A 55,270-nucleotide genomic window follows, 5' to 3' on the forward strand; every position below is an offset into this window, starting at 1 on the left:
CCACCTGGCCGACCGCCATCACCACATCCATCTGGTCTGCCGTGACTGCACCAATGTGATCGAGGCCGATGTCGGGATCGCCGCGGACTTCACCGCGAAGCTCCGCGACACCTTCGGCTTCGACACCGATATGAAGCACTTCGCGATCTTCGGCCGATGCGGCAGCTGTGCGAAGGAGAAGGCGAAGGAGGCCGGGGAATAAGCCCGGCGGCCACCGAGTCATAGTCTGAGTGGATATGAAGAGCCCCCTGCTGTCCCTGCCCGGCGCCGTTCCCGCCGAAGGCGCCGACGAAGGTGTCGCCGCGCACTACGGCGAGCTGTTCCGAGAGCAGCGTGCCCTCGCCGACGGCACCGGCCTCGTCGATCTCTCGCACCGTGGTGTCATCGCCGTCACCGGCGACGACCGCCTCAGCTGGCTGCATCTGCTGCTCACCCAGCACGTCAGCGAGCTGCCCGCCGGCCAGGCCACGGAAGCCCTGATCCTCTCCGCCAACGGCCATATCGAGCACGCCCTCTACCTCGTCGACGACGGCGAGACGGTCTGGGTGCATGTCGAGCCGGGCACCCAGGGCGCGCTGATCGCGTACCTGGAGTCGATGAAGTTCTTCTACCGCGTCGAAGTCACCGACCGCACCGCCGAGTTCGCGGTGGTGCATCTGCCGGCCGGCTCGATCGCCCCGGTCCCGGACGGCGTCGCCGTACGCGAGACGGCATACGGCCGCGATCTGTTCCTGCCGCGCGCCGACCTGGAGTCGTACGCCGCCGAGCACGGCCCCGCGGCCGGCATCCTCGCCCACGAGGCGCTGCGGATCGAGGCGCACCGCCCCCGGCTCGGCTTCGAGACCGACCACCGCACCATCCCGCACGAACTGGGCTGGATCGGCTCCGCGGTCCACCTCCAGAAGGGCTGCTACCGCGGCCAGGAGACCGTCGCCCGCGTCCACAACCTGGGCAAGCCCCCGCGCCGTCTGGTCTTTCTGCACCTGGACGGCAGCGAGGTCCATCTGCCGGGCCACGGCACCGAGATCAGGCTCGCCTCCGAGGGGCCCGAGGGCCGCAAGCTGGGCTTCGTCACCACCTCGGCCCGCCATCACGAGCTGGGCCCGATCGCCCTCGCCGTGGTCAAGCGGAACGTCCCCGTGGACGCGGAGCTGATCGCCGGTACGACGGCCGCCGCGCAAGAAGTGATCGTCGAGCCCTGAGCGGCCGCAGGCCACGGGCCACACTCCACGGGCCGCAGACCGCAGTCCCCAAGCCGTCGGCCGCCTCCGGCTCACATCTCGACGAGGACCGTGAACGGGCCGTCGTTCGTCAGGGACACCCGCATCTGCGCCCCGAACCGGCCCGTCGCCACGGTCGCCCCGAGCGCCCGCAGCCGCGCCACGACCTCGTCGACCAGCGGCTCGGCGATATCGCCGGGGGCGGCCGCGTTCCAGGTGGGGCGGCGGCCCTTGCGGGCGTCGCCGTACAGCGTGAACTGGCTGATCACGAGCAGCGGCGCGTCGATGTCGCTGCATGACTTCTCGCCGTCGAGCATCCGCAACGACCAGAGTTTGCGGGCGAGTTGGGCCGCCTTCTCCTTGGTGTCCTCATGGGTCACGCCCACCAGGACGCACAGGCCCTCGCCCGTGATCTCACCGACGGTCTCTCCTTCGACGACGACACTCGCGCCGTCGACCCTCTGCACCACTGCACGCATGCCCCCATGATGCCGGGTGCCCGCCGACATGCCGGAGTCGCATCCGTCCGTGACCGGGGCCCCGCGTACTTGCCGGAGTCGCATCCGTCCGTGACCGGGGCCCCGCGTACTTGCCGGAGTCGCATGCGCCTGTGACCCGGACCGGACATGCGGGAACCGCCTCCGGAACGCCATCCGCCATGTAATGCCGTACCCCTATCCGGAGCCAATCGAGTGCACTCCACCCCATCTCGGGCACGAAGGGTGGCATTCTGCTCCCCAGCGGAGCGCCCGTGGCGCACCGCACCGGTCGAGGGGACGGCACAGGATGAGCAGCACATCGAGCACCGGGCAGCCTCCGGGGCCCGTACCGATGGCCCGCAGCGGCGCCCGTACCGGCGCGCCACGTCCGCCCACGCAGCGGACGGGCGACCGGCTGCCCGAGGTACCCGAGCACGATCTGTCGGTGCTCCGGCTGCCCGAGCTGCGCGCTCTGCGGCGCACTTCGCAGCAGGACGAGGCAGATCTGAGCTATGTACGGCGGCTTCTGCAGGGACGGATCGACATCCTGCGGGCGGAGCTGGCACGGCGCCGTGACCCGGCCGCGCCCGCACCGGACGCGGACGTGGTGGCCCGGCTCTCGGAGATCCTCACCGACGCACCGTCGCGGCACCGCTCGTCGGCCCGCCATGTCACGCTCGGCACCCCGCACGGCGAGGAGTACCGGAGCCTGGCCTCCGAGATGCTCGCCGAGGTCGAGCTCTCCGACCTGGACGCCCGGACGGACGAAGAGCTGCACACGGCCATGGGCCGCCTGGTCCGCTACGAACAGCAGGTCTCCGGGCGCCGTCACCTGCTGCAGCGCACCGCCGACGATTGCAGCGCGGAGATCGCTCGCAGGTACCGTGAGGGAGAAGCACAAGTAGACGACCTGCTCTCCTGACCCACCGGCGATCCCGGTGCGCACCGGTGCCCCCGGTGCTCGGTCCCCCGGAGCGGGTCCGCCCCGCCCGGAAGGCCGACACCGCCGATGACGTCACCCGCCACCGCCCCCGCCGCATCCGCGATACCCCCGGTCCTCGCCGAGGTCGTACGCTCCGGCTTCGTCGAGGGCCATCACAGGGGTTCGCTCGTCGTCCTGGCGGCGGACGGCACGGTCGAGCACTCCATCGGCAGCGTCGATGCCGCCGCCCCCGTCTTCCCGCGCTCCGCGAACAAGCCGATGCAGGCGGCCGCGGTCCTGCGGGCCGGTCTTGAACTCTCCGGGGAGCGGCTCGCGCTGACCGCGGCGAGCCACTCGGGCGAGCCGTTCCACCTCGATCTCGTACGCAAGATGCTGACCGAGTACGGCCTCACCGAGCCGGACCTGCAGTGCCCGCCCGATCTGCCGCTCGACCCGGTGGAGGCGGAGACCTATCTCGCCGGTGGCGCGGTCCGTGAGCGGGTCACCATGAACTGCTCCGGCAAGCACACCGCGATGCTCGCCGTCTGCCAGGAGCGCGGCTGGCCCCTGGAGACCTATCTGGACCCGGCGCATCCGCTGCAGGTCCTGGTCCGTGAGGTCATCGAGGAGGCGGCGGGGGAGCCGGTCGCGGCCACGGGTACGGACGGCTGCGGCGCCCCGCTCATGGCGATCAGCCTCACCGGTCTCGCCCGTGCCTTCCGGCACTTCGTGCTCGCCGCCCCCGGCTCGGCCGAGCGCCGGGTGGCGGACGCGATGCGGGCACACCCCGAGTACGTCGCCGGCACCCGGCGCCCCGACACCTGGCTGATGACGGAGGTGCCCGGGGTGCTGTCGAAGATGGGCGCCGAGGCGGTCCAGGCGGTGGCGCTCCCGGACGGCCGCGCCCTCGCCTTCAAGGTGGACGACGGAGCGGGCCGCGCGCTCGGCCCCGTCCTCGCCAGGGCCCTCGAACTGCTCGGCGTCGACTCCCCGGTCGTCGCACGCATCGGCGCGGCACCGCTCCTCGGGGGCGGACGCGAGGTGGGCGAGGTACGGGCGACGTTCTAAGCAGCCTTGAGGAAGTCCGGCGCTTTGGTCGTGCCCCAAAGGGGCGCGGGGCTGTATCGATATGCGGCTCCGCCGCGGGGCCGCGACCAGCCACGACGCACCCGCAGACGATGCACCGGACTTCCCGCGGAGCGCTTAGGCGGCTCGCGCCTCAGCCTCCGGCGGTACCAGGAGGAGCCGCCCGTCCCGGGGGAGCCCGCCCCGGGGGAGCCGATCCCGGGGGCATGGGTCGCCGGGCCCGTGGAAATCCACATGCGGTTCGTCGCACCCCTTGCCTACCGTGATCGCATGGCCCTGGACGTACGCACTCTCACCGACTCCGACGTGCCCGACTGGGTCCGTGCCCTGAACACGGGCTTTCTGCGCACCCCGACGTCGTCCGACGCCGAGGTCGAGGACCGCCGCTCGCAGCTGTTCCTGGAGCGGACGCAGGGCGCCTTCGAGGACGGGCGGTGCGTGGCGACGTATCGCTCCTTCCCGCAGCGGCTCACCGCCGTCGGCGGCGCGGAGGTCCGTGCGAGCGCGGTATCGAGCGTCACCGTCACGCCCACGCACCGCCGCCGCGGTCTGCTCAGCCGTATGATCACCGCCGATCTCGGGGCGGCCAAGGAGCGCGGCGAGGCGGTGTCCACGCTGATCGCCGCGGAGTATCCGATCTACGGCCGGTACGGCTTCGGGCCCGCCGCCTGGAGTGCCGAGTGGGAGATCGACGTGCCCCGCGCGGGGCTCGACCCGCGGTGGCCGGGACCCGGCGACGGCGGCCGGATCGATCTCGTCGACGGCGCCGACGTACGCAAGCTGGGGCCCGAACTCTTCGAGCGGGTACGGGCGTCGACGCCGGGTGCGATCAACCGCGACGAGCGCTGGTGGCAGGTGAACACCGGTGTGCTGCGCCTGGACCGGGTGCCGTGGAGCGAGCCGTTCTACGCGGTGTACCGCTCGGCGGGCGGTGACGTGGACGGCCTCGTCGCCTACAAGTGCGACGACAAGTGGGGCGACGGCAAGCGGCCCCAGAACACGGCGACGGTGGTCGATCTGATCGCCGCCACACCGGGCGCCGAGCGCGCGCTCTGGCAGTACGTCTGCTCGATCGACTGGGTCATGACGGTGCGCACCGGGCCGCGGGCGCCGGACGACCTTGTGCCGTTCTTCCTCACCGACCCGCGCGCCGCCCGGATCAGCACGCTCGCGGACTGGCTGTGGGTGCGGGTCCTGGATGTCGTGGCGGCACTTGAGGCACGGACCTACGCCGGGGCCGGCAGCCTTGTCCTGGAGGTGCGTGACCGGCTGGGGTTCGCGGGCGGCCGCTACCGGCTCGATGTGCCGGCGCCCGGCACCGCCGGGTCCTGTGCGCCCACGCGCGAGAGCGCCCAACTCACCCTGGATATCGGCGAGTTGGGCGCTCTGTGGCTGGGGGACGAGTCCGCCGTACGGCTTGCCGCGCTCGGCCGGGTGACCGAGGAGCGGGCGGGCGCCGCGGCTGCCGCCGACGCCCTGCTCCGCACGTCCAGGCGCCCTTGGTGCCCGGACGGCTTCTGATCGCTTCCCCCGTGGTGCGTGCCTCGCGGTGCGTGCCTCGCGGTGCGTGTCTTGCGGTGCGTGTCTTGCGGTGCGTGCCTCGCGGCGTGTGGCTCGCGGCGTGTGGCTTGTGGTGCGTGGCTGACCGGGCTCCCGGCTCCCCTCCGGAAGGGAGCCCGGTCAGCCGGACTGGGCGAGCAGCAGCACCAGAATGACGGCGCCGATGCTGCTGAACAGGGTGTTCTTGGCTTTGAGGCCGATCGCGAGTGCGGCGAAGGCGATCAGGCCCATGGGGCCGTACCTCCACTCGACGAGTTGCTCGAAGGCGATGGCGAGTCCGGCGAAGACTAGGGCGATGAGCGGCATGACGGTCCCTCCCCTGGTGACCAACCCCGCTGGGGTGTAACCATGTTGCTCAAGTTGGTGACCAACTCACTCCGACTTATCTCCGATTCGGGCCAGCAAAAACCACCTACACAGCAACTCCTCATAGATGGCGGGAAGTTGTAGTGTTTGGTTGTGAGCACTCAACGTGCTGAGAGCGGTTCCGTGAACGGCGACGACGGAGCCAGACGGTCCCATCGCGAAGTCGCCGCCGAACTGCGCACCCGGATCAGGTCCGGGCAGCTCAGGCCGGGCCAGCGCATGCCGACGCAGTCCCAGCTCGCGGACGAGTTCGGGGTCGAGCGGGGCGCTGTGCGGCAGGCCCTGCGGGCCCTGAAGCAGGAGAACCTGCTCGCCAACATGTCCAAGGGCAGCCCCGCGACGGTCGCCGAGAACATCACGCCCGTACTCGGCGGGCCCGAGGCGGTGCCGCAGCCCACCATGGTGGCGCTCGGTCCACGTATCACCGCTGCCTGCCAGGAGCAGCACGTGGAGATCGACGCCATCTGTCTCACCGCCATCTCGCTCACCCTGGCGCTCGGCGAGCCCTTACGGGAGATCCACGCCGAGCGAATGAAACCGGCCAGGATCGATGTCCGGGTGCTGCTGCCGAGCCGGAACATCAACCTCGCCTTCCCGGTCCAGGTGCGGACCCGAGGGAACGGTGCGGCGGCTGGGGACGCGGATGATCCGGTGTATCGCCGCTGGTTGTCGCAGCGCAACGCCCAGGGCCAGGTGCTCCGGCACAATCTGCTCGCGCTGCGGGCGTCGCACGGCATCGATGTGCGCATCGAGTTCCGTGCCCTCCCGTTCACGCCACCGGTAAAGCTGTATCTGCTCAACAGCGCCGAGGCGCTCTTCGCGTACTACACGCTCGCCAAGGTGGGCGAGGAGATCGACCACAGGCAGCTGGAGATGTACGACGCCCAGGGCACGCAGTCCATGCTCTTCGCCTTCGAGCAGGGTGCGAGCCTGCGGGACACGACCTTCGTGGAGCAGTCGCATCTGTGGTTCAACGCGCTGTGGAACACGATCAGCCAGGACCTGCTGTTCGCAGGACCCGGCTGACGGTCGTCCAGGACCCCCCTGGTGATTCCGAAGGAGGGGCCTAGCGGGCAGGGCCGGTCAGAAGTACGGCGAGTACGACGGCCCCGATGGAACTGCAGGTGGGATTCTTGGACTTGATCCCAATGGTGAGTAACAGAAGACCCACGACACCCACGGGCCCGTACTGCCACTCCACTAGTTGCTCAAAGCCGATCACGAATACGGCTCCGACTACGGCGATGGCCGGCATGGTGGTTCCTCCTTCGGGGTGGGAGGAGCGTTTGGCCGCAACTTCTGCCATCCTGGCTTAGTTGGCAGCCAACTACACTGGAGTTGTCCCCGCTTGGTCGGCTTGGCTAAACAACTTCCAAACAACTCCCCTTAGATGGCGAGCAGTTGTAACGTTTGGTCGTGACCCAGGAGAGCGTTGCGGTGAACGGTAGAAAGCCCTCACACAAGGACATCGCGGACGAGTTGCGTAAACGTATACGCGCGGGTGTCGTGCCGGCGGGGAGCCGTATGCCCACGCAGGCCAAGCTCGCCAAGGAGTTCGGAGTCGAGCGCGGCGCCGTGCGCCAGGCCCTGCGGACCCTCGCCGACGAGGGCCTGCTCGTGAATGTGACCAAGGGCAGCCCGCCCAAGGTCGCGGACCGTGCCCCGGTCTCCGACGAGCCCCAGCCCACGATGGTCGGCCTCGCCCCCCGCATGGCCGAGGCCTTCGCCGCCGACCACGTCACCGTGGACGCGATCTGTCTGACCTCCGAGACGCTGATGCTGGGACTGAGCGAACCCCTGCGCCTGATCTACGAGGAGCGGCTCAAGCCGCAGTCCATCGCCCTGCGCGTCCTGATGCCCAGCAGCGAGATCGACCTGGCCTTCCCCGTGCCGGCCGAGGGCCCGGACCACGAGACCGAGCGGGTGCACGAGCGCTGGCTCGCGATGCGCAACGCCCAGGGCCAGGTCCTGCGGCACAACCTCCTCGCCCTGCGCTCGGCCTACGGCATCGACGTCAAGGTGGAGCTGCGCGCCCTGCCCTTCACCCCGCCCGTGAAGCTCTACCTCCTCAACGGCACCGAGGCCCTGCTCGCGTACTACATGGTCACCAAGCGCGAGGAAGAGCTCGGCAGCGGCAAGCTCGACATGTACGACGTGCTCGGCACCCAGTCCCTGCTCTTCTCCTTCGAGAACCGCGCGGGCCACCGGGACGAGGCATTCGTCGAGGAGTCGCAGAAGTGGTTTGACGCACTCTGGAACACCATCGCCCTGAACCTGACACTCTCTTAGGTGACTTCGGATACGACTCAGTCGGATACGACTCAGACCGAACGGGCGGCCCAAGTGATCGATCGCATACGGGGTTTGACCACTCGCGCGGAGAGCATTCTTTTCGACTTCGACGGGCCGATCTGTCAGCTCTACGCGAGCCATGGCGCCGACACGGTCGTGGACAACCTCGTCGACTGGCTCGCGGAGCGCGGCATGGACGGGCTGCTCACACCGGAGGAACGGCACTCGGGCGACCCGCACGCGGTGCTGCGGGCCGTCCACCGCGCCCACCCCGGCAGCAAGCTGGAATGCGAGCTCGAGGCCCTGCTCACCGCGGAGGAACTGCACGCCGCTGACCGCGCGTTCCCCACCCCGTACGTGGACCGGCTGATCCGCACCTGGCACGCCATCGGTGTCCGGCTCGCCGTCGCCACCAACAACGCCCCCGGCGCGGCCCGGCACTATCTCGCGGGCCGTGGCCTGAGCGACTGCTTCGGCCCGCATGTCCACGGCCGGCGCACCGCTCACGTCCACGCCCTGAAGCCGGACCCCGACTGTGTCCAGCGCGCCCTCGACTCCCTGGGCGCGTCCCCGGCCACCGCGCTGATGATCGGTGACGCGCCCGCGGACTTCCTGGCCGCGCGGGAGGCCGGTGTGCCGTTCCTCGGCTACGGCCGTGACGAGCGCCGGGAGAAGCTGCTGCGCACGGCCGGCGCCGAACATGTCGTGAACTCCCTGGGCCCGGTGCTCCGGTTCTTCTGGAAAGACGCCATGTTGTAGCCGCGGAAGACGCCATGTTGCAGCCGCGCCGTGGACCGCGGGGCGGGTGCCCGAGCGGCCGGTCCTGATCGGCCCTGAGCCGGCACCAAGCCGGTGTCCGGCCGGCTCCGAACGATTCTCCAGCGGCGTCTGATGTCGTATGTCCGTCCAGAGTTCGCTCCTACGCGCTCTTACGTGAACAAGTAGGAGTGACTTGGTGATTCTCAGGTACTCCAGAAGTACGGCAGGTAGTACGGTGACTCCGCTTCTGACCACCGGCATCGTCCCAGGCGAGAGACCGCATCATGTCGTCAGCCGAACCCGCGGCCCCTCCGGCCCGGCAGCACACCGCCGTCGCGCTGCACGGCGGTGAGCACGGCCTGGAGGGGCCCCTGCAGGGCTACCACCACGACACGTACGTGCTGCCCTGGCCCGAGCCGGACGGCGAGGACGCCGCCAGGGCCGGCCGCTGGAAGTGCCGGGAGCCGAGGCCGGGGCTGCTCTGGTTCGACCGGCGCTGCTTCCAGTCCGAGGAAGAACTGATCTGCGCGCTCAGCCGGTTCCGTGACGTGGATGTGCCGGTCCCCGAGGTCAGGCCGGTCGGCGAGTGCAAACTGCAGCGCTTCATCGAGGGCCGTACGCTCGCTTCGATGCGCCGCTCCGGACGCCGGGTGCCCGAGCACTACGTAAGCCAACTCATGGAAGTCTTCGGCCAGTTGGCGAAGGTGCGGCCGAAGGATCTGCACATCGAACGACGCTGTGAAGCGGACGACCGGGCCGACGACGGGGACACGAACCACTTCATCGAGCGCCTCGTGCACTTCGTCGAGAAGCGTGTCTACCGCGCGCACCAGGCGGTGTACGGTTCGCTGTTCGCCGCTCTCGGCGTTCCCGACGACGCCCTCGACGGGCTCAAGAAGCGTCTGGTCGGGTTCGCTCCGCGGCCGTTCTGTCTGCTGCACGGGGATCTGCACCGGGAGAACTTCATCGTCGACGGCGACGGCCGGCTCTGGGTGATCGACTGGGAGCTGGCGATGCTGGGCGATCCGCTCTACGACCTGGCCACCCATCTGTATCTGACCCGGTACCCGGCCAGGCAGGAGAAGCGGGTCGTCGCAGAGTGGTGTGCGCGGGTCGAGGGTGTGCTGCCCGGGGCCTCGAAGGGGTACGAGAACGATCTGCCGCGGCTGCGCGCCTTCAAGTGCGCCCAGTCCGTGTACACGGATGTGATCCGTACGGCCATAACGCTGGGCGCCGGCCCCTCGCGGCCCGGCCCTTGGACGCTCGTGCGCTCCGCGGTGAAGCTGCGCCGGGTCCTTGCCGCGGCCAGGGAGCCCCTCGAACTACCTGCGGTTCCAGGGCGGTTGCGGATCGCGAGGGCGTTGCGGGACTGGACCGCGACCGCGCGGGAGGGCGAGCCGCACGAGGAGCGCGAGCCCGCCGTCAGCGCGCCGTCCACCTCTTGAACAGCACTCCCGAAGCGGCCGCCGACGCCCCCAGGATTCCCGCGCACCAGGCGAGCGCGAGCCATCCCGTGGTGCCCACCGGCTGTCCGAGGAGCAGTCCGCGTACCGCCTCGATGACCTGTGTGACGGGCTGGTGGGCGGCGAAGCCCTGGAGCCAGGACGGCATGGTGTCGGTGGGCACGAAGGCGCTGCTCGGGTAGGGCAGGAAGCTCACGAAGAAGGTGAAACCGCCTGCGGCCTCAGGCGACTTGACCAGGATCCCGACCGCCGCCGATAGCCAGGACAGCGCGGCGATGTAGGCGACGAGCAGGCCGATCGCGGCGAGCCAGCCGGCGGCGCTCGCCGCCGGGCGGAAGCCGATCGCGAAGGCGAGGCCGAACACCAGGGCGGTGGCGAGCAGATTGCGGGCCGTTGAGGCCAGGACATGGCCCGCCAGGATCGGGGTGCCGCCGATGTCGAGGGAGCGGAAGCGGTCCACGATGCCGCCCTTGAGGTCCTCGGTGACGGCGACCGCGGTGTTGGCGGAGCCGAAGCCCGCACAGAGCAGCAGTACGCCGGGCACGACATAAGTCACGTACTGGGTACCGGTGTTGATGGCGCCGCCGAAGAAGTACACGAAGATCAGAAGCAGCATCACCGGGAGCGCCAAGGCCGTGATCAGCGCGTCGACGTTGCGACGGCTGAGCCGGATGGACCGGCCGGTCATGATCAGGGCTTCAGACATGAGTGGTCTCCTGGCGGTCGGCCTGCGCGGACGCGGGTGCGGGTGCGGGTGCGGGTTGTGCGGGGGAGTCGGTGAGGGCCAGGAAGACGTCGTCGAGGGTCGCCGTGCGCAGCGCGAAGCGCTCGATGTCCGTGCCGCGCGGGTCCAACTCATCGAGCAATGCGCGGACCTGGGGTGCCCCGCCGTCGGTGGGGAAGCCCAGGGTGCGGGTCTCGGGCTCGTGGTGCACCGCCTGTGACGCCAGGCGCAGATAGGCGGCCGCGTCGGTGAGGACGACATCGAGGCGATGGCCCGCGACATGCCGCTTGAGCTCGTCCGATGTGCCCTCGGCGACCAGGGTGCCGCCGTGCAGCACGGCGATCCGGTCCGCCGACTGGTCGGCCTCTTCGAGGTACTGGGTGGTCAGCAGGACCGTCGTCCCCCGGGCGGCCAGTTCGCGCACCACCTTCCACAACTCCTGGCGGCTGCGCGGGTCGAGGCCCGTCGTCGGCTCGTCGAGGAAGAGCACCTCGGGCTCGCCCACCAGGGAGGCTGCGAGGTCGAGCCGGCGCCGCATGCCGCCGGAGTACGTCTTCACCGGACGGTCCGCGGCGGCGGTGAGGTCGAAGCGGGCGAGGAGTTCGGCCGCACGGGCGCGGGCGGCGGCGCGGGAGGTGCGGGCGGCGCGGGAGGTGCGGGCGTGAGTCTGGGTGGGGGCCTGGGTGCGGGTGCGGGTGAGGCGGGCCATCATCGCCAGGTTCTCGGCGCCGGTCTGCATCTCGTCGACCGCCGCGAACTGCCCGGTGAGGCTGATCGCCCGGCGCACCCGGGTCCGCTCGGTACGGATGTCGTGCCCGGCGACCCTGATGGTGCCCGCGTCGGCGCCGGTGAGGGTGGCCAGGATCCGTACGGCGGTGGTCTTGCCCGCGCCGTTCGGGCCGAGCAGTGCGTGCACGGTGCCGCGCGGGACCGTGAGATCGAGGCCGCGCAGGACCTCGACTCGGCCGTAGCTCTTGCGCAGGCCGATGGCCTCGATGGCGGGACGGTCGGACGGAGAAGTGGCGGGCTGGTCTGGCATCGGGCCTCCGGTGGCGAGTGCACTTGGCACCGTACTGCGTAACCCTTACGCATAACTGTGTAAGGGTTACGCAGAACTAGGATGTGCGTCAAGCCGGGGGTGACGGTGTGAGAGGCCCTGCGGGCCGGAAGCGGGAGGCACGGATGACGGCGGCGGACGACGAGGAGAGCGGCCTGCCCGCGAGCCTCGCGACGGCCTGGGGTCTGCGGGCCCGACCGTCGAAGGGCCCGAAGCCGGGGCTCAGCCTGGAACGCATCGTGGACGCGGCCGTCGGTGTCGCGGCCGCCGAGGGCGTCGGCGCGGTGTCCATGGGGCGGATCGCCAAGGAGCTCGGCGCCTCCCCGATGTCTCTCTACCGGTACGTCGGTGCCAAGGACGAGCTCTACATCCTGATGCAGGAGGCCGTCACGCCCGAACCCCCGGAGCTTTCCGGGTCCGCGCCCTCGGGCGCCGGGTGGCGCGAGGGGCTGACCCGGTGGGCCCGGGCGCAGCGCGCGTTCTTCCACGAGAACCTGTGGCTGCTGCGTGTCCCGATCACCGGGCCGCCCGCGAGCCCCAAGTCCGTGGCGTGGATGGAGTGCGGGCTCGCGGCGCTCGACGGCACGGGCCTCGACGAGGGCGCCAAGCTCGGAGTGATCATGCTGGTGAGTGGCTACGTACGCAACGAAGCCCTGCTCATGTCCGAACTCGACGCCGCGATCACGGCGAGCGGCAGCACCCCCGCCGAGGTTCTGCGGCGCTACCGGCGCACCCTCGACACCCTCACCGACCCCGACCGCCATCCGGCCGTCACCCGCGTCCTCGCCTCCGACGCCCTGGACCCGGACCCGGCGGAAGCCCCGGACACGGACTTCGAGTTCGGCCTCGGGTGCGTGCTCGACGGGGTGGCGGCGATGATCGGGCGGCAGGGGGGCTGAGAGGGCTGCGGGGGCTGAGGGGGCTGAGGGGAGCGCGGCGGGGCGGGTCTCGCGGGGGCCCGGGTGCGCTGGGGGCCCGGGGCATGCGTGCTGGGATCCCGGGTGCGCTGGGCGTCACACCTTCAGGAGCACCTTCCCCACCAGGCCGCGCCCCTCGATGGCGGCGTGGGCCGCGGCTGCCTCGTCCAGCGCGAAGGTCTCGCCGACGACCGGCCTGAGGCGCCCGGCCGCCGCCTCCGCGTAGGCCTCGTCCCGCAGCTTCACCCGCTGCTCGGGCGGGAACTGCAGCTCCCCGATGCCGAAGAGGGTGATCCCGCGGCGCTGCGCCTCCGCCGTGTCGACGGCGGCGAAGTCACCCGTGGGCGCGCCGTGCGCGGAGAACCGGCCGCCGTCCGCCGTCAACGCGAAGGCGCGGGCGCCCAGTTCACCGCCGACGCCGTCCAGGACGACCTCCGCGCCCCGGCCGCCGAGCGCTTCGCGGGCCTGCTGCGGCCAGTCGTCGTAGGTCGCGTCGACCGTCGCGTCGGCTCCCAACTCCCGTACGAGAGCCAGCTTCCGCTCACCGCGCGCCACTGCCACGACCCGGGCGCCGCGGGCCTTCGCCAGCTGGACGAGCAGGGTTCCCATGCCGCCGGACGCGCCCAGGATCAGCACCTGCTCGCCGTCGGCGACACCGGTGCTCCCGATCAGGCCCACTGCTGTGACGCCATCGGTCATCAGGGCCGCGGCGTCCCGCAGCCCGAGCCCGTCCGGCACCGGGGTCAGGGTTTCCACCGCACGCGGCACACGCTCGGCGGACCCGCCGGCGAACCCGTCGGCCGAGGCGACCCGGCGTCCCACCCACCCGGAATCCACGCCCGTGCCCACCTCGTGCACGGTGCCCGAGACCCCGTTGCCGGTCACGTACGGCGGCTCGACCGCGAAGATCTCGCGCCCCCAGCCGCCCCGCACCTGGGTCTCGACGAAGATCGTGTCGACGTAGGCCACATCGATCACCACCTCGCCGGGCCCCGCGACCGGCTCCTGCGCCTCGGCCGTCACGAGGACCTCGGGCCCGCCGAACTTCGTCACCTGGGCAACACGCATCACAATCCACCCCTCAATTCGCTGTGCGATCACTCGCTCTGCGATCGGTATGAGGGGAAGTCTCAGATGTGAACCAAGCTTGAGGTCAAGCGCATACGGGGCGTACGCGCGCGTGCTCACGCGTACGCCCCGAGCCCCGACCGCAGCTGCCCGAAGCCCCGCTCGGCTGCCGCCACCGCGTCCGCGTACACCGCCGACGCCGGCTCGCCGGCCTCGATGCGCTGCCAGTTCCGCTCGGCCAGGATCCGCCGCACGGCCACGATCTGCCCTGCCGCGAGCCGGTCGTCGTCCCCGCCGCCGAGCGCCTCGGCGAGCGCCGCTTCGGACCGCGAGAGGTAGGCGAAGAGGCGGGCCACGAGCGACGGTGTGCCGTAGACGAGGCGGTGGAAGTCGCGTACCCCCGGGTGGTCGTTGAGGCCGGTCACCGGGTCGCGGCGGTCGAGGCCCGCGAGGAAGTGCTGCTCAAGGGCGTCGAGCGGCGACTGCCCCGAGGGGCGGCCGGTGACCACGCGCGCGGCCTCCGTCTCGTGGTCGGAGAGCCGGTGCAGGACCAGGTCCTCCTTGGCCGGGAAGTACCGGAAGAGGGTCGGTTTGGAGATCTCGGCGGCGGCCGCCACCTCGGCGACCGACACCTTCTCGAAGCCCCGCTCCAGGAAGAGCGTGATCGCCGCCTCCGAGATCACCTGGTACATCCGCTGCTTCTTGCGCTCGCGCAGCCCGCCTTCGCTCATGGAGACAGCGTACGCGACGCTCGTTCCTCAGTCATAAACATTACTCGGTTACGTTATTCTCGACCGTATGGCATCCCGAACGGCACGCTCCGAGACCGAGATCGAGATCGAGATCGAGACCGAGACCGAGATCGAGACCGAGATCGAGACCGAGACCGAGATCGAGACCGAGATCGAGACCGAGACCGAGATCGAGACCGAGATCGAGACCGAGATCGAGACCGAGATCGACTCCGAGGCCCCGCCCGCCCGGACCCCCACCCGGACCCTCGATGCGGAGCGCGGCTATCACGACGCCTGCCGTGCCGCCCTGGCCGCGATGATCGAAGGTGCCCAGGAGCAGGTGGTCACGGGCGAGGACGTCTCCGCGTCCGGCGCCGACGCCGAAGTGCTCGGCTATCGCTTCCGCAGTCACGCCAAGGAACTCCGCGAACTCCCGCCAGGCCCCCTCTTCTTCGGCCGCCTCGACTTCGCCCCCGAGGGCCCCGGCGGTGAGGAGGCGGGCGAGCACCGCGGGCAGAGCTACCACATCGGCCGCCTGCGCATCACCGAGCACCCCGCGGCGCCACCCCTGGTCGTCGACTGGCGCGCCCCGGTCTCACGCGCCTTCTACCAGGCGGGCCCGCGCGATCCGCAGGGCGTGACCGTACGCCGTCGCTTCGGCTGGGCCCCCGGCAGCGAAGGCGACTCCGCCGACCTGAGCGGCCTGGAGGACGAACACCTCGGCGCAGGCGAGGGGTTGGGCACCGGGAGCGCCATCCTGGCGGGCGAGATCGAGCGCCCCCGGGTCGGACCGATGCGGGACATCGCCGCCACCATCCAGCCCGAGCAGGACGATCTCGTACGCCGTGAACTCACCGCGTCCATCTGTGTGCAGGGCGCTCCCGGCACCGGCAAGACCGCGGTCGGCCTGCACCGGGCCGCGTATCTCCTCTATACGTACCCGCAGCGCATCCGGCGCGGCGGTCTGCTGATCCTCGGCCCCAACCGCACCTTCCTGTCGTACATCGCGGAGGTCCTGCCCACCCTCGGTGAGAGCGGCGTGCGGCAGTCCACGGTCCTGGACGAGATCGCGCGGCAGCCGGTGCGGGGGCGTGACGAGGAGGCCGCGGCGGTCGTCAAGCACGATGCCCGGATGGCCGAAGTGCTGCGACGCGCGCTCTACGCGCGCGTGGTGCCGCCCGTCGACTCCCTTGCGGTGCCCGACGGTTCGTACCGCTGGCGGCTCTCCCTCGCCGAGCTGGAGCAGATCGTCGAGGGTGTGCGCGAGGAGGCGCCGCCGTACGCCATCGGCCGTGAACGCGTGCGCACCCGGGCCGTCCGCATCATCCGGGAGCAGGCGGAGCGCCGTTCGGGCGTCAGGAACAACGCCTGGCTGCAGAAGATCGGGCGGGCCCGCCCGCTCACCGCGTTCGTGGACGCGGTCTGGCCGCGCACGACACCGGAGGAGGTGGTGGCCGAACTGTTCATGGACGACGAGGTGTTGGCGTCGGCGGCCGAAGGGATCCTGACCGCGGGGGAGCAGCGGGCGCTGCTGTGGGCGAAGCCGCCGCGCTCCCACAAGTCGGCCAAGTGGTCGGCGGCCGATCTCGTACTGCTCGACGAGGTCGCCGGGCTGATCGAACACCCCGCGGGATACGGCCATATCGTGATCGACGAGGCGCAGGACCTCTCCCCGATGGAGGCCCGCGCCATCGCCCGCCGCGCCGGCTTCGGCTCCCTCACGGTCCTGGGCGACCTGGCCCAGGGCACCACCCCATGGGCGGCCCGCACCTGGCCCGGCCTGCTGGCCCACCTGGGCAAACCGGACGCCGTACTGGCGCCGCTGACGACCGGGTTCCGCGTGCCCGCCGCCATCGTGGCGCTGGCGAACCGGCTGCTCGCCGCCCTCGACGTCGACGTACCACCGGCTCAGTCCCTGCGGAGGGATGGGGAGTTGAGGATCTGGGAGGTGGGCGAGGAGCGCGAGGAACGGGAGCGATACGGGGGACGCAAGGGGCGTGAGGGACAAAAGGGGCGCGAGGGGCGTGAGGGGCGTGAGGTGGTCGGCGCCGCGGTGTCGGCGGTACGGGAAGCGCTCGGCCGCGAGGGGTCGATCGGTGTCATCGCGGCCGACGAGGGGCCCTCGGGGGTGGTGGCGGTGCGGGCTGCGCTCGCCGCCGCGAAGATCGTCGCGGCCGGGCCCGATGAACTCGGGGCACGGGTCACGGTCCTGCCCGCTTCGCTGGCCAAGGGCCTGGAGTACGACCATGTCGTGGCCGTCGAACCCGCGGCCGTCGCGGAGGCGGAGTCGCGGGGGCTTGAGCGGCTGTATGTGGTGCTGACCCGTGCGGTGTCACGGCTCGACGTGGTGCACAGCCGCCCGCTGCCGTTCTGAGGCTGCGGCTTGGGCCCTGGTCTGAGGCTGCTACTTGGACCCCTGGCCGCGGCGCAGGGCACCGAAGCCGAGGGCGCCCACGACGGTGGCGGCGCCGCCCGACGCATAGAGGAGCGCATGGCTGTTGGCCTGGCCGGCGCTGCTCTCGGCGCTGCTCTCGGTGCTGCCGTCCTTGGCGGTACGGTCCGTGATGGGCGCCGCGCCTGTCTCGACGGGCCCCTCGGGGATGCTGCCCTTTTCCCCTTCCTTTTCCCCTTCCCCGGTGAATTCCCCGGCGGATTTCGCGGCAGACGGAGGGCGCTTGCCGCTCGGCGTGAAGTAGACCTTCTGCATGAGCTCGCCCCTGAACCGTGCCTCGACGTAAGGCGGGTTGAGGTCGGGCCTGCCCGCGGGCAGGAACAGCCGGTACTTCCAGCCCGAGTACGTGCTCGTGACGGGGCCGGGAGCGGTGGGCGTCAGCTTGCCGTAGCTCCGGTTGGCGCCGATCTCGGCGCGGGTGTGCGCCGGGTCGAGGATCACGGTGTCGCCGCCCGACAGGTGCACGTAGTACTTCGCGCGCTGCGCCGACGCCTTGGCCGGCGTGACCGGACTGTCGGCGACCGCGATGGCAGCCGGTACCAGCAGCGCGGCACCGGCGAGCAGCCCGACGACGACAGCACGAGCCGAACGGTGGCGTGACGCGGGCGGGATCGTGGGCATGGCGGCTTCCTTTGCGCTGGACGGGCCCGCCCGAGCAGATGTGGCGCGGGCCGTGCAAAGGAACGTAAGAGCTGCGGATCACGGGGTTCGGACGGCTTTGTAACGGGCACCCGGCAGGACTCCGGCGGCGTGACGACGTGTCGTGGAACACTATTGCAAGCATCTGCTTGCAATAGTTAGCGCCGATGCCGCACCATCGGGGTATGGCATCGCTCAACGTCGGCAATCTCGGTGAGTATCTGCGTGAGCAGCGGCGCAATGCGCAGCTGTCGCTGCGGCAGCTCGCCGACGCCGCCGGGGTGTCCAATCCATATCTCAGCCAGATCGAGCGCGGCCTGCGCAAGCCGAGCGCCGAGGTGCTGCAGCAGGTCGCCAAGGCCCTGCGGATCTCCGCCGAGACGCTGTACGTCCAGGCCGGGATTCTCGACGAGCGGGACCGCGACGAGGTGGAGACCCGCGCCGCGGTCCTCGCCGATCCGACGATCAACGAGCGCCAGAAGCAGGTGCTCCTGCAGATCTACGAGTCCTTCCGCAAGGAGAACGGATTCGAGAGCGGGCCCACCGACAAGCCCCGCGAGGACACCACCGATGACGGCCCCCGCACGGCCGACGGCAGTGCTGCCACCACTGAACCCTCACCCTGAACGGACCCGGAGGACCACAGCCATGGCCATCGCAGACGACATCCGCAAGACCCTCAGCGACCCCAAGCCCCTCTACTTCGTCGCCGGCACCGCCGACCTCGCCGCGCAGCAGGCCAGGAAGGTCCCGGCGCTGATCGAGAAGATCCAGGCCGAGGCCCCGGCCCGGTTCGAGGCCGTGCGCAACACGGACCCCAAGGAGGTCCAGGAGAAGGCCGCCACCCGCGCGAAGGAGGCGCAGGAGACCCTCCAGGCCAAGGTGTCCGAGGTGCTCGGCACGTTCGACACCGACCTGAAGAAGTTCGGCGAGACCGCCCAGGACCTGGCCCTTCGCGGCGTCGGTGTGGCAGCCGAGTACGCGGTCAAGGCGCGTGAGAAGTACGAGGAGGTCGCCGAGCACGGCGAGCACACCGTGCGCGCCTGGCGCGGCGAGGCGGCCGACGAGATCGAGGAACTCGCCGCCGCGGTCGAGCCGGACACCAAGTCCGAGAGCAAGGCCGCCACCGAGACCAAGGCCGTGCCCGTCGAGGACGAGCCCAAGGCTGCCGCGCCGAAGAAGACCACGGCGAAGAAGACGGCTCCTGCCGCCAAGAAGACCACGTCCACGACCACGACGGCGAAGAAGACCACTCCGCCCGCGAAGTGACGCGGAAGTGACGCACTGCGGAGGCAGGAACGGCCCGGGCACTAACTGAGTGCCCGGGCCGTTCTACGGGTACGGTGGCGGCGTAGGAATGACTCGGATCAGGTGGTGGGCGACGTGCTGATGGAAGCGTTCGGCGGCTTTATGTGGCTGCTCTTCACCGCCATTCTGGTGCTCGCGGTGGTCGCACTGGTGATGGCGGCGATGGCCCGGGCGGATGCTTACGTCGCGGCGGACAAGCAGAACAAGAACTTCTGGCTGATCATCCTCGGCATCACCGTCCTGGTGAACCTGCTGGTGCCGATGCTGTTCCTGCAGATCGCCGGACTGATCGCCACGATCGTCTTCCTCGTCGACGTGCGCCCCGCGCTCAAGCAGGTCTCCGGCGGCGGTGGCCGTCGCGGCGGCAGCAGCAGCGACGGCCCTTACGGCCCGTACAACGGCGGCCGCTGACCCCGTCGTACGACCGCCGGTTGCACGACGGCCGTCGTACGGCGACCCGTCGTACGGCGACCCGTCGCACGACGACGGCGCGACGCTCCGGCCCGGGGGCGCGGCTCAGCGCCCGACTGCCCGCGTCAGCGGCTCAGCGTCCGACTGCCCGTGTTCAGCGGATCAGGACCTGCCCGCGTCAGCCCGCACCTGCCCGCGTCAGTGGATCAGCGTCCGCCCCTGTCCAGGAGCAGCACGGCCACATCGTCCGTGAGGTCCCCGCCGTTGAGGTCGCGGACCTCATTGACGGCGGCCTCCAGAAGGTCCTCGCCCCGCAGCCCGTCGGCGACCTGGCGGCGCACCATGTCCACCATGCCGTCCTGCCCGAGCCGCTGGTTGCCCTCGCCGATCCGGCCCTCGATCAGGCCGTCGGTGTAGAGCATCAGGCTCCAGGCGCCGCCCAGTTCGACCTGCTGGCGCGGCCAGCGGGCGCGCGGCAGCAGACCGAGCGCCGGGCCGCTGTTCTCGTACGGCAGCAGCTCCGCGGGGCGTCCCGGGCGGGCCACCAGCGGTGACGGATGCCCGGCCAGACAGAGCCCGGCGCGGCGGCCGTCGGGGGAGATGTCCACCGTGCAGAGCGTCGCGAAGATCTCGTCGTCCGGGCGCTCGTGCTCCAGGACCTGCTGCAGCGTCGAGAGCAACTCGTCGCCGCAGAGCCCCGCGAGCGTCAACGCCCGCCAGGCGATCCGCAGTTCGACACCCAGCGCCGCCTCGTCGGGGCCGTGCCCGCAGACATCGCCGATCATCGCGTGCACCGTGCCGTCGGGGGTGCGCACGGTGTCGTAGAAGTCGCCGCCGAGCAGTGCCCTCGACCGCCCGGGGCGGTAGCGCGCCGCGAAACGCAGCGGGGAGCCGTCGAGCAGCGGCGTGGGCAGCAGCCCGCGCTCCAGGCGGGCGTTCTCCTGCGCGCGCAGCTTCGACTCGGTGAGCTGCCGCTGCGCGATGTCCGCGCGCTTGCGCTCCACCGCGTACCGGATGGCACGGCTGAGCAGCCTGGCGTCCAGCTCCTCGCGGAACAGATAGTCCTGTGCGCCGACCCGCACCGCGTCCACGGCGCGCTCGGCGTCCCCGGAGGCGGTGAGCGCGAGCACGGCGTGGCCCGGGGCGAGCTTCAGCACATGGCGCAGCGTCGCCAGCTCGTCGCCGTCCTCGTCGGCGCCGGGCGCGGGCAGCGCCAGGTCGAGCAGGATGCAGTGGACGTCATCGGTGAGCAGCCGCTCGGCCTCGGTGAGGTTGCGGGCGGTACGGATACGGATGGGCTTGCCTGCGGTGTCGAGCAGCTCGGGCACCCGCAGGGCCTCGGCCGGGTCGTCCTCGATCACGAGCAGCGTCAGGCCGCCGCCGGTCTCGGTGCCGGTCGGCTGAGCCGGCACAGCCTGAGCCTGACCACCTTCCGCGGCCGGGACTGCTCTCTGCCGCGGTATGGGTACGGGCATCGTCTGGTTTCCTTCCCTCCCCCCGAGGGCGCGGCGGAACGTCGATCGACGTCCCACCGACGGGGACCTTAGCGCTAGCCGACGCCGGTTTGGAATGGTGACCGGCAAACAGCCGGTGTCATATGCCGCATCCCGTACCGCATTTGCTCGGCCACCGGCCTCACCGGGAATGACGAACATCACGCCGCCCGGGTTGCCCGCGTGCGCCAGGTCACGTGACGCGGCCCACGCGGGGAGGGGAGGGGTGCCCTACTTGTCCGTGCAGCCCTACTTGTCCGGCGACGCGGACCATGGCTCGGTCGCCGGTCGCCGGTCGCCGGTCGCCGGTCACACGCCGCCGCGGCGCAGGGCTCCGCTACTTGTCCGGCCGCACCACGCCGAGTATCGGCATGGAGCCCGCGCCCGCGATCGTGATGTCCCGGCCGGGGCGCGGGGCGTGCACGATGGCGCCGTCGCCTATGTACATCCCGACGTGGCTGGCGTCCTTGTTGTAAATGATCAAGTCGCCCGGGCGCATGTCCTCGACGCCGATCCGGGGCAGCTGCCGCCACTGCTCCTGCGAGGTCCGCGGAATGGTCCTGCCCGCGTCGATCCAGGCCTCGGAGGTCAGGCCCGAGCAGTCGTACGAGCGGGGGCCCTCGGCGCCCCACTGGTAGGGCTTGCCGATCTGCGCCGTGGCGTATTCGACGGCCTTCTTGCCCTGGGCGGTCGCCCTGCCGTTGATCTCCTTCAGGGCGCCGGAGTCCAGCCAGGCGGTCTGCGCCTTGTACTCCGCCTCGCGCTCCAGCTCCAGGAGGCGCTCGCGCTCCTCCTTCTCCAGCTCGGACTCGAGCTTCTCGGCGGCCTTGATCTTGCCCTCGATCTTCTTCTTGGCGTCCGCCTTCGCCTTGCGGTTGGCCTCCAGGCGGCGCCACTGCTCCGAGGCGTCGTCGGCGTAGGCCCGCAGGTCCTGCTGGGTTCTGGACAGCTCGCCGAGCAGGCCCTTGGTCGCCTGCTGCCCCTGCCGCACGCGCCCGGCGTTGTCGAGGAACTGCCGCGGGTCGTCGCTCAGCATCAGCTGGGCCTGGGGCGGGATGCCGCCGCTGCGGTAATGGGCGCGGGCCGCGGCGCCGGCGCGCTCCTTGAGGCGGTCCAGCTTCTTCTCGCCCTTCACGATGGCCTTGGCGAGGCGGACGATCTCCTCGGACTGGTCCTTGGCCTTCTCCTCCGCGGCGTTGTACGCATCCGTGGCCACCGAGGCCTGGTGGTACAGCTTGTCCATTTCCTTGCGGACTTCCTCAAGGGACTTGGGTTCCCTGGGGGTTGGCCGGGCGTGGGCGGTCCCGGGCACCGTGAGCACGGTCGCCGCGCACACCAGAGCCATGGCCGCGATGGTCGAGCTTCGCTTCCGGGTCACGCTCAAGCCCCCTGAATCTGATTGCCCGTCAGTAACCTACGAACACCCCGGGGATGGTGCCATGCCCGCGCTGAATACGACAGAGGCAGTCGATGCCTGTGCGCCGCCCCGGGCCCTTCTCTGAAACCCCGCACCGGTTCCCGCGCCGAATCCCGCGCCGAATCGCGCACCAAGTCCCACAGCGAATCGCGTGCCAGATCCCGCACTGACCCCCGCATCGCGCCCCCCATCGAATCCCCCTTCGACATCCCTCTCGTCACGTCCGACGATCGGCGACCCAGCGTTGTTCCCGGCCCACGGAGAGTCACTCGTGTGGGTTTCGGGGCCTGCTGGTACGGGAGTTACGCATTCCGCTCGCGCGACGGCCCGCGTCACGGCATCGCTCCCGGCTGCCTGGCTGTCTGGCTGCCCGGCCCGCCCGGCTACCCGGCAGCCGCGCCGCCCGGCGCCAACGCCCCCCACGCCACCGTCACTTCGCCCTGCCGCCAGCGCCCGGCGCGGTCCGTCACCGGCCAGTCCGTGGCCAGATCCCGCACCGTCCGGATCCAGCGCTGCCGTGCCCCGTACGACGCGTACGGTGCCGCGGCGGCCCAGGCGCGGTCGAAATCGCGCAGGAAGGCGTGCACGGGCTCTCCCGGGACATTCCGGTGGATCAGCGCCTTCGGCAGGCGCTCCGCGAGATCGGAGGGGCGGTCCAGGGAGCCGAGCCGGGTCGCGAACGTCACGGTGCGCGGCCCCTCGGGGCCAAGGGCCACCCACACGTGCCGACGCCCGATCTCGTCGCAGGTGCCCTCGACGAGGAGCCCGCCCGGGGCGAGCCGTCCGCACAGCCGCCGCCACACGGCGGCCACCTGCTCCTCGTCGTACTGGCGCAGCACATTGGCCGCCCGGATCAGGGCCGGCGGCCGGTCGGTGGGCACCTCGAAGCCGCCGTGCCGGAAGGTGAGGCCGTCGCGTTCGTACGGCCGGGCCGCCGCCACCCGGGCGGGTTCGATCTCGATGCCGACGACCTCGACGGCGGGGGCGGCGGCACGCAGCCGGTTCAGGAGCTCGACGGCGGTCCAGGGGGCGGCGCCGTAGCCGAGGTCGACGGCGAGCGGCGCGTCGTCGCGGCGCAGGGCGGCGCCGTGGACGGCCGCGATCCAGCGGTCCATGCGGCGCAGGCGGTTGGGGTTGGTGGTCCCGCGGGTGACGGTCCCTACCGGGGAGGTGCGGGCCATACCGACAAGTATCGGGGGCCGCCCCGGGTCCCGTTCCCCCGCTGCCCGGCCCGTCCCCACGCGCCGCCCCCGCGATCACGCTCAGTAATGCTTTGGCAAAGTGGAAATGGAGGCGGGACTTCCGATGTTGGGCGTCTTGGAGGGTGCAGCACGCCCCCCCGTGCCCGTCATGCCCACACAGGCCCTCCCTGGGCCGCTAGGAGGACCGCCAGGTGAGCCAGTACGTGACCCGGCTCGGCGAACGCCTCACCAGTAGCGCGCCCCCGCGCCTGCGCTTCCCCGGCGGGCACCGCAAGCCGCGCAGAGTGGCCATGCTCAGCGTGCACACCTCGCCGCTGCACCAGCCCGGCACCGGCGACGCGGGCGGCATGAACGTCTACATCGTGGAGCTGGCCAAGCGCCTGGCCGCGATCAACGTCGAAGTCGAGATCTTCACGCGTGCCACCACAGGCGGGCTGCCGCCCGAGGTGGAGCTCGCGCCCGGCGTGCTCGTACGGCATATCGACGCCGGCCCCTATGAGGGCCTCGCCAAGGAGGAACTGCCCGCGCAGCTCTGTGCGTTCACGCACGGTGTGATGCAGGCCTGGGCCGGCCAGCGTCCCGGCTACTACGACCTGGTGCACTCGCACTACTGGCTGAGCGGCCACGTCGGCTGGCTCGCGGCCGAGCGCTGGGGCGTCCCTCTGGTGCACGCCATGCACACGATGGCGAAGGTCAAGAACGCCGCGCTGGCAAAGGGCGACACCCCGGAACCCGCGGCCCGCGTGATCGGCGAGACCCAGATAGTCCGGGCCGCCGACCGCCTCATCGCGAACACCGACGAAGAGGCCGGCGAGCTCGTACGCCACTACGAAGCCGACCCCGCGAAGGTCGCCGTCGTGCACCCCGGGGTCAACCTGGACCGCTTCCGCCCGGCGGACGGCCGCGCCGCGGCCCGCCACCGCCTCGGACTGCCGCAGGACTCCCTGATCCCGCTCTTCGCCGGCCGTATCCAGCCCCTCAAGGCGCCCGACATCCTCCTGCGCGCGGTCGCCGCTCTCCTCGACCGGCGCCCCGAGCTGCGCGGGCACATCGTCGTGCCGGTCGTCGGCGGACCCAGCGGCAGCGGCCTCGCCAAGCCCGAGGGCCTGCAGAAGCTGGCCGCGCGCCTGGGCATCGCGGACGTCGTGTGCTTCCGGCCGCCGGTCGGCCAGGACCAGCTCGCCGACTGGTTCCGGGCCGCGTCGGTGCTGGTCATGCCCTCCTACAACGAGTCTTTCGGACTCGTCGCCATAGAGGCGCAGGCCGCCGGTACGCCGGTGGTCGCGGCGGCGGTCGGCGGGCTGCCGGTGGCGGTGCGTGACGGGGTCAGCGGCTTCCTCGTCGACGGGCACGACCCGGCGGCGTACGCGCGCGTGCTGGAGCGTTTCGTGGACGACAGCGGCCTCGTGGACCGGATGGGCCGGGCCGCCGCACGGCACGCGCAGTCCTTCGGCTGGGACACATCGGCCTCGGCCACGGCGGACGTCTACACGGCCGCGATGCACGAATGGCGCGGTCGCGTACGCTCGCACCATGGCTGAGACAGCGGGCGGTGCGGGCGCACGTCAGGTCGTCGAGCAGACCCTCAAGGACGCCGAACTGGAGTGGGAGTCCCCTGAGCCGGGCTCCTACGTGGTGAAGCTGCCGGGCACCCGGAAGCTCTCCACGACGGTCTCCCTGATCGTCGGCAAGCACTCCCTGTCCCTCAACGCGTTCGTGATCCGCCACCCGGACGAGAACGCCGACGGCGTCCACCGCTGGCTCCTGGAGCGCAACCTCAAGCTGTACGGCGTCGGTTACGCGGTCGACCGGCTCGGCGACATCTATCTGACGGGCAAGCTGCCCCTCGCCGCCGTCACCTCCGACGAACTCGACCGGCTCCTTGGCTCGGTCCTCGAAGCGGCCGACGGCTCTTTCAACACGCTCCTGGAGCTCGGTTTCGCGACGGCGATCCGCAAGGAGTACGAGTGGCGGGTGTCCAGGGGCGAGTCGACCCGCAATCTGGACGCGTTCACCCACCTGACCCAGCGCCGCTCCACCTGACCGAGCCGCGCTCCACCTGACCGAGCCACGCTCCAACTGAGCCGAGAGCGACCGTAGTTCACCGCCGCCGACCCCTGCGTGACCCCTTCCTCCCCTCGCCCCTCCGTGGCATGCTCACCGCCGACGCAGACCTGAACGGCGTTCACATCCATGGAAGGCGGCGCGTACATGGATCACCACCACCATCACCCTCGCCTCAGCAGACGCGGCTTGCTCGGCGGCGCGGTGGCCGTCGCGGCCGCCGCCGTGACCGGCGGCCCGGCAACAGCCGCACCCCGCGCGCGTACCGCCGAGACCGCCGCACGCGCGCGTACCGCCGAAACCGCCGCCCTATGGCGGGAGTTCACCCGCACCCCCTACACCCACCCCCAAGTCCCCTACGTGGGGCGGGCCGGGCACAAGGGCGGTGCGGCCTTCCCCCGGCGCCCCGTCGTGGCGAACGTCCTCGACCACGGCGCGCGGCGCGACGGTTCGGCCGACGCCGCCCCCGCGATCAACCGCGCCATCGCCGAAGCCGGACGGGCCGGCGGCGGCACGGTGCTCGTCCCGGCCGGCACGTACCGCATCGACGGCCTGATCCATCTCGCGTACGACCACGTGGTCCTGCGCGGCGCGGGCAGCGGCCGCACCAAGCTGTACGCGACGAAGAACCTCACCGAGCTCATCGGCCCCTACGGCTCCCGCTACGGCGGCGACAAGTCCAGCTGGTCCTGGGCCGGCGGCCTCATCTGGCTCTGCCCGAAGGGGCGTTGGGACACGCTCACCGCGGCCATCAGGGCCAAGGCCTGGCCCTTCGAGGGCTGGACCGGCAACAAGCGCGACGAGTGGCGCACCCTGACCGCCGTCGAGCCCGCCCGGCGCGGCGACCGGACCGTCACGGTCGCCGACCCGGCGCCCCTGAAGCCCGGCCGCCTCGTGCTTCTGCGCCTCGCCGACGACGCCGCCCACACGCTCCTGGAGCACATGGCGGGCGGCGGCGCGGGCCCCGAGGCGTACACCTGGGACGACAAGACCAAGCTCACCTCGTACGTCCCCTATGAGTGGCCGGTGCGCATCACGCGCGTGGAGGGCCGCAAGGTGACTCTGGAGCGTCCGCTGCCGCTCGACGTACGCCCCGAGTGGCAGCCCCGATTCACCACCCTGGTGAAGCCGTTGACCGGCTCAGGAGTGGAAGGCCTCACCCTGGAGGCCGTCGAGACCCCGCAGGCGCCGCATCTGCTCGACAAGGGCCACAACGGCGTGACCTTCCAGTGCGCGTACGACTGCTGGGCCGACGACGTCGTCGTGCGGCACGTGGACAACGGCTTCGGCCTGGTCGCCGCCTCCGCCTGCACCCTGCGGCACACGCGCGTGGAGGGCCGCGGCGCGCACCACCCGTACTTCTGCCGTGAGGGTTCGCACGACAACCTCGTCGAGGACTTCGCCATCGCCCGGCGCACCGTCCCGGCACCCGACGGCACCCAGCTGCACGGCATCAACGTGGAAGGCCTGTCCAGCCACAACGTCTGGTCGCGCGGCGTGATGGAGATGGGCACCTTCGACACGCACCGCGGGATGCCTTTCGCGAACGTACGCACCGACATCACCGTGGAAAACAACGGCCGCCACGGCGGGGACGCCTCGGCAGGGCCTCTCTATGGAGCGCGTTTCACGCACTGGAACATCACCGTCACCAATGAGCGCGCGGGCCTCGTGAAGATCGACGGGATCGCGCCCTACAGCGCGACCGTAGCCATCTCCAGGGTCCGTGAGTTCGACCAGATCGACGTCCCCGACTTCACCGGCGAACTGCACGCGCGCGTGGAGGCGTACGGCAGCCCCGGCGGCGTAGAGCCACGCAACCTGTACGAGGCCCAGCGCGCCCTCAGTCGATGACCCCTCAGGCGACGACTTCCGGACTCTTCTCGGCAGAGCCGCCCTTCTCGGCAGGACCGGGCGCGGCCGTCTTCGGATCCTCCGTCGGCAGCCCCCGCATCAGGAGCCAGTAGCCGAGCGCCGCCACCGTGCCGATGACCGCGCAGCCCGCCCACAGCCACGCGGCGCCGTACCGGTCGATGACCTGGCCGCCGACGAGGGGCGCGGTCAGCGCGGCCACGGCCCAGGACAGGGTGTACATGCCCTGGTAGCGGCCGCGTCCGTGCAGGGGTGAGAGCCGGACCACGAGGCTGGTCTGGGTGGGGGCGTTGATGATCTCGGCGAGGGTCCAGATGCACACCGTCAGGGCGTACACGCCGAGCGAGCCGGCGAACGCCGTGAGCCCGAAGCCGTACCCCGCGAGCAATGAGGAGATCACGAGCAGCCGGCGCGGATCACGGTGCTCGATGAACCGCGTCACCGGGATCTGCAGCGCCACGATCAGCACGCCGTTGACGGCGATGGCGACACCGAAGTCCGAGCTGGAGAAGCCGTCCACGCCCATGGCCACGGGCAGCGAGACATAGGCCTGCTGGAAGAGCAGCGCTATCAGGAAGGAGAGGCCGACGACGGCCATGAAGCGCCCGTCGCGCACCACCGTGCCCATGCTGACCGCCTCGGCCCGTGCCGCCGTACCGGTCGCCGAATCGTCCCGCGCGGGGCGGGACTCGGGCAGCTTGAGGAAGATCAGGACGGCGCAGGCCAGGGTCATGGCGGCCTCGCCGAGGAAGCCCACGAGGTAGCTGTACTCGGCGATGAAGCCCGCCGCCATCGAGCTGAACGCGAACCCCAGGTTGATCGCCCAGTAGTTGAGCGCGAAGGCCCGCACCCGGTCCTCGGGGCGCACGATGTCCGCCATCATCGCCTGCACCGCGGGCCGCGAGGCGTTGGAGGCCATGCCCACCAGGAACGCCACCGCCGCGATGGCCACCGGGTCCTTCATGAACCCGAGCAGCGCCACAGAGAGGGCCGTCGCCGACTGCGCGATCACCAGCGTGGGCCGCCGCCCGATCCGGTCGGTCAGCACGCCCGCGCCGAGCGAGGAGACGACCCCGCCGAGCCCGTGCAGAGCTGCCACAAGTCCCGCGTACGAGGCCGAATAGCCCCTGTCCAGGGTCAGGTACAAAGCCATGAATGTGGCGACGAAGGCCCCGAGTCTGTTGACCAGCGTGCTGGTCCACAGCCACCAGAACTCCCGGGGCAGACCCGAGACGCTCTCCTTGGCGGCCCTTTGGAGAGAAGCGACAGACAAGCGGAGCCCCCCGGCTGCGTAACAGGTGAATACGGCGAGCGCAGCTTACGCATGGCTCGAGCGGCATGCCAGTGGTTTTCCATTAGGCTCGGACACATGGCCGACGCACCGTACAAGCTGATCCTCCTCCGCCACGGCGAGAGCGAGTGGAACGCGAAGAACCTGTTCACCGGCTGGGTGGACGTCAATCTCAACGAGAAGGGCGAGAAGGAGGCGGTCCGCGGCGGTGAGCTGCTCAAGGACGCCGGCCTGCTCCCCGATGTCGTGCACACCTCGCTCCAGAAGCGCGCGATCCGTACCGCGCAGCTGGCGCTCGAGGCCGCCGACCGCCACTGGATCCCGGTCCACCGCAGCTGGCGCCTGAATGAGCGCCACTACGGCGCCCTGCAGGGCAAGGACAAGGCCCAGACCCTCGCCGAGTTCGGCGAGGAGCAGTTCATGCTGTGGCGCCGCTCCTACGACACCCCGCCGCCGCCGCTCGACCGCGACGCCGAGTACTCCCAGTTCGAGGACCCGCGCTACGCGACGCTCCCGCCGGAGCTGCGCCCGCAGACGGAGTGCCTCAAGGACGTCGTCGTCCGCATGCTGCCGTACTGGTTCGACGGCATCGTCCCGGACCTCCTGACGGGCCGCACGGTCCTGGTCGCGGCCCACGGCAACAGCCTCCGCGCCCTGGTCAAGCACCTGGACGGGATCTCGGACGCCGACATCGCGGGCCTGAACATCCCCACCGGAATCCCGCTCTCCTACGAGCTGGACGCCGAGTTCAAGCCGGTCACCCCGGGCGGCACCTACCTCGACCCGGACGCGGCCAAGGCGGCCATCGAGGCCGTGAAGAACCAGGGCAAGAAGAAGTAACAGCCCGTTTCTGCAAGGCAGTAAAGGCAGTAAAGGCAGTAAAAGCAGTCACCGAGGGGCCCCGTCCACTGTGGACGGGGCCCCTCGGTGTACGCGTACGCGTGTGCGCGGCGGGATCAGCCGCCGCACTGGCAGGGCGCGCCCTGCTGACAGCCGCAGCCGCAGCCCGAGCCGCAGCCGCAGGCCCCGATCAGGGGCAGCTGGATCACGTCGACCGACTCCGCGGTGGAGCTGGCGTCCTGCTGGGCGTCGGTCGTGGGGGAATCGGCCATGGGGACCCTCCTCGAAGGGCTCGTGAGGTCGAACGGCTCGAAGGCACTGGCGCCTACTCGCCTACCCCCATTGCATGCCCACCGGGTCGGGCGCATCAACGGCGCACGGAGGCTCAAGCCACGGCCCGACTCCCCGGTGCGGCAAGGAAACTAGGCGCTCTCGCCCGCCGGTGCCTGTGCCTGCTGCGCGGCGGCGGAGCTCTGGAGCTCGTCCGCGTGCTCACCCGTCACCAGGTAGACGACGCGCTTGGCGACGGACACGGCGTGGTCCGCGAACCGCTCGTAGTAGCGGCCGAGCAGCGTCACGTCGACGGCCGTCTCGATGCCGTGCTTCCAGCGGTCGTCCATCAGGTGCTGGAAGAGCGTGCGGTGCAGCAGGTCCATCTCGTCGTCGTCCTGCTCCAGCTGCAGCGCCAGGTCGATGTCCTTGGTGATGATGACCTCGGCCGACTTCGCCATCAGACGCTGCGCGAGCTGGCCCATCTCCAGGATGGTGGCGTGCAGATCCTGCGGCACCGCCGACTGCGGGAAGCGCAGCCGGGCCAGCTTCGCGACGTGCTGGGCCAGGTCGCCGGAGCGCTCCAGGTCGGCGCTCATCCGCAGCGAGGTGACCACGATCCGCAGATCGGTGGCGACCGGCTGCTGGCGGGCGAGCAGGGCTATCGCCCGGGCCTCCAGGTCGTGCTGCAGATCGTCGACCTTCTGGTCGGCGGCGATCACGCTCTCGGCGAGCTTCAGATCGGCGTCGAGCATGGCCGTGGTGGCGCGCCCGATCGCCGACCCGACAAGGCGGGCCATTTCGACCAGGCCTTCGCCGATCGAGTCAAGTTCCTCGTGGTACGCGTCCCGCATGGAGTTCCCTCTCTAGTACGTGCCGGGGCCTGCACCCCTGAAGACGTTGCCGGGGCTCTGACCCCACGCTCCCACGGTCGGGCCGGAACGCGACCGTTACCGGCACCCCGTGTGAATCAACCCTGTCCCCAAGGTGAACTCTGGGCGACGTGGCTTCGGCGCCGCGCGCCCCGCACACCCCCTGGCCCGGGTGGCACCGGGGCGGCCGCGCCACCCAAATGAACCAACCCCGTACCACCGGTGAACTCTCGGCGACGAGTGTTCGAGATGACACCCTCACCGCTGTGGCCGGGGCTTATTCCGTGCATAACCTGAAGGCATGGACGTGAACGCGGCGGTCGCCGCAGCGGCAGCGATCGCCGGGGTGTGTACCGGCGTGATCGCCATGCTGGCGTTTCGCTGGAGCGAACGCGACCAGAAACGCCCCACCAGGACTTCGCTGCATACGGACGCCGTGCTTCCGCCGGGCGTGGACACGGTGCTCTCCGTGCTCCGCTCCTCCGCCGTCGTACTCGACGAGGGCGACGCCGTCGTCAAGGCCAGCTCGGCGGCGTACGCGCTCGGCCTGGTCCGCGGCGGGAAGCTGGGCGTCGAGCCGATGCTCCAGATGGCCCGCGACACCCGCCGCGACGGCGAGATACGCCAGGTCGAGCTGGATCTGCCGCGGCGCGGCACCGGCCGCGGCGAGGCCCTCGCGGTCTCCGCCCGGGTCGCCCCGCTCGGCTCCCGCCTCGTGCTCCTGCTGGTCGAGGACCTCACCGAGGCCCGCCGTATCGAGGCGGTACGCCGCGACTTCGTCGCCAACGTCAGCCACGAGCTGAAAACCCCCGTAGGCGCCCTCTCACTGCTCTCCGAGGCCGTCATGGACGCCGCCGACGACCCCGAGGCCGTGGAGCGCTTCGCGGGCCGTATGCAGATAGAGGCGACCCGTCTGACCAACCTGGTCCAGGAGCTCATCGACCTCTCCCGGGTACAGAACGACGACCCCCTGGAGGACGCCGAGCCGGTCCGGGTCGACGAGCTGGTCACGGAGGCCATCGACCGCTGCCGCCACCAGGCCGGCACCAAACAGATCACCATGGCCGCGGGCGGCGCCGCCGACCTGCACATCTGGGGGAACCGCGGCCAGCTCGCCGCGGCGCTCGGCAACCTCGTCGAGAACGCCGTGAACTACAGCCCGGCCCGTACGCGCGTAGGGATAGCCGCGCGCCGGGTCAACGCCCCGGGCGGCGACCTCATCGAGATCGCCGTCACCGACCAGGGCATCGGCATCTCCGACAAGGACAAGGAGCGCATCTTCGAGCGCTTCTACCGCGTTGATCCGGCGCGCTCCCGGGCCACCGGAGGCACCGGACTCGGCCTCGCCATCGTCAAGCACGTGGCGGCCTCGCACGGCGGGGAAGTAACCGTGTGGAGCTCCGAAGGCCAGGGCTCCACGTTCACTCTGCGGCTGCCGGAGGCGGGCTCCGTCCGCGACCGCGGCCGGTCCACCCCCGGGCACACGGGCCTCGACGACGAGGACCGCGACGAGAGCCCTTACGACACCGAGAACGACACCCACACCGCTCAGCACCATCGTGAGGCTCGCGAGACCCGCGAGCCGATCCCTGCCCCGGAGGTCCTTCCGTGACCCGAGTGCTCGTCGTCGAGGACGAGGAATCCTTCAGCGACGCCCTGTCCTACATGCTCCGCAAAGAGGGCTTTGAGGTCGCCATCGCGGCCACCGGCCCCGACGGGCTTGACGAGTTCGAGCGCAACGGCGCCGACCTGGTCCTGCTCGACCTGATGCTGCCGGGCCTGCCCGGCACCGAGGTCTGCCGCCAGCTGCGCGGCCGCTCCAACGTCCCCGTGATCATGGTGACGGCGAAGGACAGCGAGATCGACAAGGTCGTCGGGCTCGAAATAGGAGCCGATGACTACGTCACCAAGCCGTTCTCCTCGCGGGAGCTGGTCGCCCGTATCCGCGCCGTCCTGCGCCGCCGCGGCGAGCCCGAGGAGGTCACTCCGGCGGCCCTGGAGGCGGGCCCGGTCCGCATGGACGTGGACCGGCACGTGGTCACGGTCGGCGGCTCCAAGATCGACCTGCCGCTCAAGGAGTTCGACCTCCTGGAGATGCTCCTGCGCAACGCGGGCCGCGTCCTGACCCGTATGCAGCTCATCGACCGCGTCTGGGGCGCGGACTACGTCGGCGACACCAAAACCCTCGACGTCCACGTCAAGCGCCTGCGCGCCAAGCTCGAGCCGGACCCGGGAGCACCGCGCTACCTGGTGACGGTGCGGGGTCTGGGCTACAAGTTCGAGCCGTAAACCGCGCCAGTACGCAAGCGCTCGAACCGCGGCAGTACGCGCGCGAAGGGCCCCGCTGCCGGATCGGCGGTGGGGCCCTTCGCGTACGGAGGATCAGTGACCGGCGCCCGCGCCGGCGTCGTGGGAGGCCCCGCCCGTCGCGCCGCCCGTCGCCGGGGTGCTCGCGGCGCCGGACGGGCCGTCCGACGCACCCTGCGAAGCCCGCCCGGAGGCGCCCTCGGAGGGCTTGCCGGAGCCCGACGGGGTCGCGCCGGTGGACGGCTTGCCGTCGGGGGCCTCGGGCACCTCGCTCGGGCCCCACTTCTTGAAGTAGCCGGAGGCGGGCACGACGAAGGTCTTCAGCTTGACGTCGCCGGTCTCGCTGAAGGAGAAGGTGACCGCCTGGGCGTTGCCGTCGAGAACGGCCTCACGGCTGCTCGGCAGGGACGCCGAGGCATTGCCCTCGCCGCCGAGCACGATGGAGCCGCCCGCCGGGACGGTGATGGGGCCGCTGCCCTTGGCGGGCTTGAGCTCGGCCTGCTTGGAGGTGCCCTCGACCTTGATGGCGTCGAGGGTCTGGTCCTTCTGGCCTCCGTTGAACACGGTCGCGGAGACCGCCGCAGGGCCCGTCGACTTCAGGTCGGGCTGGGTGATCACCATGGCGTTCTGGATCTTGATGTCGCCGACCGAGGTCGCGGCGTTGTCCGGCCTGACGCCGAGGGTCTGGGCGTCGTTGCCGGCACCGCACGCGGCGAGCGTGGCGAGCGAGAACGCGAGGGCGGTGGCGGCGATGGTGCCGCGTCGAAGGCTGCTGCTCACGGCGGCGGCAACTCCTTGAACGTGGGCGGAAGGTCGAGGTACGGACAGCCACAGGACGGACGGCCATAAGACCGTCCTAAAGGTCTGTCAGCGCGCTTAGGTTACCGACCCGTCGTCGGACCACCTCACCCGACCCGCCCCTACGCCGCGTGACGGGTCCCGGTAACCCGCCCCGTGGTGTGGCCGATTGGACCTGGTCCGGGATTCACATATCCGCCGCGTCGAGCACCGTGCGGATTTCGGGTAAGGAATACGTGGCGCTCCCGGGAATTGATCATCACGGTTGACGTGATCAATTCCGGATTCCCGTCTCACTGGCCTCGTACGTCTCTCAAGTCACCGAACGGAGTAGCGGAAGCCCTCCTCTTGGAAGCGTGCAAACCGGGACGTTCAACCTCTTGGATGGGGTCTTGAGCGTCGGTGACGTTCATGTTTCCGGTCCCCCGAAGAGCCGCTCCGACCTGCGAATACCCGCCTCCGGAAAGCTCTCGCAGCACGTTCCCGGCGCTGTTGTCAAGCCCCGAGATATGCCCTGACCTGCGAAAACGCCATTCAGAAGACGCCGTTCTCGTGTTACCCTGGATAGCCACGGAAGGGGTACCTGTCACATGACGTTCAAGGTTGGCGACACCGTGGTCTATCCCCATCACGGGGCCGCGCTGATCGAGGCCATCGAAACTCGCCAGATCAAAGGCGTGGACAAGACCTACTTGGTGCTGAAGGTCGCCCAGGGCGACCTGACGGTTCGTGTGCCAGCGGACAATGCGGAGTTCGTCGGCGTACGCGACGTTGTCGGTCAGGACGGGCTCGACCGGGTCTTCGAGGTGCTGCGTGCGCCGTACGCCGAGGAGCCGACGAACTGGTCTAGGCGCTACAAGGCAAATCTCGAGAAGCTCGCCTCCGGCGATGTCATCAAGGTCGCTGAAGTGGTGCGTGACCTGTGGCGTCGCGAGCGCGAGCGCGGACTGTCCGCGGGTGAGAAGCGCATGCTCGCCAAGGCGCGCCAGATTCTGGTGAGCGAGCTCGCGCTCGCGGAGAACACCAACGAGGACAAGGCCGAGGCACTGCTCGACGAAGTCCTCGCGTCCTGACGCAATACCGGTAACACATGCCGCGGTGCCCGCTGACCAGCTCTGATTCCCCAGACTGTGTCGCCGGGCACTGCGGCATGTCCATACCTGAAACCCACCGGACCCACTGAGATCCCCGCCGCACTTCGCCACGGATGTGTGGCGCCGGGCCCGGAGAGCCGGCGCCCGTCTCGACCGGTTGTCACGGAAAGGGTCACGGTCAAGGTCGGCGCCCGGCACTGCCCCGAGCTCGCGGTTTCCCTGAGCGCGGGGTACTCCCAGGCCATACCCACCCCGTCCGAGGAAACAAACCTGAACGCGGACCTGATGTCAGACGAAACCCACTCCTCCCCGGAGCACTCGCGTACCGCCGCCGTGATTCCCGCGGCCGGCCGCGGAGTGCGGCTCGGGCCTGGCGCCCCCAAGGCGCTGCGGGCCCTCAACGGAACCCCGATGCTCATCCACGCCGTCCGCGCGATGGCCGCCTCCCGCGCGGTGTCGCTCGTCGTCGTGGTGGCCCCGGCGGACGGCGCCGCCGAGGTCAAGACACTGCTCGCCGACCACTCGCTGCCCGAGAGGACCGACTTCCTGGTCGTGCCCGGCGGCGACACCCGCCAGGAGTCGGTGCGGGCCGGGCTCGACGCGCTGCCGCCCGGTATCGACACCGTACTCGTCCATGACGCGGCCCGCCCCCTCGTGCCGGTCGACACGGTGGACGCCGTGGTCGAGGCGGTACGGGCGGGGGCGCCCGCCGTCGTGCCCGCGCTGCCGCTCGCGGACACCGTCAAGGAGGTCGAGCCGGCCGCCGAGAAGGGTCTGCCGGAGCCGGTCGTGGCCACCCCCGTGAGGGCCCGGCTGCGGGCCGTGCAGACCCCGCAGGGCTTCGACCTGGCCACGCTCGTGCGCGCCCACGACACCGTCGCCCTGCGGGGCGAGGGCGCGACGGACGACGCCGGGATGGTCGAGCAGCTCGGGCTCCCCGTCGTGGTGGTGCCCGGGCACGAAGAGGCGTTCAAGGTGACCAGGCCGCTCGACCTGGTGCTCGCGGAGGCGGTACTGGCGCGCAGGAGGGCGAACGATGGGTTCTGAGACCGCGGGAGCGCAGGGAGTGACGGGAGCGCAGGGAGTGACGGAGGTGCCGGGAGTGCCGGGGATTCCGCTGGTCGGTGTCGGCACCGATGTGCACGCCTTCGAGAAGGGGCGCGAGCTGTGGTGCGCCGGGCTGCTCTGGGACGAGGCCGCGAGCGACGGCTACGGCCTCGCGGGGCACTCCGACGGCGACGTCGCCGCGCACGCGGCCTGTGACGCGCTGTTCTCGGCGGCCGGCGTCGGTGACCTCGGCGCGCACTTCGGGACCTCGCGCCCGGAGTGGGCCGGGGCGTCGGGGGTCACGCTCCTGACGGAGGCGGCGCGGATCGTACGGGCCGCCGGATTCGAGATCGGCAATGTGTCCGTGCAGGTCATCGGCGTACGGCCGAAGGTCGGCAAACGGCGCGACGAGGCGCGGAAGGTGCTGTCAGGGGCGGTCGGCGCACCGGTCTCCGTGTCCGGGACGACGACGGACGGGCTCGGGCTCACCGGGCGCGGCGAGGGCCTCGCGGCGATCGCGACGGCGCTTGTCGTGCGAGTGCCGTAGGGCGATTGCGCGCGATGCGGTACGGATACCCGTACAGGTAGTCACCGCATCCAGAAAGGCGTCATATGTCCGCGCAGATGTCCGACGAGCTCAAGGCACTCCTCGACACCCCCGTGTTCATCACCGTCGCCACCATCCAGCCCGACGGCAGTCCGCAGGTCTCGCCGGTGTGGGTGAAGCGGGACGGGGACGATGTGCTGTTCTCGACCACCGTGGGCCGGCGCAAGGAGAAGAATCTGCGCCGTGATCCGCGGGTGAGCGTCGTCGTGCAGCCCGCCGACGCCCCGTACAGCTACGCCGAGATCCGCGGCACCGCCGAGATGACCACCGAGGGCGGGCAGGAGCTCATCGACGAGCTGGCCGTGAAGTACACGGGCAAGAAGTACGCCGAGTTCAACCCGGAGTCCGTGAACGACGGGCCCCGGGTGGTCGTCCGGATCACGCCGCGCAAGGTCGTCGGCAGGATCTGAGGCGACGACGGTCACAAAGGTGCCCCGCGGCCACGGAACGGCCGCGGGACACTGCCTCCAGGCCGGGGGTTTGGGGGTTGGACCCCCAAAAGGTCAGTACCCTTGACGCGTGACTATTCGGCTGTACGACACCAGCGCCCGGCAGATTCGTGACTTCTCCCCGCTCACGCCGGGCTGCGTCTCGATCTACCTGTGTGGCGCGACCGTGCAGGCCGCCCCGCACATCGGGCACATCAGGTCGGGACTGAACTTCGACATCATGCGCCGCTGGTTCGACTACCGCGGCTATGACGTCACGTTCGTGCGGAACGTGACGGACATCGACGACAAGATCATCAAGAAGGCCGCCGAGCAGGGCAGGCCGTGGTGGTCGATCGGCTACGAGAACGAGCGCGCCTTCAACGAGGGCTACGACGTGCTCGGCTGCCTGCCGCCCACCTATGAGCCGCGCGCCACCGGGCACATCACCGAGATGGTCGAGATGATGCGCGGCCTGATCGAGCGCGGGCACGCCTACGAGGCGGACGGGAACGTCTACTTCGACGTCCGGTCCTTCGAGGGGTACCTGCAGCTCTCCAACCAGGACCTGGACGATCTGCGCCAGCCCTCGGGCGAGGGCGAGACCGGCAAGCGCGACCCGCGGGACTTCGCCATGTGGAAGGCGGAGAAGCCGGGGGAGCCGAGCTGGGAGACGCCGTGGGGCCGGGGGCGTCCCGGCTGGCACCTGGAGTGCTCGGCCATGGCGCACAAGTACCTGGGCTCCGCCTTCGACATCCACGGCGGCGGGCTCGACCTGATCTTCCCGCACCACGAGAACGAGATCGCCCAGGCCAAGGCCTACGGCGACGACTTCGCGAGCTACTGGGTGCACAACGCCTGGGTGACCATGGCCGGGGACAAGATGTCCAAGTCCCTGGGCAACTCGGTGCTCGTGAGCGAGATGGTCAAGCACTGGCGCCCGATCGTCCTGCGCTACTACCTCGGCACCCCGCACTACCGCTCGATGATCGAGTACAGCGAAGAGGCGCTGCGCGAGGCCGAGTCGGCGTTCGCGCGGATCGAGGGCTTCGTGCAGCGGGTCGTCGAGAAGGCCGGCGGCCCCGTCGAGCCGGCGGCCGATGTGCCGCTCGCGTTCGCCGAGGCCATGGACGACGATCTCGGGGTGCCGCAGGCGCTCGCGATCGTGCATACGGCGGTGCGCCAGGGGAACTCGGCGCTCGCCGCCGACGACAAGGAGGCGGCCGTCGCACGCCTCGCCGAGGTGCGGGCCATGCTCGGCGTCCTCGGCCTCGACCCGCTCGACCCGCAGTGGGCCGGCGGCGAGGGCGAGCGGGGCGAGGATCTGCACGGCGTCGTCGACACCCTCGTACGCCTGGTCCTGCAGCAGCGTGAGGCGGCCAGGTCCCGTAAGGACTGGGCCACCGCCGACGCGATCCGCGACCAGCTCAACCAGTCGGGCCTGGTCATCGAGGACGGCCCGGACGGGCCGCGCTGGACGCTCGGCCCGCGCTGAGCACACGCGAGGTGCCGCCCGGCCTGCCGGGCGGCACACTTCATAGACGTAACAGACACAGTCGTACGCCTGCGTACGCACCGCAGAATCACGGAAACAGGTAGCTCATGGCCGGGAACAGCCAGCGCAAGAACCGTCGCACCAGCAACAAGAAGGGTGCGACGGTCGGCAGCGGTGGCCAGCGGCGCCGCGGCCTTGAGGGCAAGGGACCGACCCCGCCCGCCGAGATGCGCAAGAAGCACAAGAAGAACCGCATCGCCACCGCCAAGGCCAAGCAGGCGGCCCGCAGGCCCGTCGCGCGGCGCGGCGGCAAGGGCTCGTCCGAGCTGGTCGTCGGCCGTAACTCGGTCGTCGAGGCGTTGCGCGAGGGCGTGCCCGCCTCGACGCTGTACGTCCTGCAGTACATCGACAACGACGAGCGGGTCCGTGAGGCGCTGCAGCTCGTCGCCGAGCGCGGTGGCGTGAACCTGATGGAGGCGCCGCGCGCCGAGCTCGACCGGATGACCAACGGGCTCAACCACCAGGGCCTCGTCCTCCAGGTCCCGGCCTATGAGTACGCACACCCCGAGGACCTCGCGGCCGCCGCGTACGACGAGGGCGAGGACCCGCTGATCGTCGCCCTCGACGGGGTGACCGACCCGCGCAACCTCGGTGCCGTGGTGCGCTCGGTGTCCGCGTTCGGCGGCCACGGTGTCGTCGTGCCCGAGCGCCGTGCGGCCGGTATGACGGCCGGCGCCTGGAAGACGTCCGCCGGCGCCGCCGCGCGTACGCCGGTGGCCCGCGCCACCAATCTGACCCGGGCCCTGGAGGGGTACAAGAAGGCCGGTGTCGCGGTGGTCGGGCTCGCCGCGGACGGCGAGCACGAGGTCGGTGACCTCGAGGCGCTCGGCGGCCCCGTCGTCATCGTCGTCGGCAGCGAGGGCAAGGGCCTGTCCCGCCTCGTCGGTGAAACCTGTGACTACCTGGTGCGGATTCCGATGCCGGGCGGCACGGAGTCGCTGAACGCCGGTGTGGCGGCGGGAGTTGTGCTGTACGAGGCGGCGCGGCGCCGGGCGTGAGCGGGGCGGCGGGAGCCGCTGTGCGGCGGGGGTGATACGGGGGATCTTGACGCGGTCCGGACAGATCGGGGCGGTCAAGGCAGTGTCCTAAACACACATCACTCGGTTAGATGAGTGTGGACACCAGAACACCCCGCACACCCGCAGGGGGAGGCCCGTCGGGATTCGACGACGCTCCCGCGCTGAGCATGGTGAAGGTCCCGTGCGACCCGGCGCAGGTCATCGTGAATCACGCGAGCTTCCGCGTGCAGCTCCCGGCGTCGCAGCAGACCCGGTCCCCGCGTATCGCACGGCAGTTGGCGCTCGCCGGGGCCGAAGCCGAGACCACGCGCATCCCCGTCGTCGGTGCTCCCGGACGCCGTCGCGCCCCCGTCGTCTGGACCGGCAGGTCCGAGCCCGGCGACCCCGGTGCCAGCGGTCTGCTGCAGGCCGTGCGCAGCACCGGCGTGCGGCACGGCGACGCCGACACCATGGACGCTGCCGCGACCCAGGTCATCCCGCGGATCAGCGATCTCGACGGGGCAGGGACCATCGAGTCCCCGCAGGTCATCGGGCCGCGAGACCCCGAAGGCGACGAGACCAGGCTCCTGCCCGCGGTGCAGCCCGCCGGCAGCGCCTACGACGAAGAGCCTTACGGATACGAGGACTTCGGGGAGTACGACGACGGCGATCAGCGCTCGGAGCGGCGCCAGAGCGGCGACCCCGTGCGCCACGCGTACTACCCGGGGCGGCGGTTGAACCTCGGCGTGGTGCTGCTGCCGCTGCGCGTCTTCCTCGGCTTCATCTCCATCTACGCGGGCATGGGCAAGCTCTGCGACCCCGTCTACTTCGACGGCGGCGACCGCGGCTCCATGGTCAAGTGGCTGAATTCGCTGCACCCTTGGGCGCTCGCCGAGCCGATGCGGGACTGGGCGCTCCAGCACCCGGTGGGTGCGGGGCTCGTCATCGCCTTCCTGCAGGTCATCGTCGGCGTACTGACGGTGCTCGGGCTCTGGCAGCGGGCCGCCGCCGTCGTCGGGGCGCTGCTCTCGGCGGCGCTGCTCGTGACGGTGAGCTGGAAGACCGTGCCGGCCTATGACGCGCCGGACATCATCTACCTCGCCGCCTGGAGCCCGCTGATCATCGCCGGGGCGCCGGTGTACTCCGTGGACGGCTGGCTCGCCGGTGAGGCCTGGCGGCGGCTCGGGCCGCGCGCCGGTCTGTGGGAGCTGCGCCGCCGTGTGCTGCGCCGCGGATTCCTGGTCGGGACCGTGGTCGTCGGACTCACCCTGCTCATCGGCTCGTTGCTGGGCGGCGCCGTGCGCGACGCCGACCGGGTGACCGCGCCGGGACCGGGCGAGGCGCCGCGCAATGAACTGCCGGGATCTCCGCTGCCGAAGGAGCCCGACGAGCGGCGTACCGAGCGGCGCACGCCGTCCGCCTCCACCGGTTCGCCCACGCAGGGCGGCACGGGCTCGGCGTCGCCGTCGAGCCCGGCCTCCACGCCCGCCGAGGTGCGCGAGTCCGGCTCGGTCAGCGCCGGGCAGCCGAGCCAGACCCAGGGCACGGGCCAGCAGGCGCCGCCGCAGCAGTCGGCGCCGCCGCCCGCGTCCACCGGCGGTCCGACCTCCAGCGGCGGTGCGGGAAGCGGGGGTTCGGGCTCCGGTGGCTCGGACTCCGGCGGCTCCGGTTCCGGCGGGGGCGGGGAGAAGCCCGGTCTCGTGGGTGGGCTGCTCGGCTGAGGGATGCGCGTCTGTAGCTGGCGCGGTCTGTAGTCGGCCGTACGCCGATGGGCCCGGCACACACATGGTGTGCCGGGCCCATCGACGTACCCCCCCGAAGAGTGTGAGCGAGCGGCTCAACGCCCTTGTGCGGCGAGCTCCTTCGCGGCCTCGGTCAGATCCTTCGCCGTGTCGATCGCGCGCCAGTACGCGCCCTGCGGCAGCGGATAGCCGGCGAGCCTGCGCTCACGGGCCAGGCGCGGGAACGTGGTGCGCTCGTGGTCACCGAGGTCCGGGAGCAGCGCGGCGAAGTCGGGGGAGAAGACATAGACGCCCGCGTTGATCTGGTACGAGGTCTGCGGGGACTCGATGAAGTCCGTGATGTGGCCGAAGTCGTCGGTCTCGACGACGCCCCAGGGGATCCGCGGACGGGCCAGGGCCAGGGTCGCGGTGGCATCGCGCTCGGTGTGGAAGGCCGCCATGTCGCGCAGCGAGAAGCGGGTCCAGATGTCGCCGTTGGTGGCGTACCAGCCGCGGTCCGGGTGCGGCAGATGCGCGGCGGCGTACTTGAGGCCGCCGCCGCGGCCGAGGGGTTCCTTCTCGACCACGGTGGTGACCCGCAGCGGGAGCTGTGCCGAGTCCAGCCACTCCTGCAGGACTTCGGCGAGGTGGCCGCAGGAGATCACGGCGTCGGTCACGCCCTCCGAAGCCAGCCAGGAAAGCTGATGGCCGATGATCGGGACCCCCGTGCCGGGGATCTCGACCATCGGCTTGGGCCGGTCGTCGGTGTAGGGGCGCAGACGTGAGCCCTGGCCTCCGGCGAGTACGACGGCTTGGGTCGGGGTGTGCGGGTCGGTCATGACGGCACCTTATGCGGTGCGCACCGACCCGGGCCCTGGTCAGGTCGTCTGCTGGGCCACACCTGTCGCGAAGGCGGTGTCGCACACGGGGCGGGAGTACGACTGGGCGCGGCTCGGGCCGTACTGGCGGACCGCGGCGCGGCCGAGGGCGCGGGCGATCGAGGCGCAGTGCCGGGCGAGCGACGGGCGCTCGTTCACCTCCTCCTGGAGGTGGGTGAGCGCGGTGGCGGGACTCTTGTCCTGCAGTTCGAGCAGCAGACGGTCGCGCAGGACGTCCTGCGGGGCCCGGGACTTGGCGGGCACGGAGGCGTCCTCGGCCGACGCGGTGAGCACCGACTGCGAGCCACCCGACCAGTTGACTCGGGTGACCGCGAGCGTGCCTGACAGGACCAGGACGACGGGGAGGACGAGAGCGAGGGTTCGGCCGATTCGGCGGGCGCTTTGGTTCACGCGTGTGAGCGTAGCGGTCAGTGATGATTTGGCGACATTTGGTCACCGTATCGAGGGATGGTTCGAGGGCTGCTTTCGAATCGGATGTTGACGTACGCGAGTCGAAAAGGGCGGTGTGCCGGGGTATTTGTCGACTCCCGTGGCGTGCTTATACGGGAGTGACGACCGCCGTACGCCCATCTCTCTACCCGGCCGGCGACGGCGCAACGCAGGTGGCCCCGCACCGAAGTGCGGGGCCACAGCGATCAGTTGGGGAGGCGCGTCAGTGGTGCGTCAGTCGTGCGTCGTGCGTCAGTCGCTGAGGCGCTCGCCGCTCGACGTGGCGAAGACATGGGTCTCGCCGGGACGCGGCACGACGTGCAGCTCGGAGCCCTTCTCGGGGACGGAGCGGCCGCTGACGCGGACGACGAGGTCCTTGGGCTCGCCGCCGACGTCGGCGGTGCCGTAGACGTAACCGTCGGCGCCGAGTTCCTCGACCACGTTCACCGTGATCGCGAGGCCCGCCGGGGCGTCCTCGGTGTCCTTGGTGAGGGCCTTCGCCGCGCCGCCGTTCTGCTCGACGATGTCGAAGTGCTCGGGGCGGACGCCGACGGTGACCGTGCGGTCGCCCTTGTCGGCGGCGGTGGAGAGTGCCTCGCGGTTGACCGGTACGACCGAGTTGCCGAACTTCACGCCGCCGTCGGTGATCGGGACCTCGACGAGGTTCATGGCGGGGGAGCCGATGAAGCCGGCGACGAAGAGGTTCGCCGGGCGGTCGTACATGTTGCGGGGGCTGTCCACCTGCTGGAGGAGCCCGTCCTTCAGTACGGCCACGCGGTCGCCCATCGTCATGGCCTCGACCTGGTCGTGGGTGACGTAGACCGTGGTGATGCCGAGGCGGCGCTGGAGCGAGGCGATCTGGGTGCGGGTCGAGACCCGGAGCTTGGCGTCGAGGTTCGACAGCGGCTCGTCCATGAGGAAGACCTGCGGCTCACGGACGATCGCGCGGCCCATCGCGACGCGCTGGCGCTGTCCGCCGGAGAGCGCCTTGGGCTTGCGGCCCAGGTACTCGGTGAGGTCGAGGATCTTCGCCGCGTCCTCGACCTTCTGGCGGATCTCGGCCTTCGGGACGCCGGCGATCTTGAGCGCGAAGCCCATGTTGTCGGCGACGGTCATATGCGGGTAGAGCGCGTAGTTCTGGAACACCATGGCGATGTCCCGGTCCTTGGGCGGCAGATGCGTCACGTCGCGGTCGCCGATGTGGATCGAGCCTTCGTTGACGTCTTCGAGGCCCGCGAGCATCCGCAGGGACGTGGACTTTCCGCAGCCGGACGGGCCGACGAGGACGAGGAACTCGCCGTCCGCGACGTCGAGTTCGAGCTTGTCGACGGCGGGCTTGTCGCCACCCGGGTAGGTGCGGGTCGCCTTGTTGAACGAGACAGTGGCCATGGAGATGGGCCCCCTTCACCGGCAGGAACGTGCCGGACGATCCGAGTAAAGGTGGTGGATCGCTCCGCCGTCGGATGGCGGGGCGATTGGTGTAGTCCAGTGGCCTGGACTGGCTGTGAATGTACCTGGCCGCCGGGGGGATGTCAGTAGGTCGGTTCGGATTGTTGTGCGGGTGCGCGGGCGCCTGTGGATGCGCGGAGCCCCGCGGGTGCCGGGGAAGGGCGGGGGAGGAAGCCGGTCCGCGTGAAGTGCCGTACGCACGCGTCGAACAGGTCGCGGCCGTCGCCCCGTAGCTCTATGCCCGTTTCCCGCAGGAGTTCTCCCGTCGAGGCCGCATCGATGGCGTGTGTGCCCTCCGAGGTGATCTCGCCGCGGTCGTCGGTGAGGACGGCGAGGAGGGCCGGGCCCGTGCGTACGGTGCTCAGGGCGTCGAGCCACTCGTGGCGCGGGACGGTCGCGACGGGGTGGCCGTGGGCGCGCAGCCGTTCGGCCGCCGTGGTGAGGGACAGCCGGTGTCCGGCGGCCAGATGGAAGGTGCGGCCGGCGGCCCTGGGGTCGAGGGAGAGGGCCACGAGTGCCGCGGCGGCGCGGTCGACCGGGATCAGGTCGAAGGCGGGTGTCGTGCCGTGCGGTGGGTCGTGCGGGCCGTTGTCCGTTGCGTGGTCCGGGCTGTCCTGCGGGGCCAGGCCCAGTTGTGCGCAGGCCTGGAGCAGCAGCCACATGTAGTCCGACTCCTGGCAGCGGCCGGTCGCCGTGTCGCCGGTGAGACGGGTCGGGCGGTAGACCGTCACGGGGAGGCCGCGTTCGCGCGCCTGGGCGGTCAGGGACTCGGCGGCCCACTTGCTCTGGGCGTAGCCGTGCCGCAGGCCGGTCGCCGGGGGCAGCGGGTCGTCCGCCTTGTGGGCGCCGCTCGCCGGAGTGCCGGACAGGACGCCGACCGTCGAGACGTGGTGCACCGGCACCGTCCGGTGGGCGGCCGCCAGGCGCAGGATCTCGGCGGTGGCCTCGGTGTTCGCCGGCTTCAACTGGTCATACGTATAAGCAAGGTTGACGGCGGCGCCACAGTGGTACACCGCGTCGACGGTGCGGCTCAGTTCGTCGTACGTCGCGGCCGGCAGGCCCAGGCCAGGAGCGGCCAGGTCGCCCGGCAGGTGACGGATGCGGTGGGCCCAGTCCGGGCGCCACAGGCCGTACCGGTCGAGGGCCGCGCGCAGCCGCCCCTCGTGGCCGCGCGCCAGACAGTGCACCGTCGCCCGGGTGCGCGTGAGGAGTTCCCGCAGCAGGAACGTCCCGAGGAAGCCGGTGGCGCCGGTGAGCAGGACGTGGCGGGGGTCGGGGGCCACCGTCGTGGGGGTGGTGGCAGGGCGGCCGGCGGGGGCGATGTCGGCGGGCAGCCGGACGTCGAGTGCGGGGCCCGGGGTGCGGGGTGCCCGGCGGGCGGGGGCCCCGGTGGGGGCCGTGGTGAGGGCCGACGCGTGGGCGGTCAGGCCCGCGATGGTCGGGGCGGTGAAGACGGCGCTCATGGGCAGGGCGAGGCCGAGCTCCGTGTTCAGCGCGAGGACGAGACGCGCGGCGCGCAGGGAGTCGCCGCCGGAGGCGAAGAAGTCGTCGTGGACGCCGGGGAGTTGGGGCGCACGGCGTACCGCGTCCGTTGTTGCTGCCGCCGGGGCTGTTGCTGGGTCCGTCGCCGGGTCCGTCGCCGGGTCTGTTGCTGGGTCCGTCGCCGGGTCCGTCGCCGGGTCTGTTGCTGTGCCGGTTGCCGTGTCCGTGGCGGAGAGGGCTCGGTGCCAGAGGGCCGCCACCTGGCGTTCAAGGGGGGTGCGGGGTGGTACGCGGGGAGTTGTGGTGTCCATCGGGGCGGGATCGGCGGTGGCCAGGGTGGCGCGGTCGACCTTGCCACTGGGGGTCCGGGGCAGGGCGGCGGTGCGCAGGAAGAGCGCGGGGACGAGATGGGCCGGGAGCGACGCGGCGAGGGCGGCACGGAGCTCTTCGGGCTCGGCGGGCCCGGTGTAGTGCGCCACCAGGCGTTTGGGTGCGCCCGTGGCCAGGACCGCCGTGTCCGTGACGCCCCGGACCGCCCGCAGGGCCGCCTCCACCTCGCCGGGTTCCACGCGGTGCCCGCGGATCTTCACCTGGCCGTCGCGGCGGCCCACGAACTCGATCTCGCCGTCGGGCCCGTGGCGGCCCAGGTCACCGCTGCGGTAGAAGCGCTCGCCCGCGAGCTGCACGAAGCGCGTACGGGTCTCATCGGGCAGGTTCACATAGCCGTCGGCCAGGCTCGGGCCGCCGATGCAGATCTCGCCGGCCGACCCGGCGGGCACCGGGCGGAGGCGTTCGTCGAGGAGGACGATCCGGGCGCCGTCGACGGGCCGGCCGATCGGTGGGCGCTCGGGCCACCGCGCGGGATCGCCGTCGAGGCGGTGGGCGGTGACGACATGGGACTCGGACGGGCCGTACTGGTTGTCCAGGGTGGCCGTCGTCAGCTCGCCGAAGAAGGTGCGCAGGGCCGGGGTGACGTAGAGCTGTTCGCCCGCCGTGACGATCTCGCGGAGCCGGCAGCTGCGGCGTGTGCCCACCGCGTGGTCGGCGAGCTGCTGCAGCGCCACGAAGGGCAGGAAGAGCCGGTCGACGCGCTGTGCTTCGATCAGGTCGAGCAGGCGCTGCGGGTCGCGCCGGGTGTCCTCGTCGACCAGGACCAGGGTGCCGCCCGCCGCCCAGGTGGCGAACACCTCCTGGAAGGCGACGTCGAAGCCCATGGGGGCGAACTGCAGGGTGCGGACGCTCTGTTGGGGGGAGCGGGTGCGCTGCCAGTCGACCAGCGAGGTGAGGGCGCGGTGCGGCATGGCGACGCCCTTGGGGCGGCCGGTGGAGCCCGAGGTGTAGACGACGTACGCCTGGTCGTCGGGACCGGCTTCGGGGAGCGGCGCCGTGCCAGGTCGGATGGTCGCCGTGGGCTCGTCGACGTACAGGATCTCGATGCCCGGCGCGGTGTCCCCAGGCTGTGGAGGGGGTGGGGATTCCTGTGTGCGCGTCGTCAGAAGGACCGTGGCGCCACTGTCGCGCAGCATCAGGGCCCGGCGTGCGGCGGGGTAGGCGGGGTCGATCGGTACGCAGCAGCCGCCCGCCTTGAGCGCGGCGAGCACCGCGACGGGCAGCTCGGGCCCGCGCGGCAGGCACAGCGCGATCCGGTGGCCGGCGTGGCCGTGGGCGGTGAGGCGGCGGGCGAGGGCGTCGGACGCGCTGTCGAGGGTGCGGTAGTCGAGGGTGTGCGGCCCGTGGACGACGGCGGGTGCGTCGGGGGTACGGGCGGCGCTCGCGCGGAAGGACTCGTGGACGAGCCGGGGCTGGGGTCGGGGTCGGGGTCGGGGTCGGGGGAGTGCGGGCGGGGCGGGGGGCCGTGACCACCGGTCGAGGAGCGCGAGTTCCTCCGGTGGGAGCAACGGCAGTTCCTGGACGGGGAGTTCGGGCTCGCGCACGGCCGCGTCGAGGAGGGTCGTGAAGCGGTGGGCCAGGCGCTGCGCGTCCGCGTGGTCGAAGAGGTCGGCCGCGTACTCCAGGAGGCCGTCGTAGCCGCCGTCCCGCGGGATCAGATGGAAGAACGTGTCGAACTTCGCCGTGCCGTTGTGCGGGTGCAGGCGCCGCGCGGTCACCCCGGGCAGATCGAGTCCGGGGGAGCCGGCGTCGTCCACGGTCAGGACGGTCTGGAACAGCGGGAACCTGGTGAGGGCCCGGTCGGGGGCGAGATCGCGCACCAGGCGGCCGTACGGCATGTCGCGGTGCGCGACCGTGTTCCACAGCGCCGACTTCACCGCGCGCGCCAGCTCCGCGAAGGTGCCGTCGACCTGGCTGCGCAGCGGCAGCAGATCCGTCAAGCAGCCGATCAGCGGCTCGAGTTCGGGCTCGCCGCGGCGTGACACCGGGGTGCCGATGACGATGTCGCGCTGCCCCGAGAGGCGGGAGACGAGCGTGCTCAGGGCGGCGGCGATCAGCGCGAAGGGCGTACAGCGCAGGGACCGGGCACGGTCGCGGAGCAGTTCGTACGTCGGGGCGCCGACGCGGAAGGCGATCTGCCCGCCACGATGGCTCAGGGTCGCGGGGCGGGGGCGGCGCGGCGGGAACGACGACTCGGCGGGGGCGCCCGCGAGCGTGCCGCGCCAGTGCTCGGCCAGGGCGTCGAGGCCGTCCTGCGGCTGTGCGCGCAGGGCTTTGGCGTACGGGCCGAACTGCAGGGGAATGGGCTGGAGTTGAGGATCGCGGTGCTCGACTGCCGCGCGGTAGAACTCCGTGAACTCCTCGTCGAGCAGGCGCAGCGACCAGCCGTCGATCGCCGCGTGGTGCACCGCGACGGCCAGGACGTGGTCCTGCGGTGCCGTCCGCAGGAGGGTCGCCCGCAGCAGGGGCGGCTCGTGCAGCGGCAGCGGCACGCTGACGGCCGCGCGCAGGGCGTCGTCGAGGCCTGGGGGGTGCATGGGGCGCGTGGGGCCGACGGGGCCGACAGGGTCGACGGGGCCGACAGGGCCGACGGGGTCGACGGGGCCGACAGGGCCGACGGGGTCAGCGAGGAGCACGGTGCGCCGGTGCAGCCGGACCGGGCGGGCCTTCTCGACCACCTGGGCGGGGGCGCCGTCGACCAGGGTGAGACGGGTGCGCAACGCCTCGTGCCGGGCGACGACAGCGGTCAGGGCCTGCTCGACGGCGGTGGGCTCGACGGGGCCGCGCAGGTGGTGCACCCAGTTCTCGACGTAGCGCGAAGTGCCTTGCCCGAGCTGGTCGTTGAGCCAGATCGACTCTTGCTCGGGGGACATGGGGTACGTGGGGCGAGCGGGGGAGATTGGGGAGGCGGGGGCGGAAGGCGTCGTGGGGGGCGTCGGGGTCATATGGATTTCCCTGTAGCGGCTGCGGCTGCGGCTGCGGCTGTGGCTGCGGCGGCTGCGGAGGCCGGGGCGATGGCCGCGAGCGCCGCCCGGTCGACCTTTCCGTTGGGCGTGACGGGAAGTGCCGGCAGCTCGCGCACGGTGTGGGGGACGAGATACCGGGGCAGCGCGGCGCGCAGCGCGGAGCGGATGGCGGCGGTGGTCACGGGGGTGAGGGGATCGGCTGTGTAGTAGAGAGCCAGGCGGTCGTCCGTGGCGATCACGGCACAGTCGGCGACGCCCGGGATACGGCGTACCGCCGCCTCGGTCTCGGCGGGCTCCACGCGATGCCCCGCGATCTTGACCTGCCGGTCGGTGCGGCCGCGGAAGTGCAGGACGCCGTCGGAGTCGCGGCGGCCGAGGTCGCCGGTGCGGTAGACGCGGACGCCGTCGATGAGGGTGAAGCGCTCGGCGGTGGCCTCGGGCAGGCCGAGATAGCCGGCGGCGAGGCCCGCGCCCGAGACACAGATCTCGCCGATCTCGCCGAACTTGCCGATCTCGGCGCTCTCGCGGTGCTCACCGGCCTCGCCGCTCTCAGCGCCCTCAGCGCCCTCAGCGCCCTCAGAGCCCTCAGCGTCCGCAGCGCCCGCAGCGCCCTCAGCGCCCGCAGCGCCCTCAGCGCCCTCGGGAATGAGATGAACTCCGGTGTGCGGTACGGGCGTTCCGACCGGGATGCCGTCCGGCCGGTCGCAGTCGTCCGGGGTGATGCGGTGCAGGGTGGCGAAGACACAGGTCTCGACCGGGCCGTAGCCGTTGAAGAGGGCCGTGTCCGGGTGGCGGCGCAGAAAGGTGCGTACATGCGCCGGGGAGAGCACCTCGCCGCCTGTCAGGACATGGGTCAGACCGGTGAAGCAGTCCGGGTCCTCGTCGATGAAGAGGTTGAAGAGGGATGAGGTGATCCAGAGGGTGTCGACGCCGTGCCGGCCGGTCAGCGTCCGGAGTTCGTCCGGCAGCAGCGATCGGTTCTCGCTCATCACGCAGGTGGCCCCGGTGAGCAGCGGCCCCCACACTTCGAGCGTGAACGCGTCCCACGGCACGGGCCCGGCCTGCGCCATCACCCTGCCGGGGCCGAGCCCGGCGAGCGGGGCGCCGGGGCCGAAGAGGCGGGTGGTGGCGCGGTGCGGTGAAAGCACGCCCTTGGGCGTGCCCGAGGTGCCGGAGGTGAAGAAGACAGTGGCGGTGGCGGTGTCCGGAACGGGGGGCTCCGCCACGTCCCGTACCGGGGGCGGTTCGTGCGCGCCGGGTTCCCCGGTGCTGCGGCTCGACCAGGCGGGCGGTGTCCACAGCGGCACCCCGCAGCCGGCGAGCGCCGCGCCGACCGCGAGCGGCGGGGCGAGCGCGGCGACCACGGTACGCAGCCGCTGCCGCGGCCAGGAGGTGTCCAACGCGGCATATCCCGCACCGCACTTGAGTACGCCGAGCAGTACCGCGACGAGTCGCGGAGTGCGGTCGAGCGCCACGGGGACGAGGGCGCCGGGGCCCACACCGCGGCGCCGCAACTCGACGGCGTACGCCTCCGCGACGCGGTCGAGCTCCCCGTAGCCGAGGCGCAGGCCACCCTGCACGAGTGCGGGGGCGTCGGGGGTGCGCGCGGCGTGCCGGGCGACGGCCGTGTGGATCAGGCCAGGGTCACTCATGGCTCTGTCGCTCACGGCTCTGTCACTCACGGCTCTGCGCCCGTATCAGGGCCGTGCAGAAGTCGCCGATGGTGTCGTGCTCGAAGAGATCCTCCGGCGCGGCCTTGAGGGCGAGCTCGCGGCTGATCCGGGTGCAGATCCTGATGGCCTGCAGCGAGGATCCGCCGAGGTCGTAGAAGTTCTCCGTGAGTGGCGCGCCATCGGTGCCGAGCACCTCCGTGATGATGTGCGCGACCCTCGCCGTGGTCTCTCCCGCCGCTGACTCCACGTCCACCCCTCGCTCTCGCCGCTCTCGTATATTCGAACAAGCGCCGGTTCCGTTTCTATCAAGCGATACGCCGACGGTGGGCCGGGGGTGGGCCGCCTCCGCGCTGCTCCGGCACTACTCCGTGGCCGTCCGCGAGTGGCTCTGTGTAGAGTGTGGAAGCCTTCGCGCATGGCCTGTCCGGTGCGTGATGTGCCTCCTTAGCTCAGCTGGCCAGAGCAACGCACTTGTAATGCGTAGGTCGTCGGTTCGAATCCGACAGGGGGCTCTCTTCTTTGAAAAACCCCAGGTCAGGACTGACCTGGGGTTTTTCCTTCTACCTGATGCGGCGGCGGCGCTTGGCCCGAGCGGCCTTTGCGTTCGTGGTCTCAGTTTTGGTCTCAGTAGGGCTCTCGGTGAGGCCCTTGGCGGGGGTTTCCGGCTTCGGCATGAACGTGTCTCCCATGCGGCGCATGGCGTCCTTGGTGAGCTCGTTCCGACCCTTCACGTAGCGCCGGGTCTGGCTGATCTGGGTGTGCCGAAGGATCTCCATGATGGTGGGCATGTCGACGCCCAGCTCGTTCAGGATCGTGCCTGCGGTGTGGCGACTGCCGTCGTAGAGGCGCCGGTCGCTGATCCCTGCCTCTTCGAGCAGCTCCTTGAACTCGTCCCAGTCCGCCCGAGGGTCGAGAGGCCGGCCGTCTGGCCTCGTGAACACCGCGTCGTGTTCCTCCCAGAGGTCGCCTGCGGCGGCCCGCATTTCGTCCTGTCTTGCCTTGTGGTCGATGAGGTACGGGATGAACGGTGGAGGGATCGGCACGGGGTTCTGGCTCTTCTTCGTCTTGGGGCGGGTGAAGACGAGTCCGCCGCCCTTGCGCTCGGGGCAGGTGCTCGCGTGCTTCGTACAGGTCTTTGTGCAGGGCTTCGGACAACCGCGCTTGTAGCCCGCGTGTGCGGTGCAGTCGGGCGGGCAGGGGGAGAAGCGGTGTAGTCGGGCGCCGCAAGCGTGCGCGTCCGTGCAGCCGTGACGCCAAGTAAGGCGCTGAAGCTGCCATTGCGGGTGGAACAGCTCGTTTTCCAGGTCGACGTACCTCCATCGCAGACCGAGGGTCTCGCCCTGCCGGAACCCCATGCCGACGCCGACGATCCACCGCATGAAGGTGGGGCGCTTCGCGGCAGCTTCGAGGAAGGCTGTGGCCTGGCCCTTCGTGAAGGGGTTCGCTTCGGTCTCTTCGGCGGACGGAGGATCGACCAGCGTGGCGACGTTCTCGGTGATGATCCGGCGCCGGTGGGCGATCTTCAGGGCTCGGGACAGGATGCGGTGCACCTTGAGTACGTGCGATGCGGCGTGCCCCTCAGCGAGCATCGCGGCGTATGCCTTCTCCAGGTGCTCTGGTGCCAGCTTGTTGAGCCGGTGTTTCCCCAGGGCCGGATTGATGTCGTTGCGCGTCTTCGACCAGTAGTCATCGAGGGAGCGTGGTCGGAGCTTCAGGCTCGCGATGGTGGTGAGATACGTGTTCATCCACTCAGCGACGGTCGGTACGCGCCCGGCCTTGGGCGCCCGTCCTTGGTCACGGAGCTTCTCCAAGGCCCGGACTTTACGGCGTACTTCGGTCTCGGTTTTGGCGCGGCGGTGGCGGCGGTCGGGACTGCCGTCGTCCTTGATGCCCATGGTGACGCGGCCGTGCCACCAGCCGTCGTTGCCGAAGTAGATGGACGACTCCATGTTCGGATTGCGGGGGCTCATGTGCTCCTCCATGCGAGAGGCGGCCCCGGACCGAAGCCCGGGGCCGCCTCGGGTGGCGTCTGTTTAGTTGAGCTGCGGTTCGAGGCTGTCTACGAACGCTTCGAGGTCGCACCGCTTGATGCGGCGGGAACGGCCGCGCTTGATGTACTTCAGGGCGCCGGCCGCCATCAGCTCGTAGACGGTCGAGCGGCCGAAGCGGAGTACGGCGGCGGCTTCCTTCGGGGTGTAGAGCAGTTGGTCGGAGCGCTGGATCGCGGTGGCCATCAGTGCCTCCGTGCGGGGTCGGTGACGCGGGGGCTCTCTCAGAAGTCCGCTACAGCCGCTACGCCGCTACATCACAGGTCAGCGGGGGCGTTCTTGTAGCGGAGAGATCGCGTGTAGCGGCTACGCGCCCGCCACGGCGTAGCGCGCGTAGCCGCTACACGCTTCGGTGCCGCTACAGATTCAGGGGCTCTGAGCTGGGCTGTAGCGGTGTAGCGGATGTAGCGGAGTCCTGGGGAGGGGGTGGGCAGTAGCGCGCCCATGCGTCCGCCAGGTCCTCGGCATGGAAGCCCTTGAGCACCCCGCCCGCCGTGCGGATGTTGCGGGACTTGATCGGCGCGTTGTCGGCCGTCATGTACTCCCCGAGCATCCGGGCAAGGCGCCGGTTGTCGAGGGGCTTGCCGTCGAGGTCGGCCCACGGAGCGTCGTCGAGGGCGTTGAGCCGGTCGAGGATCGCGATGGTGGGCAGCTTGTCCACGCCGATCAGAACGTGGTCGCGCAGGTCGCTCAACAGCCGAATGCCGAGGCTGTGCTTGTCGGTGTGCTGCGCGGCCTTGACCAGCGTCACGCATGCTTCGCGGGCCCGCTCCGGCCAGTCACCGCCGATGGCGTCCGCGATGGCGAGCAGGGGTTCCCACACATCGGCGGGGCGGTCGGTGACACCGTCGGGCATCTCCGGCCACGCCCCCAGTACGAACCCCCGCGCCTGCTCCGCCCATTGAGCGAGCCGGTCACGGAGCTTGTTCCCCTCCGCCTCGTGGAGGCGGGCGCGGAAGGGCTCCACGCGTTCGTTGCGGGCTCGTCGGCGCATGCGGATGACGATGGAGCGGGTCAGGATCGTGTCCGGCAGGGACCCGAGTCCGGCGACCGCGACGGCGCAGTATGAGGGGAAGGCCTGCACGGTCTGGTTGCCGCCGTCCCCGATGCACCGGTAGGTGACGCCAGTTCGGCGATGTCCGGCGTTGAGGAAGCCGCGCAGGTCCTCGTTGTCTCCGGCCTTGGGGCCAAAGATCGTGTCGATCTCGTCGAAGAGGATCGTGGGCCGCCCGTCCGCCCCGGACACGGCGCGGAAGAGGGCGGCGGCGGATGCGTTGACGGCCACCATCGGGTGCGGCACGAGCGTTTCCACGATCTCCAGGGCCCGTGACTTGCCCGACCCCGGCTCGGGGGACAGGAAGGCCAGGCGCGGGGTGGAGTCGAAGCAGTCGAGCAGGTGCGCGTGCGCGTCCCACAGGGCGACGGCCACGTAGGCGGCGTCGGTGGGGAAGACGTTGAAGCGGCGGTGGAAGGCTTCCACTTCGTTGAGGAGTGCGGCGCCGTCGATGGAGTTGGTCATGCGGCGGCCCTTCCTTCCTGGGGGTTGCGCAGGGGGCACACGGTGCGGTGGGTGGTGTGGTCGTTGATGAGCGCGAGCACCCGGCCGTGGCCGATGGCGCTGCGGTCGCGTCCGCACGCGCACTTCGAGGTGGCGGTGGGGGTGGCGCCGCGCGGGGCGTCGATGTGCAGCCACGCGACGGCGTACCGCCTGTCGCCCACGTGCGGGTCAGGACCACAAGCAGTGCGGACGCCCTGACGGGCGACGCCTTTCGGCTCGCCTACGACCGTCGTGTCCACAGGCTGTGGGGCGGCGTGTGGGTCGTCGTGGCGGGTGAGGCTCTTCAGAGGGGGATGGCGGTGGGTGGTCATGCCGCATCCCGCCTGACCGGGTTGTGGGCAATGGACCAGTTCAGGGCGCTGCGCAGGGTCGAGCGGCACTCGGACGCGGACAGGCCGGCCGTCTCTCCTGCCTCCTGAAGAGCCTCCTCGACCACATGCCGGGGGAGGTCGCCCCATGCGATGAACCGCCCCAGGGCGCGCGCCGCGCGGAACAACGTCCCTTCCCGCTCGCCGACTTGAGCCGCAGCCACGTTCCGTGCCTCGTTGGTGAGCGCTACCTCCGCATAACTCCGTGATTGCCCCGCTACAGCCACACACGGGGCCTGTGGGGCCTTGGGTGCGGGCTGCAGGATGGTTTGGAGCCAGACAGGCAGAGGGGCCGCCACAGGGGCACTCAGCGCTTCGTAGGCTCCAGCGGGGGTGGTGCTGCCCGCCGCGACAACGTAGCCGCCCCATGCACGGGTGTCGATCAACTCCCCGATTTTGCCTGCGGTGTTGGTGAGACGGATGCCGGACGGGACGGTGAAGTACAGGTGCTGTCCGCCACTCGCGGTCCGGGTCCGGTAGGTGTCGGGGGCGGCGTGTCCGGCGCGCTCGCAGAGCGCACGGAAGGTGGTCGCCCCGTCAGGGGCGTCCGAACTGCTCTTGTCCTTGGGCATGTCGAGGTCGATGACCAGCAGGCCGGAGGGGCCGGTGGCGATGCCGATGTTGAACGGGGTCTGTGACCAGGCTGCGCGGATGCGGTCCGGGTCGGTGGTGGCG

At 71.0% G+C, this 55,270-nt stretch carries 53 protein-coding genes and 1 tRNA gene (2 of these 54 running past the window's edge); 28 read left to right on the plus strand and 26 right to left on the minus strand.

Annotation, left to right across the window (positions count from 1 at the left end; all coding sequences use genetic code 11):
* Positions 1-202, plus strand: partial view of a Fur family transcriptional regulator gene (locus ACFQVC_RS34990; RefSeq protein WP_381838293.1) — the final stretch only. The gene continues 239 nt to the left of window position 1, outside the view; the window shows 202 of its 441 coding nt (coding positions 240-441); its start codon lies off the left edge, out of view; it ends in the stop codon at positions 200-202.
* Positions 203-236: 34 nt separating this feature from the next.
* On the plus strand, positions 237-1,202 hold the full coding sequence (ygfZ, locus tag ACFQVC_RS34995; RefSeq protein WP_381838295.1) for a CAF17-like 4Fe-4S cluster assembly/insertion protein YgfZ: 966 nt from the start codon (positions 237-239) through the stop codon (positions 1,200-1,202).
* Positions 1,203-1,273: 71 nt separating this feature from the next.
* Here the strand turns inward: ygfZ and dtd are convergent, their stop codons facing one another.
* Entirely contained in the window at positions 1,274-1,699 is a 426-nt protein-coding gene (dtd, locus tag ACFQVC_RS35000; protein WP_381838297.1) for a D-aminoacyl-tRNA deacylase, read from the minus strand.
* Between the two features lie 307 nt (positions 1,700-2,006).
* Here dtd and ACFQVC_RS35005 point away from each other — a divergent pair, with 307 nt between their 5' ends.
* From ACFQVC_RS35005 to ACFQVC_RS35015, 3 genes are all read left to right on the plus strand, one after another.
* Entirely contained in the window at positions 2,007-2,621 is a 615-nt protein-coding gene (locus tag ACFQVC_RS35005) for an RsiG family protein (RefSeq protein ID WP_381838299.1), read from the plus strand.
* Between the two features lie 87 nt (positions 2,622-2,708).
* Positions 2,709-3,689 (plus strand): asparaginase, encoded by a 981-nt coding sequence (locus ACFQVC_RS35010; protein WP_381838301.1) that lies wholly within the window; start codon positions 2,709-2,711, stop codon positions 3,687-3,689.
* A 288-nt stretch (positions 3,690-3,977) separates the two neighbouring features.
* Positions 3,978-5,228, plus strand: coding sequence for a GNAT family N-acetyltransferase (locus ACFQVC_RS35015; protein ID WP_381838303.1), 1,251 nt, complete (start codon positions 3,978-3,980; stop codon positions 5,226-5,228).
* A 159-nt stretch (positions 5,229-5,387) separates the two neighbouring features.
* Here ACFQVC_RS35015 and ACFQVC_RS35020 read toward each other — a convergent pair whose 3' ends face one another.
* A complete protein-coding gene (locus ACFQVC_RS35020; protein WP_381838305.1) occupies positions 5,388-5,573 on the minus strand; it encodes a hypothetical protein in 186 nt (61 codons plus the stop codon).
* Positions 5,574-5,720: 147 nt separating this feature from the next.
* On the opposite strand from ACFQVC_RS35020, the gene ACFQVC_RS35025 reads away from it, so the two are divergent.
* The gene (locus ACFQVC_RS35025) at positions 5,721-6,659 is read left to right on the plus strand and encodes a winged helix-turn-helix domain-containing protein (RefSeq protein WP_381838307.1); all 939 of its coding nucleotides are present in this window, start codon (positions 5,721-5,723) and stop codon (positions 6,657-6,659) included.
* 40 nt (positions 6,660-6,699) lie between these two features.
* On the opposite strand, the gene ACFQVC_RS35030 is transcribed toward ACFQVC_RS35025, so the two are convergent.
* Positions 6,700-6,888, minus strand: a complete 189-nt coding sequence (locus ACFQVC_RS35030; protein ID WP_381838309.1) for a hypothetical protein — start codon at positions 6,886-6,888, stop codon at positions 6,700-6,702.
* A 155-nt stretch (positions 6,889-7,043) separates the two neighbouring features.
* Between ACFQVC_RS35030 and ACFQVC_RS35035 the strand changes: the two genes are divergently transcribed.
* The 3 genes from ACFQVC_RS35035 to ACFQVC_RS35045 all read left to right on the plus strand — a co-directional run bounded on the left by ACFQVC_RS35035 (position 7,044) and on the right by ACFQVC_RS35045 (position 10,129).
* On the plus strand, positions 7,044-7,922 hold the full coding sequence (locus ACFQVC_RS35035; RefSeq protein WP_381838311.1) for a GntR family transcriptional regulator: 879 nt from the start codon (positions 7,044-7,046) through the stop codon (positions 7,920-7,922).
* Positions 7,923-7,997: 75 nt separating this feature from the next.
* Positions 7,998-8,684 carry an HAD family hydrolase gene (locus tag ACFQVC_RS35040; RefSeq protein ID WP_381838313.1) on the plus strand — a complete coding sequence of 229 codons (687 nt, stop codon included), beginning with the start codon at positions 7,998-8,000 and terminating at the stop codon, positions 8,682-8,684.
* Positions 8,685-8,968: 284 nt separating this feature from the next.
* On the plus strand, positions 8,969-10,129 hold the full coding sequence (locus tag ACFQVC_RS35045; RefSeq protein ID WP_381838315.1) for a phosphotransferase: 1,161 nt from the start codon (positions 8,969-8,971) through the stop codon (positions 10,127-10,129).
* Here ACFQVC_RS35045 and ACFQVC_RS35050 read toward each other — a convergent pair.
* Together ACFQVC_RS35050 and ACFQVC_RS35055 are read right to left on the minus strand one after the other, a co-directional pair.
* Entirely contained in the window at positions 10,107-10,853 is a 747-nt protein-coding gene (locus ACFQVC_RS35050) for an ABC transporter permease (protein WP_381838317.1), read from the minus strand. The genes ACFQVC_RS35045 and ACFQVC_RS35050 overlap by 23 nt on opposite strands.
* Complete coding sequence (locus ACFQVC_RS35055) at positions 10,846-11,910, minus strand: ABC transporter ATP-binding protein (protein WP_381838319.1); 1,065 nt, start codon at positions 11,908-11,910, stop codon at positions 10,846-10,848. The genes ACFQVC_RS35050 and ACFQVC_RS35055 overlap by 8 nt, the downstream gene beginning before the upstream one ends.
* A gap of 143 nt (positions 11,911-12,053) precedes the next feature.
* Between ACFQVC_RS35055 and ACFQVC_RS35060 the strand changes: the two genes are divergently transcribed.
* Positions 12,054-12,827, plus strand: a complete 774-nt coding sequence (locus ACFQVC_RS35060) for a TetR/AcrR family transcriptional regulator (protein ID WP_381838321.1) — start codon at positions 12,054-12,056, stop codon at positions 12,825-12,827.
* Positions 12,828-12,941: 114 nt separating this feature from the next.
* Here ACFQVC_RS35060 and ACFQVC_RS35065 read toward each other — a convergent pair whose 3' ends face one another.
* A complete protein-coding gene (locus tag ACFQVC_RS35065; protein WP_381838323.1) occupies positions 12,942-13,913 on the minus strand; it encodes a zinc-binding dehydrogenase in 972 nt (323 codons plus the stop codon).
* A gap of 116 nt (positions 13,914-14,029) precedes the next feature.
* The gene (locus ACFQVC_RS35070; protein WP_381838325.1) at positions 14,030-14,644 is read right to left on the minus strand and encodes a TetR/AcrR family transcriptional regulator; all 615 of its coding nucleotides are present in this window, start codon (positions 14,642-14,644) and stop codon (positions 14,030-14,032) included.
* Between the two features lie 319 nt (positions 14,645-14,963).
* On the opposite strand from ACFQVC_RS35070, the gene ACFQVC_RS35075 reads away from it, so the two are divergent.
* Complete coding sequence (locus tag ACFQVC_RS35075) at positions 14,964-17,021, plus strand: HelD family protein (RefSeq protein ID WP_381838442.1); 2,058 nt, start codon at positions 14,964-14,966, stop codon at positions 17,019-17,021.
* A gap of 30 nt (positions 17,022-17,051) precedes the next feature.
* On the opposite strand, the gene ACFQVC_RS35080 is transcribed toward ACFQVC_RS35075, so the two are convergent.
* Positions 17,052-17,720 carry a hypothetical protein gene (locus ACFQVC_RS35080; RefSeq protein ID WP_381838327.1) on the minus strand — a complete coding sequence of 223 codons (669 nt, stop codon included), beginning with the start codon at positions 17,718-17,720 and terminating at the stop codon, positions 17,052-17,054.
* A 203-nt stretch (positions 17,721-17,923) separates the two neighbouring features.
* On the opposite strand from ACFQVC_RS35080, the gene ACFQVC_RS35085 reads away from it, so the two are divergent.
* The 3 genes from ACFQVC_RS35085 (at position 17,924) to ACFQVC_RS35095 (ending at position 19,457) form a co-directional block, all read left to right on the plus strand.
* Complete coding sequence (locus ACFQVC_RS35085; RefSeq protein ID WP_381838329.1) at positions 17,924-18,364, plus strand: helix-turn-helix domain-containing protein; 441 nt, start codon at positions 17,924-17,926, stop codon at positions 18,362-18,364.
* A 22-nt stretch (positions 18,365-18,386) separates the two neighbouring features.
* Positions 18,387-19,007, plus strand: a complete 621-nt coding sequence (locus ACFQVC_RS35090; RefSeq protein WP_381838331.1) for a hypothetical protein — start codon at positions 18,387-18,389, stop codon at positions 19,005-19,007.
* Positions 19,008-19,127: 120 nt separating this feature from the next.
* Positions 19,128-19,457, plus strand: a complete 330-nt coding sequence (locus ACFQVC_RS35095) for a DUF2516 family protein (RefSeq protein ID WP_381838444.1) — start codon at positions 19,128-19,130, stop codon at positions 19,455-19,457.
* Between the two features lie 206 nt (positions 19,458-19,663).
* On the opposite strand, the gene ACFQVC_RS35100 is transcribed toward ACFQVC_RS35095, so the two are convergent.
* The 3 genes from ACFQVC_RS35100 to ACFQVC_RS35110 all read right to left on the minus strand — a co-directional run bounded on the left by ACFQVC_RS35100 (position 19,664) and on the right by ACFQVC_RS35110 (position 23,548).
* Complete coding sequence (locus tag ACFQVC_RS35100) at positions 19,664-20,932, minus strand: PP2C family protein-serine/threonine phosphatase (RefSeq protein ID WP_381838333.1); 1,269 nt, start codon at positions 20,930-20,932, stop codon at positions 19,664-19,666.
* 355 nt (positions 20,933-21,287) lie between these two features.
* Positions 21,288-22,295, minus strand: a complete 1,008-nt coding sequence (locus ACFQVC_RS35105) for a C40 family peptidase (protein WP_381838446.1) — start codon at positions 22,293-22,295, stop codon at positions 21,288-21,290.
* 455 nt (positions 22,296-22,750) lie between these two features.
* Positions 22,751-23,548: a class I SAM-dependent methyltransferase gene (locus ACFQVC_RS35110; RefSeq protein WP_381838335.1), complete on the minus strand. Its 798-nt coding sequence runs from the start codon at positions 23,546-23,548 to the stop codon at positions 22,751-22,753.
* Positions 23,549-23,760: 212 nt separating this feature from the next.
* Between ACFQVC_RS35110 and mshA the strand changes: the two genes are divergently transcribed.
* The 3 genes from mshA (at position 23,761) to ACFQVC_RS35125 (ending at position 27,487) form a co-directional block, all read left to right on the plus strand.
* Positions 23,761-25,110, plus strand: a complete 1,350-nt coding sequence (gene mshA / locus ACFQVC_RS35115; RefSeq protein ID WP_381838337.1) for a D-inositol-3-phosphate glycosyltransferase — start codon at positions 23,761-23,763, stop codon at positions 25,108-25,110.
* Positions 25,103-25,612 carry a type III secretion system chaperone family protein gene (locus tag ACFQVC_RS35120; RefSeq protein WP_381838339.1) on the plus strand — a complete coding sequence of 170 codons (510 nt, stop codon included), beginning with the start codon at positions 25,103-25,105 and terminating at the stop codon, positions 25,610-25,612. The genes mshA and ACFQVC_RS35120 overlap by 8 nt, the downstream gene beginning before the upstream one ends.
* Before the next feature lie 168 nt (positions 25,613-25,780).
* Positions 25,781-27,487, plus strand: coding sequence for a glycosyl hydrolase family 28-related protein (locus ACFQVC_RS35125; protein WP_381838341.1), 1,707 nt, complete (start codon positions 25,781-25,783; stop codon positions 27,485-27,487).
* A gap of 4 nt (positions 27,488-27,491) precedes the next feature.
* Here ACFQVC_RS35125 and ACFQVC_RS35130 read toward each other — a convergent pair whose 3' ends face one another.
* On the minus strand, positions 27,492-28,778 hold the full coding sequence (locus ACFQVC_RS35130; RefSeq protein WP_381838343.1) for an MDR family MFS transporter: 1,287 nt from the start codon (positions 28,776-28,778) through the stop codon (positions 27,492-27,494).
* Between the two features lie 96 nt (positions 28,779-28,874).
* Between ACFQVC_RS35130 and ACFQVC_RS35135 the strand changes: the two genes are divergently transcribed.
* Positions 28,875-29,636 (plus strand): phosphoglyceromutase, encoded by a 762-nt coding sequence (locus ACFQVC_RS35135; protein WP_381838345.1) that lies wholly within the window; start codon positions 28,875-28,877, stop codon positions 29,634-29,636.
* A 116-nt stretch (positions 29,637-29,752) separates the two neighbouring features.
* Here ACFQVC_RS35135 and ACFQVC_RS35140 read toward each other — a convergent pair whose 3' ends face one another.
* Together ACFQVC_RS35140 and phoU are read right to left on the minus strand one after the other, a co-directional pair.
* Positions 29,753-29,908: a hypothetical protein gene (locus ACFQVC_RS35140; RefSeq protein ID WP_381838347.1), complete on the minus strand. Its 156-nt coding sequence runs from the start codon at positions 29,906-29,908 to the stop codon at positions 29,753-29,755.
* Between the two features lie 150 nt (positions 29,909-30,058).
* Positions 30,059-30,760: a phosphate signaling complex protein PhoU gene (phoU, locus tag ACFQVC_RS35145; protein WP_381838349.1), complete on the minus strand. Its 702-nt coding sequence runs from the start codon at positions 30,758-30,760 to the stop codon at positions 30,059-30,061.
* A 319-nt stretch (positions 30,761-31,079) separates the two neighbouring features.
* Here phoU and phoR point away from each other — a divergent pair, with 319 nt between their 5' ends.
* Complete coding sequence (gene phoR / locus ACFQVC_RS35150) at positions 31,080-32,390, plus strand: two-component system sensor histidine kinase PhoR (protein WP_381838351.1); 1,311 nt, start codon at positions 31,080-31,082, stop codon at positions 32,388-32,390.
* On the plus strand, positions 32,387-33,067 hold the full coding sequence (gene phoP, locus ACFQVC_RS35155; protein WP_381838353.1) for a two-component system response regulator PhoP: 681 nt from the start codon (positions 32,387-32,389) through the stop codon (positions 33,065-33,067). The genes phoR and phoP overlap by 4 nt, the downstream gene beginning before the upstream one ends.
* A 93-nt stretch (positions 33,068-33,160) precedes the next feature.
* Here the strand turns inward: phoP and ACFQVC_RS35160 are convergent, their stop codons facing one another.
* A complete protein-coding gene (locus tag ACFQVC_RS35160) occupies positions 33,161-33,865 on the minus strand; it encodes a DUF461 domain-containing protein (protein ID WP_381838355.1) in 705 nt (234 codons plus the stop codon).
* A gap of 608 nt (positions 33,866-34,473) precedes the next feature.
* Between ACFQVC_RS35160 and ACFQVC_RS35165 the strand changes: the two genes are divergently transcribed.
* The 7 genes from ACFQVC_RS35165 to ACFQVC_RS35195 all read left to right on the plus strand — a co-directional run bounded on the left by ACFQVC_RS35165 (position 34,474) and on the right by ACFQVC_RS35195 (position 41,333).
* Complete coding sequence (locus ACFQVC_RS35165) at positions 34,474-34,956, plus strand: CarD family transcriptional regulator (RefSeq protein WP_003953493.1); 483 nt, start codon at positions 34,474-34,476, stop codon at positions 34,954-34,956.
* A gap of 306 nt (positions 34,957-35,262) precedes the next feature.
* The gene (gene ispD, locus ACFQVC_RS35170) at positions 35,263-36,024 is read left to right on the plus strand and encodes a 2-C-methyl-D-erythritol 4-phosphate cytidylyltransferase (RefSeq protein WP_381838357.1); all 762 of its coding nucleotides are present in this window, start codon (positions 35,263-35,265) and stop codon (positions 36,022-36,024) included.
* Positions 36,014-36,571: a 2-C-methyl-D-erythritol 2,4-cyclodiphosphate synthase gene (gene ispF, locus ACFQVC_RS35175; RefSeq protein WP_381838359.1), complete on the plus strand. Its 558-nt coding sequence runs from the start codon at positions 36,014-36,016 to the stop codon at positions 36,569-36,571. Before ispD ends, ispF begins: the two co-directional genes overlap by 11 nt.
* Before the next feature lie 65 nt (positions 36,572-36,636).
* Positions 36,637-37,041 carry a PPOX class F420-dependent oxidoreductase gene (locus ACFQVC_RS35180; RefSeq protein ID WP_381838361.1) on the plus strand — a complete coding sequence of 135 codons (405 nt, stop codon included), beginning with the start codon at positions 36,637-36,639 and terminating at the stop codon, positions 37,039-37,041.
* 109 nt (positions 37,042-37,150) lie between these two features.
* The gene (gene cysS, locus ACFQVC_RS35185) at positions 37,151-38,554 is read left to right on the plus strand and encodes a cysteine--tRNA ligase (RefSeq protein WP_381838363.1); all 1,404 of its coding nucleotides are present in this window, start codon (positions 37,151-37,153) and stop codon (positions 38,552-38,554) included.
* Between the two features lie 107 nt (positions 38,555-38,661).
* Positions 38,662-39,612, plus strand: a complete 951-nt coding sequence (rlmB, locus tag ACFQVC_RS35190) for a 23S rRNA (guanosine(2251)-2'-O)-methyltransferase RlmB (RefSeq protein ID WP_381838365.1) — start codon at positions 38,662-38,664, stop codon at positions 39,610-39,612.
* 110 nt (positions 39,613-39,722) lie between these two features.
* Positions 39,723-41,333 (plus strand): DoxX family protein, encoded by a 1,611-nt coding sequence (locus tag ACFQVC_RS35195; protein ID WP_381838367.1) that lies wholly within the window; start codon positions 39,723-39,725, stop codon positions 41,331-41,333.
* A 116-nt stretch (positions 41,334-41,449) separates the two neighbouring features.
* Here the strand turns inward: ACFQVC_RS35195 and ACFQVC_RS35200 are convergent, their stop codons facing one another.
* From ACFQVC_RS35200 to ACFQVC_RS35225, 6 genes are all read right to left on the minus strand, one after another.
* On the minus strand, positions 41,450-42,172 hold the full coding sequence (locus tag ACFQVC_RS35200; protein ID WP_381838369.1) for a nucleotidyltransferase family protein: 723 nt from the start codon (positions 42,170-42,172) through the stop codon (positions 41,450-41,452).
* 39 nt (positions 42,173-42,211) lie between these two features.
* Positions 42,212-42,622, minus strand: coding sequence for a hypothetical protein (locus ACFQVC_RS35205; protein WP_381838371.1), 411 nt, complete (start codon positions 42,620-42,622; stop codon positions 42,212-42,214).
* 291 nt (positions 42,623-42,913) lie between these two features.
* Positions 42,914-44,050 carry an ABC transporter ATP-binding protein gene (locus ACFQVC_RS35210; RefSeq protein WP_381838373.1) on the minus strand — a complete coding sequence of 379 codons (1,137 nt, stop codon included), beginning with the start codon at positions 44,048-44,050 and terminating at the stop codon, positions 42,914-42,916.
* A gap of 143 nt (positions 44,051-44,193) precedes the next feature.
* Entirely contained in the window at positions 44,194-48,855 is a 4,662-nt protein-coding gene (locus ACFQVC_RS35215) for a non-ribosomal peptide synthetase (protein WP_381838375.1), read from the minus strand.
* A gap of 68 nt (positions 48,856-48,923) precedes the next feature.
* Positions 48,924-50,600 carry an AMP-binding protein gene (locus ACFQVC_RS35220; RefSeq protein ID WP_381838377.1) on the minus strand — a complete coding sequence of 559 codons (1,677 nt, stop codon included), beginning with the start codon at positions 50,598-50,600 and terminating at the stop codon, positions 48,924-48,926.
* Positions 50,601-50,622: 22 nt separating this feature from the next.
* Positions 50,623-50,868, minus strand: coding sequence for a phosphopantetheine-binding protein (locus ACFQVC_RS35225; protein ID WP_381838379.1), 246 nt, complete (start codon positions 50,866-50,868; stop codon positions 50,623-50,625).
* Between the two features lie 191 nt (positions 50,869-51,059).
* Between ACFQVC_RS35225 and ACFQVC_RS35230 the strand changes: the two genes are divergently transcribed.
* Positions 51,060-51,133: transfer RNA gene (locus ACFQVC_RS35230), tRNA-Thr, on the plus strand.
* 48 nt (positions 51,134-51,181) lie between these two features.
* Here ACFQVC_RS35230 and ACFQVC_RS35235 read toward each other — a convergent pair.
* From ACFQVC_RS35235 to ACFQVC_RS35255, 5 genes are all read right to left on the minus strand, one after another.
* A complete protein-coding gene (locus tag ACFQVC_RS35235; RefSeq protein WP_381838381.1) occupies positions 51,182-52,591 on the minus strand; it encodes a tyrosine-type recombinase/integrase in 1,410 nt (469 codons plus the stop codon).
* Between the two features lie 63 nt (positions 52,592-52,654).
* Complete coding sequence (locus tag ACFQVC_RS35240; protein ID WP_381838383.1) at positions 52,655-52,855, minus strand: helix-turn-helix domain-containing protein; 201 nt, start codon at positions 52,853-52,855, stop codon at positions 52,655-52,657.
* A gap of 172 nt (positions 52,856-53,027) precedes the next feature.
* Positions 53,028-54,188, minus strand: a complete 1,161-nt coding sequence (locus tag ACFQVC_RS35245) for a DUF3631 domain-containing protein (protein WP_381838385.1) — start codon at positions 54,186-54,188, stop codon at positions 53,028-53,030.
* Entirely contained in the window at positions 54,185-54,538 is a 354-nt protein-coding gene (locus ACFQVC_RS35250; RefSeq protein ID WP_381838387.1) for a hypothetical protein, read from the minus strand. The genes ACFQVC_RS35245 and ACFQVC_RS35250 overlap by 4 nt, the downstream gene beginning before the upstream one ends.
* Positions 54,535-55,270 carry the 3' portion of a bifunctional DNA primase/polymerase gene (locus ACFQVC_RS35255; RefSeq protein WP_381838389.1) on the minus strand. 179 nt of this gene lie beyond the right edge of the window, so 736 of the gene's 915 nt are visible here — the last part of the coding sequence; its start codon lies beyond the right edge, outside the window — the gene reads right to left on this strand; the stop codon is at positions 54,535-54,537. Before ACFQVC_RS35255 ends, ACFQVC_RS35250 begins: the two co-directional genes overlap by 4 nt.

The sequence above is a fragment of the Streptomyces monticola genome (assembly GCF_042665355.1).
In the GTDB taxonomy this organism is placed as follows: Bacteria; Actinomycetota; Actinomycetes; order Streptomycetales; family Streptomycetaceae; genus Streptomyces; species Streptomyces monticola.

Coding starts and splice junctions, on each gene's coding strand:
- ACFQVC_RS35195 (WP_381838367.1), top strand. CDS start 39,723: ATGAGTGTGGACACCAGAACACCCCGCACACCCGCAGGGGGAGGCCCG.
- ACFQVC_RS35030 (WP_381838309.1), bottom strand. CDS start 6,888: ATGCCGGCCATCGCCGTAGTCGGAGCCGTATTCGTGATCGGCTTTGAG.
- ACFQVC_RS35020 (WP_381838305.1), bottom strand. CDS start 5,573: ATGCCGCTCATCGCCCTAGTCTTCGCCGGACTCGCCATCGCCTTCGAG.
- ACFQVC_RS35095 (WP_381838444.1), top strand. CDS start 19,128: ATGGAAGCGTTCGGCGGCTTTATGTGGCTGCTCTTCACCGCCATTCTG.
- ACFQVC_RS35250 (WP_381838387.1), bottom strand. CDS start 54,538: ATGACCACCCACCGCCATCCCCCTCTGAAGAGCCTCACCCGCCACGAC.
- ACFQVC_RS35105 (WP_381838446.1), bottom strand. CDS start 22,295: ATGGCTCTGGTGTGCGCGGCGACCGTGCTCACGGTGCCCGGGACCGCC.
- ACFQVC_RS35165 (WP_003953493.1), top strand. CDS start 34,474: ATGACGTTCAAGGTTGGCGACACCGTGGTCTATCCCCATCACGGGGCC.
- ACFQVC_RS35210 (WP_381838373.1), bottom strand. CDS start 44,050: ATGGCCACTGTCTCGTTCAACAAGGCGACCCGCACCTACCCGGGTGGC.
- ispF (WP_381838359.1), top strand. CDS start 36,014: ATGGGTTCTGAGACCGCGGGAGCGCAGGGAGTGACGGGAGCGCAGGGA.
- ACFQVC_RS35240 (WP_381838383.1), bottom strand. CDS start 52,855: ATGGCCACCGCGATCCAGCGCTCCGACCAACTGCTCTACACCCCGAAG.
- ACFQVC_RS35075 (WP_381838442.1), top strand. CDS start 14,964: ATGATCGAAGGTGCCCAGGAGCAGGTGGTCACGGGCGAGGACGTCTCC.
- ACFQVC_RS35200 (WP_381838369.1), bottom strand. CDS start 42,172: ATGACCGACCCGCACACCCCGACCCAAGCCGTCGTACTCGCCGGAGGC.
- ispD (WP_381838357.1), top strand. CDS start 35,263: ATGTCAGACGAAACCCACTCCTCCCCGGAGCACTCGCGTACCGCCGCC.
- ACFQVC_RS35010 (WP_381838301.1), top strand. CDS start 2,709: ATGACGTCACCCGCCACCGCCCCCGCCGCATCCGCGATACCCCCGGTC.
- ACFQVC_RS35140 (WP_381838347.1), bottom strand. CDS start 29,908: ATGGCCGATTCCCCCACGACCGACGCCCAGCAGGACGCCAGCTCCACC.
- ACFQVC_RS35050 (WP_381838317.1), bottom strand. CDS start 10,853: ATGTCTGAAGCCCTGATCATGACCGGCCGGTCCATCCGGCTCAGCCGT.
- ACFQVC_RS35090 (WP_381838331.1), top strand. CDS start 18,387: ATGGCCATCGCAGACGACATCCGCAAGACCCTCAGCGACCCCAAGCCC.
- ACFQVC_RS35065 (WP_381838323.1), bottom strand. CDS start 13,913: ATGCGTGTTGCCCAGGTGACGAAGTTCGGCGGGCCCGAGGTCCTCGTG.
- ACFQVC_RS35135 (WP_381838345.1), top strand. CDS start 28,875: ATGGCCGACGCACCGTACAAGCTGATCCTCCTCCGCCACGGCGAGAGC.
- ACFQVC_RS35110 (WP_381838335.1), bottom strand. CDS start 23,548: ATGGCCCGCACCTCCCCGGTAGGGACCGTCACCCGCGGGACCACCAAC.
- ACFQVC_RS35015 (WP_381838303.1), top strand. CDS start 3,978: ATGGCCCTGGACGTACGCACTCTCACCGACTCCGACGTGCCCGACTGG.
- ACFQVC_RS35235 (WP_381838381.1), bottom strand. CDS start 52,591: ATGAGCCCCCGCAATCCGAACATGGAGTCGTCCATCTACTTCGGCAAC.
- ACFQVC_RS35060 (WP_381838321.1), top strand. CDS start 12,054: ATGACGGCGGCGGACGACGAGGAGAGCGGCCTGCCCGCGAGCCTCGCG.
- ACFQVC_RS35220 (WP_381838377.1), bottom strand. CDS start 50,600: ATGAGTGACCCTGGCCTGATCCACACGGCCGTCGCCCGGCACGCCGCG.
- ACFQVC_RS35100 (WP_381838333.1), bottom strand. CDS start 20,932: ATGCCCGTACCCATACCGCGGCAGAGAGCAGTCCCGGCCGCGGAAGGT.
- ACFQVC_RS35215 (WP_381838375.1), bottom strand. CDS start 48,855: ATGTCCCCCGAGCAAGAGTCGATCTGGCTCAACGACCAGCTCGGGCAA.
- ygfZ (WP_381838295.1), top strand. CDS start 237: ATGAAGAGCCCCCTGCTGTCCCTGCCCGGCGCCGTTCCCGCCGAAGGC.
- dtd (WP_381838297.1), bottom strand. CDS start 1,699: ATGCGTGCAGTGGTGCAGAGGGTCGACGGCGCGAGTGTCGTCGTCGAA.
- ACFQVC_RS35125 (WP_381838341.1), top strand. CDS start 25,781: ATGGATCACCACCACCATCACCCTCGCCTCAGCAGACGCGGCTTGCTC.
- ACFQVC_RS35045 (WP_381838315.1), top strand. CDS start 8,969: ATGTCGTCAGCCGAACCCGCGGCCCCTCCGGCCCGGCAGCACACCGCC.
- phoR (WP_381838351.1), top strand. CDS start 31,080: ATGGACGTGAACGCGGCGGTCGCCGCAGCGGCAGCGATCGCCGGGGTG.
- ACFQVC_RS35085 (WP_381838329.1), top strand. CDS start 17,924: ATGGCATCGCTCAACGTCGGCAATCTCGGTGAGTATCTGCGTGAGCAG.
- ACFQVC_RS35245 (WP_381838385.1), bottom strand. CDS start 54,188: ATGACCAACTCCATCGACGGCGCCGCACTCCTCAACGAAGTGGAAGCC.
- rlmB (WP_381838365.1), top strand. CDS start 38,662: ATGGCCGGGAACAGCCAGCGCAAGAACCGTCGCACCAGCAACAAGAAG.
- ACFQVC_RS35005 (WP_381838299.1), top strand. CDS start 2,007: ATGAGCAGCACATCGAGCACCGGGCAGCCTCCGGGGCCCGTACCGATG.
- phoU (WP_381838349.1), bottom strand. CDS start 30,760: ATGCGGGACGCGTACCACGAGGAACTTGACTCGATCGGCGAAGGCCTG.
- ACFQVC_RS35120 (WP_381838339.1), top strand. CDS start 25,103: ATGGCTGAGACAGCGGGCGGTGCGGGCGCACGTCAGGTCGTCGAGCAG.
- ACFQVC_RS35080 (WP_381838327.1), bottom strand. CDS start 17,720: ATGCCCACGATCCCGCCCGCGTCACGCCACCGTTCGGCTCGTGCTGTC.
- ACFQVC_RS35055 (WP_381838319.1), bottom strand. CDS start 11,910: ATGCCAGACCAGCCCGCCACTTCTCCGTCCGACCGTCCCGCCATCGAG.
- ACFQVC_RS35070 (WP_381838325.1), bottom strand. CDS start 14,644: ATGAGCGAAGGCGGGCTGCGCGAGCGCAAGAAGCAGCGGATGTACCAG.
- ACFQVC_RS35180 (WP_381838361.1), top strand. CDS start 36,637: ATGTCCGCGCAGATGTCCGACGAGCTCAAGGCACTCCTCGACACCCCC.